This is a genomic window from Pedobacter metabolipauper, from assembly GCF_004362715.1.
Lineage (GTDB): Bacteria > Bacteroidota > Bacteroidia > Sphingobacteriales > Sphingobacteriaceae > Pedobacter > Pedobacter metabolipauper.
Window position 1 is genome coordinate 347809 of the sequence record NZ_SNYC01000005.1, and the last position, 57671, is coordinate 405479.

The window sequence follows — 57671 nt, forward strand, 5'->3', positions numbered from 1 at the left end:
GTGTTGAAACCATCAACGGAAGATTACCGGCAGACGTAAGGGACCGTGTTCCTTTTGACTATCTAACCCCATTGTTTCCAACAGAACGCTTAAACCTGTTCACTGAAACCAATAACTACTCTACCCGCATCATTGATCTATTTACCCCAATAGGTAAAGGTCAGCGTGGTTTGATCGTAGCACAACCTAAAACCGGTAAGACCAATTTACTGAAAGAAGTGGCCAATGCCATTGCTAAAAACCACCCTGAAGTATACCTGATCATTCTATTGATTGATGAGCGTCCGGAAGAGGTTACTGATATGGCAAGAAGCGTAAGGGCCGAGGTTATTGCGTCTACCTTTGATGAGCCTGCAGAACGTCACGTTAAAATTGCGAACATCGTGCTTGAAAAAGCGAAACGTTTGGTTGAATGCGGACATGATGTGGTGATCTTGCTTGATTCAATCACCAGGTTGGCCAGAGCGTACAATACTACTGCTCCGGCGTCCGGAAAGATCTTATCAGGTGGTGTGGATGCCAATGCATTACACAAACCAAAACGTTTCTTCGGTGCGGCACGTAACATTGAAAAAGGTGGTTCATTAACCATCCTTGCTACTGCACTGACAGATACAGGTTCTAAAATGGACGAGGTGATCTTTGAAGAATTTAAAGGTACCGGTAACATGGAACTTCAGCTGGATCGTAAGCTATCTAACAAACGGATCTTCCCTGCCATTGATATCACGGCATCAAGTACCCGCAGAGACGACTTACTACATGACAGAGACACTTTACAGCGCGTATGGATACTACGTAACCACCTGGCAGATATGAACGCTCAGGAGGCTATGGAATTTGTACAGGCACAAATAAAAGGCACAAAATCTAACGAAGAGTTCCTGATCTCTATGAATAGCTAATTCATGATTAAGAAACACATCCCGAATGCAATTACCTGTGCCAATCTTTTTTCAGGTTGCATCGGGATCGTTTATGCCTTCAACGGATCACTGGAAACAGCAGCATACTTTGTGCTGCTTTCCGGAATCTTTGATTTCTTTGATGGAATGGCGGCGCGCCTGCTCCATGTAAAATCTGATATTGGTAAGGAACTGGATTCCCTGGCAGACATGGTCAGTTTTGGCTTTTTACCCGGCATCGTGATGTTTAAGCTGCTTCAAAGCAGCGACTATGCATCCCCATACCTACCCTATGCCGGCTTTATCATTACTGTATTTTCTGCACTCCGCCTTGCTAAGTTTAATATTGATACCCGGCAAACGGAAGATTTTATTGGACTTAACACCCCGATGAATACGCTGTTTATTGTATCCCTGCCCTTTATTCAGAAAGATTATCCGGAAATTATTAATTCTACCTTGCTGCTGATCACCTTAACAGCCTTGCTAAGCGGATTATTGGTGAGTGAGATCCGGATCTTTTCGCTCAAATTCAGCTCCGTAGCCTGGAAACAAAATCAGTTAAAGTATATCTTTCTGATCCTGTCAGCCCTGTTGGTTCCATTTCTAAAATTTGCAGCAGTACCTTTTATACTCGTATTGTATATCGGTCTCTCTATCCTGCATTTCAGAAAAAACAAGGTAACGGTTTAAGGAACTTTTGCAGCAGTACCAGTGATATCCGTATTGCCAATCAATTTACGCATCCTGCATATCAATCTCAAAATCCTGCATTTCAGGAAGAATGCAATTTAATAAATCGGGAAGCTTTTGCTTAAAGCTGCTTTTGAAGTTCTGATTTGGCCTGGTCAAGTTGTTTGTACAAGACCTCAGAAAAAGCAAAGATCATCTCACAGGCTGCCGGTAACGACTCCAGGTCTGTACGTTCCCTTGCATTGTTTTCAATCAGCTGCATCAGCTCTTTTGCATCCTCTCTGCCTACATAGGTAAAAGTAGGTTTTATCTTATGCGCACAAGCGCCAACTTTAGCCCAATCCTTTTCTGCAAGTGCCAATTTCAGCTCCTCCATATAAATTGGGGTCTGCGACTTAAACAGGTCAATCATCTCTATGATAAACTCTGCACTATCACCAGACATATCCCTTAAATAGGAAAGGTCTAACGGCTCGCTGTTCTTTTGTACGTTAATCATCATAACAAACTTAGATAAAAATGTCCTGATATGCAATTCAGTATTCAAACTGAATAAAAAAAACAGATCAGATCTTTGATACGGCTAAATGATCACTTAAGCCGGCAAGCAATGTGGCGATGGACTTGTTAAATACCGGGTGCAAAAGATCAGGGGCAATCTCAGCCAAAGGCTTCAGCACAAATTTCCTTTCGTGCATATGCGGGTGTGGTACCTGCAGTACATCAGCAATATCAATGATCTGGCTGCCATAAAAAATAAGATCAATATCGATCAGCCTTGAACCCCATTTCTCCAGTCTTACGCGGCCCAGGTTATGCTCAATTTCCAATGCCTTTTTTAAAACAGCCAATGGCGGCAGAATGGTCTTAACCTCAAGCGCCACATTTAAAAATCCGGGTTGATTGGTATTGCCCCAGGCTTCTGTTTCATAAACGGATGAACGGGCAGTAACCTCACCAATCCCGATCTCAATTTGCCGGACTGCATCGTTTATTATTTTAATCCGGTCGCCCAGGTTACCGCCGAGTAACAAATACACATTTTCACTATCCAATGCCATATTAACCTTTAAACTGTTGGTGCTTTCATTATATTTACAAATTAAATATTAAACATTCAAATGAGAGAATTTTTTAAGTATGTTTTTGCTACTGTAGTCGGAATTGTCCTTTCTGTATTTTTTATCGGCCTGGCTTCTGTTCTCTTAATCATAGGTATCGTATCATCTGTTGAAACCAGCAAAATTGTTCCCGTGAGCGACAATTCTGTACTTTACCTCAACCTTGACCAGGCCATTCTGGAACGTACACCAGATGAGCCCTTTGCCAACTTTCCGATCATTGGTACAGATGGTGCTACAGGCATCGGCTTCAACGATCTGGCCAAAGCCTTAAAAAGCGCAAAAACAGATGATAATATAAAATGCATCTACTTAAGTGTAAGCTCACCCAATGCTGGTTTTGCAACCATGCGCGAAGTGAGAGATGCGCTGATCGATTTTAAAACCAGTGGCAAAAAAATCATTGCCTATAGTGAAGTGTATACGCAGAGCGCTTATTACCTGGCTTCTGTAGCAGATAAAGTATACCTGAACCCGGAAGGTGCCCTGGAATTTAAAGGATTAAGTTCTGAGCTGATGTTCTTTAAAGGTGCATTGGATAAATTAGGCATTGAAGCCCAGATTATCCGGGTAGGAAACTATAAAAGTGCTGTTGAGCCTTACATCAACACGCAAATGAGCGATAAAAACCGCGAGCAGGTTACCGCCTATGTCAGCGGTCTGTACAATACATTTCTGGACGGGATCTCTAAGAGCCGGAAGATCAGCGTAAGCACTTTGCACGGAATTGCAGACGATTATAAGATCCAGCAGCCTAAAGATGCCCTGACCTACAAAATGATCGACGGATTAAAATATAAAGATGAGATTCTGGACGAGCTTAAAGAACTAAGCGACATTGATAAAAAAGACAACATCGTGACGCTGACAATCAATGACTATGCTAAGAATGTAACCGCTGAGAACATTAAGAAAGACAATGGCAGCAGAAATAAAGTAGCGGTTATCTATGCCAATGGCGAGATTAACAGCGGTGAAGGATCTGATGAAGCAATCGGATCAGAACGGATTTCAAGAACGATCCGTAAAGCACGCCTGGATACCAATATTAAAGCCATCGTACTGCGGGTAAATTCTCCCGGGGGCAGCTCTCTCGCATCCGACGTGATCTGGAGAGAGATTATGCTCACCAAAAAAGTTAAACCTGTAATCGCTTCTTTTGGAGATGTGGCCGCTTCCGGCGGATATTATATCGCCTGTGCAGCAGATTCTATCTTTGTACAGCCCAACACCATTACCGGATCTATTGGGGTTTATGGTGTGATCCCGAACTTCCAGAAATTCTTTAATGATAAACTGGGAATTACCTTTGACGGCGTTAAAACTGGCAAATATGCTGATATTATGAGTGTAGACCGCCCGATGACACCGGGAGAAAGACTGATCATTCAAACCGAAATAAACCGCGTGTATGATGGTTTCATTACCCGCGTGGCGGATGGCCGCAAAAAATCCAAGGTTTATATTGACAGTATTGCCGGTGGCCGTGTTTGGGTAGGTACTGATGCCGTTAAAAATGGATTGGCTGATCGTACCGGAAGTTTCGATGATGCTATTGTTGCTGCCGCTAAAAAAGCGAACGTAAAGAAATACAGGGTGGTAGAATACCCTGAAATGATTGACCCGTTTAAGCTGCTGATGGACAATACGACCGATAAGATCAAAACCTATTATACCAAACAAGAACTTGGCGCACATTATCAAACGTATCAGCAATTGAAGTCTGCCATTTTAAAATCCGGTATTCAGACGCGCATGCCTTTTGAAATTAAAGTTCAATAGTTCATCTATTGCAGGGATCACCATTTTTCCATCGGCTTGTTAGCTGCAATAGTTTGAGTAAAAATCATGGCTTTTTATTAATTTAGCGCTTATGGAAAATAAGGCCATCGCGCGTACACTACGTTTGCTCTCCCAGTTGATGGAGCTGCACAATGAGAATCCTTTTAAGATCAAATCTATAGCCAATGCAGCTTTTAAAGTTGACAAGCTTCCGTTTGCCATCCGTGACAAATCGCTCGAAGAAATTGGACAGGTAGATGGACTGGGCAAAAGTATCTCTGCCAAGGTTTGGGAACTTTTACAGACAGGAACCATGGCCGAACTGGAAGATATTCTCAAAGAAACGCCGGAAGGAATTGTTGAGATGCTCGGCATTAAAGGGATCGGCCCGAAAAAGATCGTTGTGATCTGGAAGGATCTGGGTATTGAGAACATTGGTGAGCTTTATTACGCCTGTAATGAAAACCGGCTGATCGAAGCCAAGGGCTTTGGCTTAAAAACCCAGGAAGAGATTAAAAAGGTCATTGAGTTTAAGATGGCCGCCCATGGAAAGTTTCTGTATGCACAGGCAGAAGGAATGGTCAACAAATTACATGCAGACCTTTCTGTATGGCTAAATACCGTTAGTCCGCAATCCCTGCTTGGCATTGCCGGAGCATACCGCCGCTGCGTCGAAATTATTGAAGAAATAGAACTGATCATTGGCACAGATGATCCGGATCGGATCATGGAGCAGATCAGTACCTTTGAACCCCTTCAATTCGAAGAATTTACCGATAACACTTTTACCGCATTAAGCCCTTTTGGCTTAAAAATTAAACTTCAGCTGGCTAACCGGTCTGAATTTTACCTCAGCTGGTTTAAGCTGACCGGCAATGAAGAACATGTCAGCGAAGTACTGTCCTTAGCGGGAACAGGAACTTTTGAAAGTGAAGAAGAGATTTACCAGAAAGCCGGTCTTTCTTTTGTAGCACCTGAACTGCGCGAAGGACTGAATGAAGTGCAGCTGGCTAAAGAAAATAAGCTTCCAATATTAATTACTGACAGCGATCTTAAAGGCAGTCTGCACAACCACTCTACCTGGAGCGACGGTGTTCATACCCTGGAAGAAATGGCACTTTACTGTAAAGACCATCTTCAGCTGGAATACTTTGGCATTTGCGATCACTCTAAATCTGCGTTCTATGCAAATGGGTTAAACGAGCAGCGTGTATATGCGCAGCATCGTGAAATTGAAGCACTCAATGCAAAGCTTGCCCCTTTCAAGATCTTTAAGGGAATAGAAAGTGACATCTTATATGATGGTTCATTAGACTACAGCGACGAGATCTTAAAAACGTTCGATTTTGTAGTAGCCTCTGTACACAGTAATTTACGGATGGATGAAGAAAAGGCAACTGCCAGGCTGATCAAAGCCATAGAAAATCCTTTTACTACGATCCTTGGTCACCCAACCGGCAGATTGCTGCTGAGCAGAAAAGGTTATCCCATAGACTATGCAAAAGTGATCGACGCCTGTGCAGCGAACAAGGTGGTAATTGAGATCAATGCCAATCCATTGCGGTTAGACCTGGATTGGAGATGGCACCGTTATGCACTCGAAAAAGGCGTGCTTTTGTCCGTAAACCCGGATGCCCACCGAACTGAAGGTTTCCATGACACCCATTATGGTGTGCTTGTTGGCAGAAAGGGAGGCTTAACCGCTAAACAATGCTTAAATGCGTTTTCACTGGCAGAGATCACTACCGTGTTTGAAGATCGGTCTGCCAATCATTAACCGCATAAATTCATTATACCTATATTTGATATTTAATACCTGAACATGTTAGCCGATAAACTATATCATTCCCATCATAACGATCCTGCACCCAACGTTTTAGTGATAGGTGACCTGATGCTTGACCACTATGTTTTTGGCTCGGCAACCCGGCTTTCTCCGGAGGCTCCTGTTCCAATTGTGAATGTCAGTAAAGAATCCAAGATCATTGGTGGTGCAGCAAATGTGGCCAGTAACCTGATCGCACTGGGTGCAACCGTATACCTGGCCGGGATTATTGGCGACGATACCTTTGGCGAAGAAATTAAAACCCTGCTGGATGCCAAGAACATCAATACCTCGTTAATTATTAGAGACCAGAGCCGGGTAACCACCGTTAAAACACGGATCATTGCCGGTAATCACCAGATTGTTCGGATGGACCGGGAAGATATCCACGATATCTCAGGGGAACTGGAAGAGTCATTTTTTAACCTCCTGTCTGCCCCTGTTGAAAACGCAGATATTGTCATCCTATCTGATTACAACAAAGGGCTGCTTACCCATAACCTGTCATTAAAGATCATTGCACTTTGCAATAGCCTCCATAAAAAGATCATTGTAGATCCAAAAGGACTGGACTACACCAAATACCACGGTGCTTTTCTCATTAAGCCCAACCGTAAAGAGCTTGCTGAAGCTTCAAAAACGGAAAGGATCAACAGCGAAGAATCTTTGGTTAAGGCTGCCCATGTCATTTTAAATGCGACTGACGCAGACCACCTGATCGTAACCCTCTCAGAAGCCGGCATCGCTATGATCACTAAAACAGACTGCCGGGTAATCCCGGTAGTAGCTACTGAAGTGTACGATGTAACCGGTGCCGGTGATACCGTCATCGCTACTCTCGCCTATTGCCTGTCGCACGGCTTTAGCGTCGAAGAAGCAGCTATCGTTTCCAATTATGCTGCATCTATCGTAATCAAACACATTGGAAGCGCAACCACCACGGTACCCGAGATCATCACCGCATTAAAAAACAATTAAGGTATGGTATTAGAAGAACTTAACTATCATAAACAAATCATTGAAAAGGTAATTGCTGCACTTGTTCCTCAGATAGAACAAGGCTGTAAGATCCTGACAGATACGCTGATCTCCGGATCGAAGGTATTGCTGGCGGGAAATGGCGGCAGCGCAGCCGATGCCCAGCATATTGCCGCAGAGCTAACCGGAAGGTTCGTTAAAGAACGGAAAGCCTTACCTGCCATTGCGCTGACAGTAGATACTTCTGCACTAACCGCAATCAGCAATGATTACGGTTACGACCGCGTATTTGAACGTCAGATCGAAGCCCTGGCCCGTCCCGATGATCTTTTTATTGCGATTTCAACCAGCGGAAACAGTACCAATATTTTAAATGCACTTCGCTCTGCAAGAGCTGTTGGCTGTAAAACCCTTGGCTTATCTGGCAGGGACGGTGGTGCCATGAATGACCTTTGCGACCTGAACATTGTTATTCCGGATACCAATACTGCAAGCATCCAGGAAATGCACATCCTTATTGGACATATCTTCTGTAAATCAGTAGACCAACTTTATTAATCATGGCCAAAGACACGCACCAATCCTTAACCCAAAAGCTCATCCCGAAAGACGAGATCGCTGCAAAAAGCGCTGAATGGAGACTGGAGGGTAAGAAAATTGTATTTACAAATGGCTGCTTTGACCTGATCCATCCCGGCCATATTGCCTACCTGACTGAGGCTGCAAGCCTTGGTGATGTATTGGTGATCGGTGTAAACACCGATCAGTCCGTTAAAAAACTAAAGGGAGAACACCGCCCGATAAATAATGAATTTAGCCGCACACAATTGCTTAGCGCCATGTTCTTTGTTGATGCAGTAGTACTGTTCAATGAAGATACCCCGCTCGAACTGATCAATTCCGTAGAGCCAGACGTATTGGTCAAAGGCGGTGATTACCGGATAGAGACCATTGTAGGAGCATCAGAAACGCTGCAAAGAGGTGCTGAAGTAAAAGTACTTGACTTCTTACCCGGCTATTCTTCGACAGCGATCATTGAAAAAATAAAGAACTACTAAACGAAATTAGTTGAAAACACCGTCAAAAATTCTTGTGATCCGGTTCAGTTCTATGGGCGATATTATTTATACCACTCCCGTAGTACGGTGCCTTAAACAACAATTTCCAGGCAGTGAAATCCATTTTCTAACCAAAAAGGAGTTTAAATACATTTATCAGAACAACCCGTATTTAACCAAACTCCACTTGCTGCAGCCCAGCCTTTCAGACACCATTCGTGCCATTAAGGAAGAGCAGTTTGACCTCATTATTGATCTGCACAATAACCTGCGCACCATGCTGATCAAAGCAGCAACACGCCTGCCATCTTCCACGTATAAGAAAGACCGGATCAACAAATGGCTGGCCCTAAAGTTTAAGTGGAACAGGTTCATCTCTTCCAAACACCTGGTAGACCGCTACCTGGAAACTGTAAAATTTCTCGGCGTAAAGAATGATGGCAAACCAATCGATTATTATATCGCTAACGAATACCAGCTGGAAGAGTTTCTGCCTCCATCCCACCAGGGAAGTTATGTAGCCTTCATTATTGGGGCTACCCATTTTACGAAGCGGCTGCCCAATGAGCAGATCATTGAAATTTGCAGGGGAATAACTGCCCCTATCGTTTTGTTAGGCGGTGCAGATGTAAAGGAAAATGCAGCCATCATTGAAGCAGCAATTGGCAAACAGGTGTACAATACCTGTGGACAGATCAATCTTGACCAATCCGTTTACCTGGTTTCTAAAGCGCATAAGGTCATTGGGTTTGATACCGGGCTTACCCATATCTCAGAAGCATTTAACAAGCCATTGGCCTCCATTTGGGGCGGTACCACACCGGAGCTTCTCGGTGTACATCCTTACCAAATTTCAGAATCACTGATTGCAGGTGTAGAACTTCCATGCCGGCCATGTTCCAAATTCGGGCTTGAAGCTTGTCCACTGGGACATTTTAAATGCATGAAAAACATTTCTGCAGATCAGATTGTTAATTTTATTAACCTTAATTAGCCTTTATATGAAACAGCTCCTATTAGTAAGACACGGCAAATCAGATTGGGGCAATTCACATTTATCAGATTTTGACAGGCCATTAAATGCCAGGGGGCATCGGGATGCGCCTGAAATGGCACGAAGGATCTTTCAAAAAGACCTGGTTCCACAAATAATTGTGAGCAGTCCGGCATTGCGTGCCCTTACTACAGCCATTCATTTCTTAGAAGCCTGGCAAAAAGATGCAGACCTGATCGTGCAGGCACCAGATATTTATGAGGCCGAAAAGATGGACCTGTTAGGGGTGGTTAATGGTTTGAATGACCGGTATGACCGTATCGCCTTATTTGGTCACAACCCGGGCCTTACAGATTTTGCAAATTACCTTGGCAATGCAAATATCTATAATATACCCACTTGTGGTGTTGTTTTAATAGAATTCCAGGCAGATAGCTGGTCGGAAATTAGCCAATCTACCGGAACAGTCGTTGATATCGACTATCCGAAGAACAGCGATGGCGATTAAAATTGCAGGTGTTTTACCGTAAGTCCGTTATTGATCAGTTGTTTTAAAGAATCTATCCCAATCCTTAAATGTGTTTCTACATACGTATTGGTTACGTTGCTGTCACTCTCCGCTGTCTTTACACCTTCAGGAATCATCGGCTGATCGGAAACCAGTAGTAGCGCACCTGTTGGAATCTTATTGGAAAAGCCAGTAGTAAAGATGGTTGCCGTTTCCATATCTACGGCCATGGCACGTAAAGTTTTCAGGTATTTCTTAAATTCTTTATCATGTTCCCAAACCCTGCGGTTGGTGGTGTAACAGGTTCCTGTCCAATAATCACGGGAATGGTCTCTGATCGTCGTTGATATTGCTTTCTGCAACGCGAAAGAAGGCAATGCAGGTACTTCTGCCGGAAGATAATCGTTGGAAGTACCTTCACCCCTGATTGCGGCTATTGGCAGGATCAGATCACCCAATTGATTCTTCTTTTTTAATCCGCCGCATTTCCCTAAGAACAGCACCGCTTTGGGGTTAATTGCCGACAACAGATCCATCATGGTTGCAGCAAGCGGACTTCCCATTCCAAAATTGATGATCGTGATGCCATTTGCCGTAACACTCTGCATCGGTTTGTCTAGCCCCATGATTGGTGCATTGTCATTCCATTCCGAAAACATCTGCAGGTATCTGCTAAAGTTTGTTAACAGGATATAGTTACCAAACTGATCCAGCGGTCTGCCGGTATATCTTGGAAGCCAGTTTTTAACAATTTCTGCTTTTGATTTCAAACCTGGTTTTACAGGAGATTCTACTTCTTTGATCTTTTTAGCCTTGGCTTTGATCGTTTCATCTTTTTTTACGTCTTTTTCTTCATTCATATATTATAATTTTAATTAAACATTCATTTTAATGCAGCACTCCCGTTTCTGAATACCAATAACCAGATTGTTATTTTACATTCGCATCTTTGCAGACAATTATCACGATAGCCAGCAAAACCAATTGTTATTTACATTCTATATCAATTATCATGGTAGCCTGCGAAAGCAATATCTAAAAAAAAATCCCCGGCAGAACCGGGGATTTTTTTAAGCAGCCTTCAACTTTTTAAAGTCGGCCTTTTCAAATTTCTCCACCGCATAATCGAGCGTGATATTTAGCTCCTTGACACTGGTATCGGAAGGGATATCAAACATGGCATCCAGCATGATGGCTTCACAAATAGAGCGTAAGCCCCTTGCGCCAAGCTTATATTCCATTGCTTTATCTACAATAAAATCTAAAACATCATCTTCAAATACAAGTTCGACACCTTCAAATTCAAATAACTTTACATACTGGCGGAACAAAGAGTTCTTCGGTTCAGTAAGGATATTACGCAATGCTTCCTTATCCAATGGGTTAAGATGCGTCAATACCGGTACACGTCCAATCAGCTCAGGAATTAAACCAAAAGATTTAAGATCCTGTGGGGTAATGTACTTATAAAGATTCTTAAGATCTAACTCTACATCATCCTTTTTAACCTTATACCCTACCGCCTGTGTGCGTAAACGGTTTGCGATTTTGCGTTCAATGCCATCAAAAGCACCACCACATATAAACAGGATGTTGTTGGTATTTACCGGGATCATTTTCTGATCCGGATGTTTACGGCCACCCTGAGGCGGAACGTTCACAATGGTACCTTCCAATATCTTTAGCAGCGCTTGTTGTACACCTTCACCAGAAACATCCCTGGTAATTGACGGGTTGTCACTTTTACGGGCTACCTTATCTACCTCATCAATGTACACAATTCCACGTTCAGCAGAAGCTACATCATAATCTGCAGCCTGTAGTAAACGGGTTAAAATGCTTTCTACATCTTCACCAACGTATCCGGCTTCTGTAAGCACAGTTGCATCGCAGATACAGAAAGGAACATGAAGGATCTTAGCAATGGTTTTTGCTAAAAGGGTTTTACCGGTACCGGTTTCACCAACCAGCATGATATTAGATTTCTCAATCTCTACCTCATCGCCTTTATCTACCTTCTGACTTAACCTTTTGTAGTGATTGTATACAGCCACTGAAAGAACTTTCTTTGCATCATCCTGACCAATAACGTACTGATCAATATGGGCTTTAATTTCTTTCGGTTTTAACAAGGTAATGGAAGAATCCAGGGCTTTTGCTTTTTTGCCGCCAAGTTCCTGTACAAGCAACTGATTTGCCTGCGTTACACATTTATCACAAATGTATGCATCCAGTCCCTCGATAAGCATTAATGTATCCTGCTTACCTGAACCGCAAAAGGAACAACGTGATTCTTTACTCTGTTTAGCCATTTTTTAGTCTTTCTTTGTACTTCCCAGTACCTCATCAATCATCCCAAACTCTTTTGCCTCATCTGCTTTCATCCAGTAATCACGGTCTGAAGCTTTCTCCACCCATTCGTACGATTGTCCGGAGTGGGAAGAGATGATATCGTACAATTCTTTTTTCAATTTAAGCATTTCTCTCAAATTGATCTCCATATCAGAAGCAACACCCTGAGAACCGCCAGAAGGCTGGTGGATCATCACACGTGAATGTGTTAATGCCGCACGTTTACCTTTAGCACCGGCAACCAATAATACGGCACCCATTGAGGCAGCCATACCTGTACAGATCGTAGCTACATCTGGAGTAATGTACTGCATGGTATCATAAATTCCTAAACCAGCATATACAGAACCACCAGGTGAATTGATATAGATCTGGATGTCCCTGTTGTTATCAGTTGACTGTAAGAACAGCAACTGTGCCTGGATAATGTTTGCATTTCCGTCATAAATGGCATCACCTAAAAAGATGATACGGTCCATCATTAAACGAGAGAAAACGTCCATTTGAGCTACATTGAGCTGACGTTCTTCAATGATGTAAGGAGTCATACTTTTTGGAGAGTTATTAGTTGCTCCAATATAACGATCAACATTCAAACCGTTAATACGGTGATGTTTAACAGCGTATTTTCTAAATTCTTCTTTATCTATTTTCATAAACTCCTATTGTTAATAATTGTAACTTCTTATCGTATAACTACCAATATTAATTAAACTAAGTTGGTAATTTATTGTGGTATTGTAAAATTTGAATATTTTTTATATAAACAAGGCGGCCTTATGCAAGCCGCCTTATCAGTATCTATAAATTTAGTTCGCTTTATTGGCGATTACTTTAATTCTATAAACTTGTTATAAGCTATATCTTTTTGGTCTAATGTAGCAACAGACTGAATGTATTCAAAAACTTTAATCGCTTTTACTTCATCGAAGATGCGATTGGCGTTATCTTTTTCTTTCAGGAAAGTTGCGGTATACTCTGCCAACTGATCTTCCGGCATCGGCGCAGGGCTATACATCCTGAACTGTGCATCTAAGCGTTGCTTTGCAGTTTGGAAAACATCTTCGTATTTAATCTCGATGTTATTGTCCTTAATCAGCTTGTTTTCGATTAAGGTCCATTTCAGGTTTTTTGCAAAATCATCATAACCTTCTGCCAATTCTTCGTCAGTTAGTTTTTCGTTAGTTGCTTTTAACCATTTACGTAAAAACGCATCCGGCAATTCGATCTTTACACTTTCGATCAGTTTGGTATAGATATCATTCTGCAATTTGCGGTCTGCATCCTGCTGGAACATACTTTCTACTTCTTCTGTGATCCTTGTTGTAAAGCCTGCTTCATCAGTTACTTCACCAGCACCAAATAATTTATCAAAGAACTCCTGGTTTAAATCAGATTCCTCTAAGCGGTTTACATTTTTAATTGTTACCTGGAACTTAGATTGTAATTCTTTGGCATCTTCTTCAGCAATGTCAAGCAATTTGGCGATGATCACCTCATTCTTGTCGAAAGTTTTCTGAAGATCCAGTTCTACTACATCATCCTTTTTTAAACCGATTAAAGATTTTAAGATCTTTTTATCAGCTACCTGATCTAAACGAATAGAACCTGTATGGTTAATGCCACCTTCAAAAACTGAACCATCCGGAGAAAGTTGTGCTAATTCGGCATAAAGTACATCATCATCTGCCGAAACTTCAGGGTTTGTCATTTTGCCATAGCTTCTGCGGATGTTTTTGATCCGTGCAGCAAGGGTTTCTTCGTCCGCTTTAACACTATATTTTACGAATTTATCTTTGGATGTCACATCTACATTGATGACAGGTGCCAGACCCAATTCGTAGTTGAATTCAAATTCGTCCGTATTGTCCCATTTAAAATCTTTAGTATCATCAATTACCGGTAAAGGCTGACCAAGGATCTCGACTTTATTGTCTGTTAAATGTTTATTTAGGGTTTCGCTTAATAAGCTATTGATTTCTTCTACCAGGATGCTTTTGCCAAACATTTTTTTAATGTGGGCTGCAGGAACCATCCCTTTACGGAAACCAGGAAGGTTAGATTTTTTTGCTTGTTCTTTTATAGATTTATCAACCTTTTCGGTGTAATCTTCAGGTGCAATCTTAATTTTTACAACTGCGTTTAAGTCGTTGATTTTTTCCTGTGTAATATTCATTTCTATGGAATCAATTTTATAAATGTCTTTATATAAAAATTCCCCCGTGTTGCGGGGGAATTTTTGTGCGGAAGAAGGGACTCGAACCCCCACGCCGTGAAGCGCCAGATCCTAAGTCTGGTGCGGCTACCAATTACGCCACTTCCGCAGTTAGGATGTATTTAGGACTGCAAAGATAGAGATAGTTTTTAAAAGTCAAAACGGTTTTAGAATTATTTTCAAGCTATTTAGTTAATCAACTGGTTATCAGTAAAAATTATTTTATAGTTTATTTGAAATTATGCTTTGCAATCCCGCTATCGCTTAATTAACGTATGTCAATCCCATATTATAAAACAAAAATGACCATCGGTCTGCAATTTCCTGAATGGCTTTATCCGTTGGTTTTCCTGCGCCATGACCGGCGTTGGTCTGGATACTGATCAGCATCGGAGCTTCGCCCGGCTGGTGTTTTTGCAGTGCAGCAGCAAATTTAAAAGAGTGTGCAGGCACTACACGATCGTCATGATCGGCAGTTGTTATCAAAGTGGCCGGATAGGATACGCCGTCTTTTAACGTATGCACAGGTGAGTATTTGTACAGATAGTCAAACATCTCTTTAGAATCTTCAGAAGTGCCATAGTCATAACCCCAGCCTGCTCCTGCTGTAAATTTATGATATCGCAGCATATCCAGTACACCAACCGCAGGGAATACCACCTTAACCAACTCCGGCCGTTGTGTCATGACTGCACCAACAAGCAAGCCCCCATTAGAACCGCCCATGATGGCCAGGTAATCACTTGACGTATATTTTTCGGAGATCAGGTACTCTGCAGCAGCAATAAAATCATCAAACACATTTTGCTTTTGAAGCTTCGTTCCTGCCAGATGCCACTTCTCACCATACTCACCGCCACCCCGGATGTTGGGTACGGCATAGATCCCGCCCTGCTCCAGCAAAACGATAATGGATGTGCTGAACGCCGGTGTTAAACTTACGTTGAAACCTCCGTAGCCATATAGTACCGTTGGGTTCTTACCATTTAACACCACGTCTTTTTTAAAGGTGATGATCATCGGAACTTTTGTTCCATCTTTCGACATGTAGAACACTTGTTTGGATTCGTATATAGCAGGATCGAAATCAATTCCCGACTTTTTATAAAGTTCAGACTTTCCGCTAGTGCTGTCATATTTAAAAATAGTTGCCGGGTACAGGTAAGAACTAAATGTATAATAAAGTTCTTTCTCTTCTTCTTTACTGGAAAAGCCATTGGCTGTTCCAATTCCGGGCAGTTCTACTTCATGCTCCAGCTTACCAGCTCTGTTGTACTGCAAAACCATAGATACGGCATCCTTGATATAATTGGCAAATAGCTTGCCTCCGCCAGTTGTAGGATCAAGTACGTTTTCAGTCTCCGGGATCAGGTCTTTCCAGTTTTCAGGCCCTGGATCAGCAGCATCAACAGTAACGATACGGCCGTTAGGCGCATTTAAGTTTGTATAAATGAACAGCGTGCTGCCCACATTGTCTATGATTTCATTATTTTGATCAAAATGATCAACCAGGGTATGTATTGATGAATTGGCGGTTGAAAGATCCTGGATATAAAGTTCATTACCACAAGTAGAATTCGCTGCAGTAATCACCAGGTAACGCTCATCTTCCGTTAAACTGGCTCCGATATATCTTCTCGGCATTTTATCGCCACCGAATATGAGCTGGTCTTCGGACTGGCGTTCTTCCAGTTTATGGAAAAACAGTTTGTGGTATTCTGTAACGCCAGACAGTTCACTACCTTCTTTTGGCTTATCATAACTGCTGTAATAAAACCCTTCATTTCCTTTCCAGGCTATACCAGAGAACTTTACATCGATAATGGCATCGCCTATCAAAGATTTATCTTCAGCACGGATTACTACTACTTTAGTCCAGTCAGAGCCACCTTCCGACAATTGGTAGGCAACCATACTGCCATCTTTGGAAAATTTAATGCCTGCCAGTGAAGTTGTAGCATCTTTTGAAAAGGTATTCGGATCTAGAAACACTTCGGCATCTCCCCCTTCTTTCTGACGGTAAAGCACACTTTGATTCTGCAATCCGCTATTTTTATAAAAATAGGTATAGACCCCTTTTTTAAACGGCTGTGAATACTTCTCATAATTCATCAGCTTAGTAAGCCGTTCGCGGATCAGATCTCTGTATGGTATTTGTTCCAGGTATTTTTGGGTAACTGCATTCTGTTCAACAACCCAGGCTTTGGTATCTTCAGCGCGGTCATCTTCGAGCCAGCGATAAGGATCGTTTACAATTGTTCCAAAGTAATTATCGCTTATATTCTCTTCTTTCGTATTGGGGTATGTCATTAGTTATTGGGATTTCAATACAAGTATATTGCTTTTTAAACAAAGCTTTCTTTATGAAATGTAAAGAGTATGAGTTTACCCCTATCATGTAAGACATCATTATAGTCTGTTAATACATACCTGATAGTTTCCTTATTGTTAAAGGTATAACTCCGCTCTATTACCGGTATTAGCGGTCTATCAGCGGTCTGTTAATGGTCTTAGACCACTATACCAGCTCCGATCCTTCGGAAATAGATCATTAAATATTCTCGTTATAATTAAACACAGACCAAAGGATAACCTGATGCTATCTTGCGGAAAAAAAATGTTATGCAGCTTAGGCTTATTAAAAAGAGATAAATTTAAGCAGTCAATTAAACAAAAAAAGCAATCCTTAGTGGATTGCTTTTGAACTATATGATGGAGTTAATTATTTTCCCTGGTCTTTAAGATCATCAAAATCGAGTTTTCCTTTCTTGTGATCAAATCCACAGAAATGATGTTCATGTTTCGGCTTAAATATCATATACAAGCCGAGACCGATCAATACCAACGCGCCTGTATAGGCTGTCATATCAAATGAGACAATGTCTTTCAAGGTGAAAATTCCACCAATCATTGTAAGCAAAACCCATCCGCCCGGTTTAAAGTTCCTTTTGTAGCCGATTAATAAACCAATAGCCAGCATGACTGTGTGCCAGCTTAATACCCAGAAAGGAATCAATAATCCGAAATTCCTTAAAATGAACAACATTCCGATTACTAACAGTACTATACCTATGGTAAATTGACGTTCTGATTTGTTTTTGTTTAGCGTATTCATGATCTTTTTTCTTCAAAACTACGGTCAAAATAAACGGCGGACAATGAAGATATGGCGTTCATAGGCCAACCATCGGTCAATGCTATAAAATTGTCGGTGAATTCTTAATGCCATTACACAAAGTCATTTTATTACAAAAGGCTGCATCAATTAAGATGCAACCTTTGTATTCATTACTCATCATATTAAGTTAAAACATTGTCTAACTAATTATGAGACACCTGACGTACTGAGATGTCATTGGTTGTAGAACCTGTGATATACACCGTATAAATTTTTCCAGCGGCAAATTGAGTCAGATCAAAGTTGCCCAGACTGTTACTTTGTCCCGCAGCATAAACTTGTAGTGACAACACTCCCGGATCAATGCTAACATAGTTACTTGCATTGTCCAAAGCCAGGTTAGAAACCAGGTTAGTAGTTGCACCTGAACGAATGTCAATGTTTGCAGGAGCTGCATTGCTTAGGTGAATAAACCTGACTTTTGCTTTTCCACTTGCAGCAGCACTTAAATCATCAGGATAAACTTTAACCCGAGCACTTTGTCCGTCGCCAGCTAAGAACACGGTATAATAACCACCTCTGTCCAGGCTAAAATTTCCAGCAGCATAAGCACTGCTTGATCCTTCATTTCTAAACTGAAGTTCCAGTCTGTTTCCAGAATTTGTTACAATATAGTCTGGGGAAGAACTGCCAAACGACAAACCGCCCTGAACAACTACATTTCCAGCCAGATAAAAACTTTGCGCAGATGAAGTTGAAGAAGCATTTACAATTTTAACATTAGCTGAACCTGTCTCATCAACATCGTCTTTTTTACAAGAAAATAGTACTGTGGTTAACGCTAAAACCGCTGCACCTGTCAGCATTTTTTTAAATAAAGAATTATTTTTCATAATGGGTATGTATTAATAGGTAATTGTTATTAACAGAAATCCTGTTGTGATAACTGACAGGCAAAAACCAAACCCGAAATACATTTACCTTTCATGTACACAAACAAGTACGCTGCATAATTTATTGTAGATCAGCAAATTATATAAGAATAAAAAATGTATTTTTAAGAGCTAATAAGAATAACCGCCTTTGTACTAAAAATGATACAACTCAACAATCGTGGTTTTATTTCAACTCATTTTGCAGTTGAAACAGGTATTGCACAGCCTTTACCAACCTGCTCCCATACCAGGAGAACATTTCTCCATCAACCAGCATGATCTTAGCATCAGGCAATACTTCCTGAATTTCTAGCATGTGTTTCTCATTAAAAGGGTAAGGCTCTGATGACAGAAAGATCAGCTCTGGCTTCAATATTTCCAGTTGTTCCAATTCAATTTCAGGATACCGGCTTTCTTTAACCACATTCTGCAGTCCGTTTAAACTTAAAATATGATTGATAAAGGTGTCTTTACCGGCCAGCATATATGGATTTCTCCATATTAAATAGGCTACTTTCTGATTAATGTGGTTTTGAACGGCAAGCGTTTGCAGATCGGCAAAACCTGCACTGATCAAATGATTTAGATAACTGGCCTCCGGCCCCCGGTCTACCAATTCTCCGATCTGCTGAATCGTTTGCTTCGCATCCTCCAATTCATAAATATCGCTCATCCACACCGGAAATTCAGTCATCAATAACTCGATCTGGCCTTTCTCATTTTCCTCCCGGTTGCCAATAATCAAGTCTGGCTTTAAGCTTCTAATCAATTCGATATTCAGCTTTTTTGTACCGCCAACTTTGGTTCGTGATGCAAACTTTTCAATGGGGTGAATGCAAAATTTGGTTAAACCGATGATCTCCTGATCCAGCCCAAGGTCAAACAATAGTTCCGTTTGTGAAGGAACGAGCGAAATGATCCGTTGAGGTGGATAGTTAATCGTTATGGTTCTATTGAGCTGATCGGTAAACGTACGCTGCATATCATCTGATGATGTGCAAAGTTATCAAGTTTTAATTTACTTCGAAGGCTATTCGTATTTTAAGGCCCTTACAGGATTTGCCTTAACCGCACTTACGCTTTGAATACTCACAGTGATTATTGTAAGTACGATGGTTGCTATGTTTACCAGTAAGAACGGCATAAATGGAATATCAATCCGATATACAAAATCTTTAAACCAATGGTTCATATAGATATAAGCGAATACATCTGCGAAGATATTGGCCGCAACGACTAACCTGACAAGATCAACATTCAGCAATTTTAGAATTGATATGGTTGATGCACCCAATATTTTACGGATCGCAATTTCTTTAAGCCTTAATTTAGAGCTATAGGCAGCAAGTGTAAATAATCCCATAACAGATACGAGCAATGTAATCGTACTAAAAGCAAACATCACGCTGGCCATACGTTCATAAACAGCATTCAATTTTGCAAACTTTTCATTGGCAAAGCTATACCTGGGCTCACCATCCGGCTCAATTTCCTTCCAGACATTCTTGATGTTTGTTATAGTTTCAGCGATGTTACTTCCCCTAAGACGCAATAGGACCACCGATCTCCAATGCCATTTAAAATCTCCGGCAAGGTAAGCAGCAGGTTTAATTGCGCGGTCAAAACCCTCATTCTGAATATTTTTAACCACACCAACTACATTAACATGCTGTATTCTATCACCATCTTTAAGGTCAATAACCACATTTATCTCCTTTAAATTCATTGCTATAAATGCGGCCTCATTGAGAACTATGCTAGTTAGTGTATCTGTAGCCATTAGCTTTTCTGAAAAACCGCGCCCCATAACTATTTTAGCTTTTAACAAGTTCAGATAATTTATATCGTTATACTTTGTTATTAATTCGGATGTTTTTCCGTTATAAGTAAAATCATGCTTCCAATTACTTTCACCTACAAGTCCGTCAGTAGATCTGGAAATGTCCTCAACGCCGTCTATTCCCATTAAACGTTGTCTGATCGACGAAAACTCTGCCGGATTTAAACTTCTGTTTTTAAAATTCCGGATTCCCAGCGCCATAACCTGATTTGCTTCCATACCCAAATCTTTATTTTTCATATAATTGAGTTGGGCATTCATGATCAAAAAGCTAATCACCAGGGATCCGGCGATCGTAAACTGCAGAACCATTAAACTTTTACGCAGATTGACTGAACCGAAGCTCGTTGCGAAATTCCCTTTTAAAACTTTAGCAGGAGCAAAACGGGAAAGAAACAATGCCGGATAAAGACCCGACAAAAGAACGATCACAATTAGAAGACTTAAACCCTGGCCAATAAGAAATGACAACTCCGTGCCATTGAATAAGATCAACTGAGTATCCAGAATGGAATTAATAGGCGGCAACATCAACTCTACAGTAATTAGGGCAATAAAAAATGCCAGTAAACACTGCATGCCTGTTTCAATAAGAAACTGAAGCGTTAAGTTGGTACGAAATGCACCAAGTACTTTCTTGATCCCTACTTCTTTTGCCCTACTTCCCGCCTGGACGATTGCCAGGTTTGTGAAATTTACACACGAAATAATCAACAGAAAAGATGCCAGTGCGGTTAAGATATAAATACTCTTTTGCTTAGGGTTCTGAGAAAAAAATGATTTCATGTTCAAATCCTCTACGGGTTCGATAACAATGCGCTGACTGGTAATTCCCTCTTTTTTCTTCAGAATGGCCATAGCCTCATTACTATTGACCCTATAGTTTGGATCATTAATGAGCATTGCCCTTTTTGCCTGATCTTGCAGGTACAATTGATTGATGCGGACAATCGCTGATCTAACATCTGTTTTTTCATTAAACTGCAGCATAACATTGTAATTCCTATACCACAACTCGCTTCCATAAATATTAAAATCAATGGCAGATATAAAATCTATATTAAAATAAGAACGGTATTTTTTTTCGTCCCAAACTGCTTTTACCACCAATTGTTCATCTGAAAAATTAGCACCTCCCTTTTTTAGTATCACTTGATTGATAGGGTCAGCATTACCAAACATTTCCCTGGCCTTACCCAAACTTATAGCTATCCCCCTCTTATCCTTAAAAACATCTGCGATGTCACCGTAAATCGCTTGCAAAGGATATGTTTTTAAAAACAGGCTGTCAATTGATGCTGCAGTAAAATTTTGTTCATATGACTGATGATTATAGAAGTAATTAACCTTAAAACCATCTGACCATAACCACATCGTTGCTGTATGCACTTCAGGAAATTGCTCACGGATCATCTTTACAAAAAAACCATCAGTCTTAGCCTCACTATTGGCTGCTCCATTTTTTACCTGATGTAAACCAACCTGATAAGTATTCTTTAGAGAAGGATCCCACTTATCGTATCCCGTCTCAAAATTGATGTACAATAGAATGATCATAAAACCAGATAATCCTGCTGCCAAACCTAATATGTTTAAGCCGCTGTATAGCTTATGCTTCCAAAGATTCCGTAAAGCAATTTTTAAATTGAGTTTAAACATATGACGGGCAATTAAATCAGTGACTATTCATATTTTAACGCTTCTACCGGCGACTTCTTAATCGCTTTTAGCGCTTGCAAGGACACGGTCAATATGGTTAGCAGCAAACATATACCCAATGCCAGCACAAATGGCAGGTATGATAATGAAATGCGGTAATAAAAGGTATCCAGCCAGTTTCGGATCAGCAGATAGGCAACCGGCCAGATGATCACATTTGCCACCAGTACTGTTTTTATGAAGCCGTTATTCATCAGCGTCAGCAGGTTATTTACTGAAGCACCCAATATTTTACGTACCGCAATTTCTTTAGTGCGCTGCTGCAAGTCATAATACACCATACCAAACAATCCTACACAGGATAGGAAAATGGCAATACCTGCAAAATACATAAACACAGAACCCATGCGCATTTCATTGGCGTACAATTGCTCCAGGTGTTGATCCAGAAATTTAAGGTCCGGTTGGATATCCGGGAAATGCTTTTTCCAAACCTCATTTACAATCGCTCTTGTGGCACTCATGTCAGTTGTATGGAGTTTAATGAACATATAACCGAAATCTGGATTGGTTGTTAAAGTCAAACTCATCGGTGTTACTTTATTGTGCAGGGACATACCATTAAAATCTTTTACAACGCCAATAACCTTACCTTGCAGTCCGCCGTAACTGAGCATGGTATCAATCGGATTTTTTAAGTTCAACTCTGCAACAGCTGCTTCATTTAAAATAATGGGACTCTGCTTCATAACACTCTTATATTCTTCATAAGGAACTTTATCCGCTGCTTCTGTATAATTAAATACATCGGTGCCATACTTTGCAGAAAAGGCCCTTCCTTTTACTACCTGCACATTTAACGTATTTATAAAATTAAGATCCACAGAGATGAAGTCAAACTGATGCTGCTTTGCAGTATCCACATCATCCGTCCAGGACGAAGAGCCTCCATAATTAACACCCGGATTGAAATGAGAAAGACTTACATCTTTAATCGCCCTGTGCGTTAATAATTCTGACCTGAATGCATTAAATTTTTGACCATATTCATTTACAGATTCCGTAATCAACACCTGGTCTTTATCAAAACCAAGGCTCTTATTACTGATATATTTAAGCTGACTGTAAACAATGAGCGTACAGATGATCAGCAACGCAGAACTTGAAAACTGAAAGGCCATTAATATTTTTCGGAAACCAAATTTTCCCGGCGTAGAATTACCATATCCCTTTAGGGTTTGTACAGGCATGAGCCTTGAAATGATCAGGGCCGGATAAAATCCGGCAATAAAACCGGAAACCATAATGATGCCCAGGCTAATCAACACCGTTTTAGCGCTTAATATATCTTTAATGCTGATCGGAATACCAATCTGCAATCCAAGTAAAGGGATCATGTCATTGGTAATGATCATGACCATTAGAAAGGCGGCAATAAAGTATAGATAGCTTTCACTTAAAAACTGGAGCGTCAGCTGTTTGCGTGATGCACCCATTACCTTTTTGATCCCGATCTCCTTCCCTCTTTTTAAAGATGCCGCTACGGTAAGGTTTACAAAGTTTACAATAGCGATGATCAGGATAAAAAGCGCTACTGCAGAAAAAATATAGATGTAACGGATATCTCCATTCGGCTCCAGCTCACTGTCGGTATGAGAATGCAGGTGGATATCTGTTAATGGCATCAGCTTTAACGTAACTCCCTTAGGAAACTCGTATTTCTTATACAGAGGGGCTAATTTTTTACCAACTGATTCTGCTGATGTGTTTTCCTTAAGCAGAACGTATTGCGATACAGAGGTGTATCCTTTCCAGTTTAGTTTTCTACTAAAACTGCTTCGAATGATCACATCACCATGAAGATGGGCCGCCTTCGGCAGATCTTTGATGATACCGACAATACGGAAAGGTGAATCTTCCCACTTTAACTGAAGTGTTTGTCCAATAGCAGATCCTTTGGGAAAAGCCTTTGCAGCAAAGCTTTCCGATACAACTGCCGTAAATGGTTCTTTTAATGCAACAGACGCATTACCTTTTATAAAAGTCGCAGTAAAAAGATCAAAAAAAGAAGTCTCGGTTCTAAGGATCTGTTCTTTATAAGTTTCTTCATTGACCTTCACCTGATCTTTATAGCCGCTTAACTGAATTCCATTTTCCAGCTCAGGAATTTCACTGATCATCATGTCGGTTAACCCGGAAGGCAGCTTTATATTTTCTTTTAAGTCGGCACCATTTACGGAATGTATCCGGTAAACACGCGCTGCATTTTTATTGTGCTTGTCGTACGAAAGTTCAAACATCAGGTAGACAACAAGTAATACGGCACTGGTTAAACCGGCAATCAGACCAATCATCTTGATGGCTGTAGTTACTTTATTTCTCCAGATATTTCTAAACGCAATTAATAAGTTAATTTTAAACATGTCGCTTTTATAGATCTATTCGTATTTTAGTGAGTCAACAGGGTTACTTATTGCAGCCTTTCTCGCCTGCAGCGTAATGGTGAATACGGCCACAACAACAGACAGAACAGTAGCCGCAAGGAAAGGCAGAAATGGCATATCTATCCGGTAGGCAAAACCTTCCAGCCACTTGCGGGTTAAAATATATGCAATGGGCCAGCTGGTTATATTTGCGAACAAAACCAGAATGAGGAAAGAGCGGTTCAGCATATTGATAATCTGAAAGTCTGATGCGCCCAGTATTTTACGGATCGCTATTTCTTTGGTCTTCCTTTTTGCCAGGAATGTAGCCAATGCAAACAGACCAAGAAGAGAAAGTATTACAGATATGATGCTGAACAATACCACCATTTGCATCAGCCTGCGGCTTGATTCCAATTCTTTTTGAAAAGCATCTTCTACCGTAACATACTGCATTGGGAAATCTGGATACAGCCTTTTCCATTCAGCTTCTATCTTTTTTACGATGTCCTGGTAATTTGAGGTGTTAAACCGGATTAGCAGGTTATTTGTATTTGAGGTTCCCCCCAGATCATTGGCTTTATAAACTGTTGGAATAACCGTCTTATCAAATCCCTCATTGTGGTAATCTTTAATGATCCCAACGATCTGGAAGGTATACTTTTCCTTTTCACTGATGATATCATATTGCTTGCCAACCAAATTTTTACCCATCAAATTAGCGGCAGCCTGATTGAGCACAACGGTATTCACCGTATCCTGCCCATATTCAGAGGAAAAGATCCTTCCACTTACCACCTGAACCCCCAAAGCAGAGAGAGCGTCCATACTAACCGTGACGGTATTTACATTGTAAACCTGGTTGTTGTAAGTAATTTCTTCTGGCACGTTAAACGTATTTCCCATCACCTGGGTGGTGGTAGCTACATACTGCACCCCAGGTATCTTTTTAATGCGGTTGGCAAAGTCATCCTCATAATTTGTCTGAATATTGATCAGTTTGCTCCGGTCAAAGCCAAGATCTTTATTGGCTACGTAACTGGTTTGAAGGTGCATCACCCCTATAGAAATCATAAAGGTAACTGCAATGATAAACTGGACTACAACCAATCCATTCCGTAATGCCAGTCCTTTAAAACCGCGTTCGTAATTGCCTTTTAACACAGATACCGGGTTATAGTTAGAAAGAACCACCGCCGGATAGAGACCTGCCAGCAAAGTCACAACAACAAACACCCCGATTAACTGAAGCGCAATACCAATCAACTGGTTGCTGTGCCAAAAGCTTAAGGTTACATCAAAATGTGCATTAAAGGAAGGCAAGCATAACTCTACGAGAACGATACTGATAAATAAGGCCAATAGACTCTGAATGGCCGACTCAAAAAGAAACTGGTTAACCAGCTGTTTCCGGTATGATCCCAATACCTTCTTTACCCCTACTTCCTTGGCCCGCTGTACCGATTGGGCTGTGGCCAGGTTCACAAAGTTGATGACCGACACCAGTAATAAGAAGATGGAAAGCGCAATAACTGGCTTAATCTTTTGCAGCCAACCATTTACAAAGGGCGGATTGGCGTGGGTTTCCTGCAATGGAACCAGCTTTAATCCCGGAACTTTTCCATTTTTATAATAATCATCATAAGTGATTTTCCGCTGGGTAAAAGATGATTTTTTATAATCTACATAAATGCGCTGCAAGGTTTTATTCATCGCTGTGGTATCCAGAATATTTCCTGCCAGCCCATAAACAGAGCAGTAATTAGAGTTACTGATACTTTCTGGATCTTTATCCCTGTCGCCGGTATGCATGATCGCATTAATGTCTACACTTTCTGGTGTTGATGGTTCTTGTACCACGCCTGTTATTTTAAAGGATCTTCCTTTATCATTTCGCCACATGACCACCTTAACTTCTTTACCAACTACTTTATCTGTTCCAAAAAGCCGGACTGCCATTTTTTTCTTCAGAACCATGGTATTTGGCTCATTTAAAGCAGTTAGCTGATCTCCTTGTACAAACTGATATGGAAATACTTTGAAGAATGCAGAATCGGCATCCCTAAAATCTGTCACCATAATTGGGTCTGCGTTTGCTATTTTTACAGAAAAACCATTTCCCCAGATGCGGTCCACTTTTGTAACGTGCTTAAACTGGGGGATTTTTTCCCTGGTCAGCGCTCCTATTCTGGACTCCACAGCTTCTTGCCAGTATTGCTTATTGTCTGGCGTAAAAAAGTCATGTTTCTCCCTGATCTGGTAGATCTTACTCAATTCAGGGTCCCATTTATCGTAATCGCTTTCGTGGTTAATGAAAAGCAACAGCAAGATAAAAGCGGTCAGGCCAATAGCCAGACCGCCAATGTTAATGGCTGCATACACCTTGTTCTTGAACAGGTTTCTAAATGCAATTTTGAGATTGAGTTTAAACATGAGCTTAACGTGGTTTGGTGGTTTAGTTTCGTTTTTATTAAAGCCTTACATCCTCCTTGATTACTCCATCCAGCAAGTGGAGGATCCGGCTTCCATATGCGGCATTTACTTCAGAATGGGTAACCTGGATAATGGTTATCCCATCTTCTTTATTCAATTTTTTAAACAGTTCCATAATTTGCAGGGCCTGTGCAGACTGCAGGTTGCCTGTTGGCTCATCTGCAAGTATAATAGAAGGCTGTGCTGCCAATGCGCGTGCTATTCCAACAAGTTGCTGCTGTCCGCCGGATAACTGGCTTGGAAAAAGGTCTTTCTTCCCTACCATATTAAAACGGTCTAACATATCCGCTACCCGGCTTTTACGCTCTGAGCCTCCTACTTTTTTATACAATAGCGGGGCTTCTATGTTCTCTGCCACGGTCATTTCATCAATCAGGTGATAGGCCTGGAATACAAAGCCAATGTGGTTCCGGTATAGTTCAATCCGTTTCCGCTCACTCAGGGAGATCACATCTTCGTCCATAAACTTATATTCACCATAAGTTGGTTCTTCCAGCATACCAATGATGTTAAGTAAAGTTGATTTACCTGCACCTGATGGCCCCATGATAGAGACAAATTCTCCCTGGTTGATCACGGTACTTACGTGACGTAAAATGTAGCTTTTAACTCCTTTGCTGGCGTAATATTTTTCTATGTCTTTTAAGGCTATCATCAAATTATTTTTATCTTTTCTATTATTCGTATTTTAACGCATCGATCGTGTTTGCACTTGCTGCCCGGTACGACCGCAGGCTTACTGTAATCAGGGTAATGGCCATGGAGATGAACATGGCTATTATGAACGGCCAGATACTAAGATCTATCCGGTACACAAAGCCTGAGAGCCATTTGGATACAAAGATGTAAGCCAATGGCCAGGCAACCAGGTTTGCAATGAATACCATGAGCAAGAATGATCCATTGAGCATTTTAACCAGGTCGTAAGTGGATGCACCCAAAACCTTCCTGATCGCTACTTCCCTGCTGCGCTGCGTAGCCACATAAGAAATCAGTCCGAATAGCCCGATAAAGGAAATAAAAATGATCACACCTGCAAATACTTTAAACAGTGTTCCGGTAATCCGTTCCCCATCGTAAAAGCTATTGATGCTATCGTCAACAAATTGACCATCGTATATATAATCCGAAAAAGTAGTGCTCCATAAGGCTTCTACCTTTTTCATGGCCGGCATCATTTCCTTTTCATCTACCCGGATGGCCATATTGTAGTAATCTGATTTTTCCGGATAAATAACGAGCGGTGATATGCTCTGCTTTAATGACAGATCATTAAAGTCTTTCATTACGCCTACTATAGGGGCTTTACGGTCATTTGCACTCAGCAGCTTACCAATTGCATCCTGTGGGTTTTTAATGTTCAGCTTTTTAAGAAACATCTCATTTACCACATAACCATTTAGTGTATCACTCTTCAAAAACACCTTTCCTGCAATCAGCTTCAGATCGAACAGTTTAAAATAATTCTCATCGGCAGCAGATTTCCGGATCTGGAAATCTTTGTTGTCTTTGCCATCGAAAGAAAAGCTCACTTCTGACACATCTCCGGATAATGGTGCAATCTGACAATAACTTAATCCCTGCACGCCTGGAATTTGCAGTACCCGCTCTTTAAACGTATTGTATTTAAGCCTGCTCAGGCTATCTCCTGGTGCATAGACAATGGCTACCGCACCTGAATTAAATCCCAATGGTTTTTTGCGCACATATTCCATTTGATTTAGAATAACCAGCGTTCCTATGATCAAAATGATGGTGATGGCAAATTGTACAACCACCAGGATCTTCCGCAGACTTAAACTTCCTGAATTTACAGATACTTTATTTTTTATGGCCAACGCCGGACTAAAGCCAGACATCACCAATGCAGGATAAAATCCGGCAAGCGTGCTTACAATAAATACCAAAACAGTCAGAAAAACAAAGATAACCGGATGTTCAAACAGGCTGAATGAAATTTTATTATCAAAAAGCTGCTGCATGTGCGGCAAAGCAAACTCCGTAAGCACACAAGCAATTAGCAGGGCCATCAGGCTGATCGTTAAGGTTTCACTTAAGAACTGAACAATCAATTGTTTGCGTTTACTGCCCATTACTTTACGAACGCCAACTTCCTTAGACCTGCTTACCGCTTGTGCCGTAGCCAGGTTTATGAAATTGATGCATGCCGTAATGATCAGAAAACATCCGATTATCGCCAATCCGTACAGCTGACTTTTAGGTGTTGTCGTATTTGAATAGTTTCCATAACGCTCATTAAAATGGATATCCCTCAGGTGCTGAAAACCATGCAGCTGTCTGCCTGCTTCGTCGTTGTCCTTATAGTATTTTTTGTTGAACTGATCCATTGGGCCATCAAGATCTTTTATGGCTACGCCTTCTTTCAGCATCATATAACATTCAGACCTGGATGATACGTGCCCCCAGCTTTTACTATCGCGGTCACTGAACGTAGCATAACTGGCAACAATTTGAAACGGAAGGCTGCTATTCTCCGGCATATCCTTAAATACACCGGTTATTTTTAGATCCTTTTTATTGAAAGTAATATTCTTGCCAACAGCCTTTTCTGCAGAGCCAAAAAACCGGGTGGCTATACTTTGAGACAGGGCTGCCTGGTTTGGATCGGTCAGCGTTTGTTTGGGGTTACCAAAAAGCCATTTAACATCAAAGATCTCAAAAAAATCAGGCTGGGTATAGTAGATCCGTTCATCACTTTTAATGACATCCTTACCAGATTCATCTTTCACATTTACAATACCACCGCTCCGCTGCACCGCCGCTACTTTCTCTATTCCGGCAAAATCATTTCTTGCCGCTGCTGCCAGTGGTATTGGTACCCCCTGAGAGAAATCTTCTCCATTTGGATACTCCCATTTAGAAACGATCCGGTAAATCCGGTCTTCATTCCTGTAACCTTCATCAAAGCTAAGCTGAAACCTGATAAAAATAAAGATCAGGATACAACTTGCCATTCCAATAGAGAGACCCAGAATATTGATCAGGGTGTAGCCCTTATTTTTCCATAGGTTGCGCAGGGCAATTTTTAAGTTGAGCTTAAACATCTTGGTTTGGTTTAGGATTAGATAAACTATTCATATTTTAATGCATTAACCGGATTCGCTTTTACCGCTTTAGCAGCCTGGATACTTACAGTGAGTACCGTTAACAAAATGGTGACCGCAGCACTGATCAGAAAAGGTAATACCGGTATATCTATTCGGTATGCAAATGTTTCCAGCCATTTTTTGGTTAATACATAAGCCAGCGGCCATGAAATACAATTGGCAATAATTACCATCGCAAAGAAAGAGCTGTTTAACAATTTAAGGATCTGCACATCACTGGCCCCTAATACCTTGCGGACTGCAATCTCCTTCATCCGGTTATTGGTCATGTATTTCGCAAATGCAAACAAACCGAGTGTGGCGATGAATATGGTTAATAGCGCAGCGGCAAAGAATACAGACTGCAATTGTTCCTGTTTTTGAAATAATTTACCGTACAGGTCATTTAAAAAGTAATACCGGAAGTTATCGCCATCCATCTTATTGATATCCGGCCATTGTGCTTTTAAGGTGGCTATTGCTTCGCTCATTTGATCCTGATCAATTTTAAGCATCAGCTGGGTCTTCGCATTGCCGCATGGATTTTTGATGGAATACAAAGTAGGCTGTACCGGGGTTTCAAAGCCCTGTGCTTTAAAATCTTTAACCACACCTACTATTTTATAATCCATGCTGCAGCCCCTGATCGTTTTACCAATTGGATCTGTCAGGCCATATTTAGCTGCCGCAGATTCATTGATAATCGCAGAATTGGCTGTATCGGTTTTAAAGGCCTTATTAAAGAACCTGCCATCCGCTAGTTTGATGTCCAGGGTCTCAAAATAATCAAAGTCGACATCCAGAAAGTCTATGCTGGCTTCTACCCCATTTACGGTGTAACCATTGGAGCCATTTTCAGATCCATCTGGTATACCGGTGGCCACAGTTACAGATTTTATACCCGGTATTCTCATAATCTTCTGCCTTACCGGCTCAAAAACCCGGGGATCACTAAACATCATGATGTTTTTAATGTAAACCACCTGGTTGGCATTAAAGCCAACATCCTGGGTACGCATATATTTAAGCTGGGTACTGATGATCAGTAAGCTGGTAATAAAGATCACTGCTACGCTAAACTGAACGATCAGCAGGCTGTTACGAAGCCAATAGGTATTTCTGCTGGTCTGAAAATTACCTTTCAAAACCAAAGAAGGCTTAAATCCGGAAAGTACCATAGCCGGATAGATGCCTGCTATAAAGGTGATGGCCAGCAGGATCAGCGGCAATTGATATAAAAGTGCATTGTTTGCACTCCAAATGCTCAAAGAAACGTTAAACAGGGCATTAAATTTAGGCATTAGCAGTTCTGCAATCAGCAGGCCCAGTATCGTAGCAACCACACACTGCATTAAAATTTCGGTTAAGAACTGAAAGGTTAACTGGTAACGGTAAACACCCAGTACTTTCTTTACACCAACTTCTTTCGCTCTTTTGGTAGCCTGAGCTATACTCAGATTGGTGAAATTGATGCAGGCAATTAATAAGATAAGCATGGCCAGAACTGATAAAGCGATCAGAACTTTATAAGCTGCATTATTTCCTGCCATTGGTTTTAAATGCTGGTTTTTCAAAGGATCTAAAAAGATGGTGGTTTGTTTATACCGGTCTGTACTTACATCCTGGCCATCTTTGATCAATTCGTTCTTATAAAGTGTATTGATCTTTTGTTCCAGGGCAGCTATGTCTGTTCCGGATTTTACCTGTATGTAGGTGTTGTAATTATTATATCCGTAATTTTCATTCTTTCCAAGTTCTTTCCGAACCGACAGTGCATCAAATGTAACATTGGAGTGCTTATTAACCGATATTGTTCCCTTAACTTCAGCTGTTTGTCCGGCCGCTTTGCTTCCAAGCGTTACCAGTTCTGGCTTGTCATCCTTCTTTTTAGGAAATAAGGTCATCATACTTTCTTTTGCCAAAAAGAACAGGATTCCTTCTTCATTCGCTGGCTTGGCCAGTTCCTCATTTGGCAGCAGTTGAAGCATTTTTGCCGCTTCGTAATCAACCATCAGGTAATTGCTGGCAAACGCTGTATTTGCATCACTGCTGATGGCGAATTCAAAGCCACCCTTTTTTAAGGTTCCTACTGCCATTACTTCCGGGAAATTTTGCTTAATGGCCTTTCCCAGGGGTGGTGGTGTATAATTGGTTTTAAACTCTGGCATAGTCCTGCCCACGATATAAATGTTATCGTAATTTGGGTTCCCTTTATCAAAAGTAGTCTCGTAGGTTACATACATCATGACCAGTATGAAAGCCGCTAATGCAATGGCAAGTCCACCTACATTGATCGAAGTAATACCTCCGTTTTTCCAAAGGTTACGCAGGGCGATTTTTAAGTTTAATTTAAACATCGTTCGGTTGGTTAAGGTTAATCATTGGGCATCAATTAATTGATCAGATCAGTTCTTCTGTTTTTCCTTTGTTTATCTTTTCTGAAATCACATGACCATCCTTTAAATTGATGATCCGGTTAGAAAAGCTTGCATCGTGTGAGGAGTGTGTTACCATGACAATGGTTGTACCGGTCTCATTAAGTTCGCAAAGCAATTCCATTACCTCATTACCGTGAGCGCTATCCAGGTTCCCCGTTGGCTCATCTGCAAGTACCAGCTTTGGTTTGGTAACTAAAGCCCTGGCAACTGCTACACGTTGCTGCTGACCACCTGAAAGCTGTTGCGGAAAGTGACCGCTCCGGTTTACAATGTTCATCCGTTCAATGATCTCATTTACCAGTTTTTTGCGTTCTGCTGAAGGGATCTTATTATAGATTAAAGGCAGCTCAATGTTTTCAAAAACAGTAAGCTCATCAATCAGGTTAAAGTTTTGAAACACGAAACCCATGTTTCGCTTTCTGAAGTTGGAGCGCTCCCTGTCGTTAAGTTTTAATAATTCCGTTTCTAAAAACTTATAACTGCCGCTTTCGGGTTTATCCAATAATCCCATTACATTTAGTAAGGTAGATTTACCACAGCCCGAAGGTCCCATTATGGAAACAAATTCTCCTTCTTTAACATGAAGATTGATCCCGTTCAGAGCGGTTGTTTCTATCTCCTCGGTTTTGTAAACTTTTTCCAGATTCTCAATTTTTATCATGGTTATATTTTTTGTTGGTTGTCTTTATTGCTGTTATTTTTTAAATGATAAGAAGGACTACTGCTCGCTACAAACAGAGAAGTCCTTTCTTACCTAACTATTAACTAACTACTAATCACTCATTTTTAATTGTTCATTCTAATTACGGCATTGATCCATTCACACTTTTAGTTACAATTTTCGTTCTATTACCAATTTTCTCCATCACTTTTTATTACCCGGTTGCGATATCAATCTATAATTAGCCCGTATAAACTCAACTGCTAATTACCCACTTCAATAATATCGTATTGACTAAACTGGTCATATGATGAGGTAATCACTTCTTCATCTTTCTGAAGTCCTTCTAAAACTTCATAATACAAATAATTCTTGCGTCCGATCTTTACATTTCTACGGGTTGCTTTTCCATCTTTCAATACAAATACCCATGATCCTCCTGTACTTTGAAAGAACTGACCCTGTGCCAAAAGCAACGATTTACTGTTATCAGACAAGGTTAGTTTTACCTGGAGCGACAAGCCCCTTCTTAACTCTTCCGGCGATTTATCTTCAAATGTCAGCTCTACCTGAAATTGTCCGGAAGTAACTTCCGGAATCACCTTTTTAACGACCAGCTTGTATACCTTTCCATTAAATTCGCAATTGGCCGTCTGGCCCTCTTTTACGCGGTTGATATAATATTCATCTACTCCTGCCTGCAGTTTGTACCCTTGCATTACATCTATTTTTCCAAGCATTTCATTTCCGCCATAAGATTTACCGATGATCGGATCATAAGAGGAAAGGCGACCTGCTACCGGTGCTTTAATGGTCATATTCTCAATATTCTGACGGATGGTTGCCAGACTTTCATTCATTCTTCCAATGGAAAAATCTATTTGCTGAAGCTGCATTACCCTGCTTTGATTTTCCTGCTTAACGGCCTCTCTCAAAATCTTTTTGCGGCCCTGGAAATATTCATAGTCCTGGGTAGAAATGTTATATTCCTGAAGGGTAATCACCTTTTTAGCGTACAATACACTATCAACCTTAAACTTACGGGTGGCCGTTCTTAAACTGTTTTCTATTTCCATCATATCCTGTCCCATTACCCGCTGGTTTTGTTCCAGATCCAACCTAAGCTTGCGCAACTGGTTAATCTGTTCGATAATACTGGTTTCACTTGAAGTATAACCTGACAGGGCATTCGGATTGGTGATCCGCAGCAATGGTGTTCCCTTAACTACACTCGCTCCGTTTTCTGTAAAGATCTCAGCTACTGTTCCCCCTTCTGGTGAACTGATAATCACAGAGGTTAGCGGAACTACACTGGCATTTAATAAAACAACATCTTCAAAATCACCATACGCTACTTTACTTATGGTCAGCTTATCTGCTTCGGCCTTATATACTTTATTTAATGAGAGGCTGTAACCATAGGCAACAAGACCTGCAAAAAGCACCGCACCTGCAAGTATGAGTATCGTCTTCTTATTAAACTGCTTCTTCTTTATTATTTTGTCCATTCTAAATCTTTGTGCTTACTGAATTGCATAAGCTAAGCGTATGCCAATCAAAAAATACATTTTATATAGCTAATTATCAATTGATTACATAATTTAACACCACAACACTGTTCACAATCGGACAGTCACTGTACATCCCCGAACACTTTTACTATTTTTGATGTGTTAACTTCTTTTATGATAGATTCAAATGTATTGGTAATTGACGATGACGATGACATTCTGCTCAGCGCCAGGTTATTTTTAAAGCAGCATTTTAAGCAGGTAATCACCTGCAAATCACCACGGGAGATCAATGTGCTATTGAGCCGGAATGAGATTGATATCATCTTACTGGATATGAATTACCAGAAAGGCGCGAGTGATGGACGGGAAGGTATTTACTGGCTGGAACATATCTTATCTATTGATAAAGATCATGTGGTGGTATTGATGACTGCCTATGGAAACGTTGAGCTTGCTGTTCAGGCGATTAAAAAGGGGGCTACAGATTTTATCCTTAAACCCTGGGAGAATGAGAAGCTGTTCGCTACGTTATCTGCAGCCTCCCGTTTAAGACAATCGAATAAAAAGGTCAAGAAATTAGAGAAGATCCATTCGTCACTTCAAAAGGATCTCAACAGGCAGTTTGAGAATATTCTTGGAAACTCTCAACCCATTATGCAATTGCAGAATACGCTGGTTAAGGTTGCCCCTACTGATGCCAATGTATTGATCCTTGGCGAGAATGGAACTGGAAAACAGGTTTTTGCCTATGAGCTGCACAAGCTCTCAAACCGAAAAAACCAGATCTTCATGCATGTCGACCTTGGTTCTTTAAACGAAAACCTTTTTGAAAGTGAGCTTTTCGGCTATGCTAAAGGTGCTTTTACCGATGCCAAAGACGATAAACCGGGAAGGTTTGAGATGGCCGAAGGCGGTACGATCTTTCTGGATGAGATTGGCAACCTCTCTCTGCCCCTGCAGGCTAAACTACTCAGTGTGATCCAGAACCGTACGGTGAACAGACTGGGAGAAAGTAAAGAGCGTAAAATTAATGTGCGCCTGATTACCGCCACCAATATGCCGCTGAATGAAATGGTGAACAAAGGTACTTTTAGACAGGATCTGCTGTTCAGGATCAATACGGTAGAACTGGTACTTCCTCCTTTGGCCCAGCGTGGGACCGATATCCTGGTTTTGGCCAATCATTTTTTGAGTACCTTTAGTACCAGATACCATAAAAGCATTCTTAACTTCGATGAAAAAGCGGAGAACGTTCTGCTAAATTATTATTGGCCGGGTAATGTACGCGAACTTCAGCATGTGGTTGAACGTGCAGTTATTATGGCTGATGGGATAGAGATTGGTGTAAATGACCTGCAATTGAGTCCGCAGAAATTTGGCAGTAATTCCGCTCCCATTCAAACGGATATGGGTTTGGAAGAGATGGAAAAGTTAATGGTTCAAAAGGCTATCGATAAGAACAAGGGAAATATATCCAGGGCAGCGGCCGATCTGGGTCTAACCCGTGCTGCATTGTACAGACGTATCGAAAAATTTAACCTGTAATGTTTTATAACCGATTTACCTTTCGTTTATTATTCCGGCTGCTGGTTATCAATGCCACGGCCATTCTGCTGATCTACCTGATCAGGAATACCCAATTGTGGTTTACCATTACCGGGGTAAGCATTTTACTGATCGCTTTTCTTTTTAGCCTTTATTTTTACATCAACCAGATCAGGGACGATATCAAGCGGTTTATTTTGGCCGTTAAAACAAGGGATGGCACATTAAACTTTAAAAACAAAGCCACCAAGGGAAGCTTCCCGGAACTTTACGAGTCCTTTAATGAGATCATACAGATCCACAAAGACATTCAGCTGGAGAAAGACTCCATGTTCCAATTAATTAAGACCATCCTGGAACAAGTTCCTGCAGGCGTAATCGTGATCAAGAATAATGAGGAGGATGCCCGGCAAGCCGAGATCGTTTTTTTTAACCAGGCTGCTGTAAACCTGCTCAATGTACCTGCCTACAAGTACTGGCACCGATTGAGTCAGCATATCCCGCAGTTTGCCCAGGAAATTAAAAGAATTGGAAAAGGCGGTAAGCGGTTTATAGAGCTTAAGATCCAGGACAAGCTGATCCAACTGTCTACAGAAGTTATTCCGTTAAATTTATACCAAACGGATTATACCATTATTTCTTTCCAGAATATTAAGGATGAAATTGAACAGAAGGAATCTGAAGCCTGGAACCGGCTCATTGGTGTGATCTCTCATGAGATCTTAAATTCCATTACACCCATTAGTTCTTTATCGGATACGGTGAACAGCATGATCCACGACAAACAAGTTTTAAATTATGAAGAACTGGAGGATCTTAAACCGGCTATTCAGACCATTAAAAGAAGATCTGAAGGTTTACTGGACTTTGTTAAAGATTACAGGCTGATTGCTGAACTGCCAACCCCCGATTTGGAATACCATACCATTGGAGAGATTTTAAAACACATTAAGATCCTGATGCATCCTTTTGCCAGCGGAAAGAACATCCTGCTTAAGGTTGATCAAACTTCATCAAAGATCAGTATCCAGATTGACTTAAAATTGATTGAGCAGGCATTGATCAACCTCGTTACGAATAGTATCCATGCGCTGGATGATGTGGAACTTCCTGCTATAGAGATCTCTTACCGCCTGGGCCAAAACCGGTTGTATTTAGAAGTAAGTGATAATGGGAAGGGTATTGAGCCTGATCTGATAGAAAAGATCTTTGTTCCCTTTTATACAACCCGGAAAAATGGTTCGGGTATTGGCTTAACCATTACCCGAAACATTATGAAGATCCATCAGGGAAGCATTGAAGTAAACTCCATCCCTTTTGAACGGACCACTTTTTCTTTGGTATTTAAGTACGATTAGGCTGCAATTAATTTAAGCTTTGTTGATTACAGCGATTAGATAGATTGCCATTGTTCTCTGTTCGTTCATATGATCCTCTCGCCAATTGACTCTAATTTCAGACCTAAATTAGATGACTGTACCATCTGGAATAACTGCACCCTTCTTTACAACGACAATACCATCTTTAACCGTATACCACTCGTGGTCTCTATCCGAAAGATGTGAGCCGCCAATAATTTTGACATCGTTACCGATCCTGCAGTTCTTATCGATGATTGCATTTTCAATCTCACACCTGTCGCCAATACCGATCAATGGTTTATGATCTGCAACCTCTTCAGCAATTTCTATCAGCGTTTGGTATTTATCACTGCCCATGATATAACAGCTTTTAATGCTTGTTCCGGTTCCTATACGTGCCCTTATCCCAATTACGGAGTGCTTAATGCTCTCTGCCTGCAGAATACAACCTTCTGCAATGATGGTTTTATCCAGCGTTGTTCCCAATATCTTAGATGGAGGAAGCATTCTTGCCCTTGTAAAGATGCTGTGATTGCTATCGAACAGGTTGAACTTTGGAATATCATCAGTTAAGCCAAGATTCGCTTCAAAGAATGAAGATATATTTCCAATGTCTGTCCAGTACCCTTCATACTGATAACTCAGTACATCATAGGTATTCAGCATCCTTGGAATAATCTCTTTACCAAAATCCTTCTCGTGTTCATTTTCTGAAAAGATCTTGATTAGAAGTTCCCGGTTAAAGATGTAGATCCCCATAGAAGCCAGGTAATCCCTTCCTTCTGCCTGCATCTCCGGACCTGTATCGGAAGACCAGTCTACCAATAACTCAGTTTTAGGTTTCTCTATAAATGAGGTGATGATGTTTTCTTCATTTGCCTTTAAAATTCCAAAGCTTGGGGCATCTTTTGCGTTTACCGGAATGGTTGCCAGTGTAATCTGAACACCACTTTCTATATGCGCATTTACCATTTCATTAAAATCCATTTGATACAGCTGATCTCCCGACAGGATCAATACGTATTCAAACTCATGATTTAATAAGTGGTGCATAGTTTGGCGTACCGCATCGGCTGTTCCCTGGAACCAGGTTGGATTTTCAGGTGTTTGCTCTGCAGCAAGGATATCTACAAAAGCCGAACTAAAGGGGCTAAAATAGTAGGTATTTTTAATGTGCTTATTTAATGAGGCAGAGTTAAACTGCGTCAGGACAAACATTCTATGGATGCCTGAATTGATGCAGTTGGAGATTGGAATATCTACCAGCCTGTATTTACCTGCAATGGGTACTGCCGGCTTTGATCGTGTTTGTGTTAATGGTGCTAATCTAGATCCCTGACCTCCGCCAAGAATTACACCCAGTACTTTTTCAGTCATATCTATGTTTATTATATTTGGTACAAATCAATGTATTGCTGTGCGGCCCTATCCCAGGAATGATCCAGTTGCATCATAAATTTACGTATCTCTTTACTTCTCTTCTTATCCTTAAACAATTCCATTCCTCTCCAAATTGCATGGCCAACATCCCAAACGCTGCTTTGGTCGTGACAAATTCCAAATCCTCCATCACCTATATCTACTACCGTATCTTTTAAACCGCCTATTCTTCTAACGATTGGGATGGTTCCATATCGCAACGCATACATTTGGTTTAAACCACAAGGTTCAACCCTGCTTGGCATCAGTAAAAAGTCAGCACCGGCATAAATTTGATGTGACAACTGTTCGTTATATCCAATATATGTATTGTAATTCCCTGGAAAGCTTGGTTTTAATTGTTCGAGTCTCGTTTCAACCTCTGGGTCTCCGGATCCTAGAACAAGAATATTCAGCTCTCCCCTGTTATTATTCAGGGCATGATAAAATATTTCTGGTAAGAGGTCGGCTCCTTTTTCTCCTACAAGCCTTCCAATAAAAGTAAACAAGGGTTTATCAGCATTTAGATTAAAAACACTGCACAGGGCTTCTTTGTTTGCTCTTTTTCCATTTTCCAGCGTTCGTATTGCAAAATTTTTAGGAAGCATTGGGTCGGTTGCCGGGTTCCATACTTCATTGTCAATGCCATTGAGAATCCCGACCGATTTACCGCGCTCCTGCGCCAGCAAACTTTCCAGTCCGTTGGCATTATAACTGATCTCGTCCAGGTAACTTGGGGAAACTGTTGTGATCTTCCAGGCACATTTTATAGCCGAAGCAAGTGGATTGATTGAATCTTTCCAACCTAACTGTCCTGCGTTCCAGGCATCAAATGCCGGAAGATAATGCAGCTTATCCCAGCCAAACTGTCCCTGGTATTGTGCATTATGAATGGTCAAAACGGTAGGGATCTGGCTTAGGTGCCGGTATTGAACGCAGTTGGCAGTCATGAAAGGAACAAGCCCAGTATGGTGATCATGACAATGGATTACATCCGGACGGTGTTCCCATTGTGAGATCCAATCCAAAACAGCAATCTGATAGGCTAGAAAACGTTCAGTATCATCGTCATACCCATAAACTTTTTCCCTGTCCATTAGCCCTGCAATATGAACCAGGTACAGGTCAAAGCCCAGCTTATTTGTTTTTTCCCTGAAGATGCGGACCGGGAAATTCTGAAAGCCGAGTTTACCCCAGCCATCGTAACAAACTTCAAACTCATTCTCCTGTAAGAATTTGGTCTGATAAGCTGGCATTACTACTTTGGCTACATGACCTAATTTGTTTTGATATTTTGGCAGTGCGCCGACTACGTCACCTAAACCACCAACCTTAGCAATGGGATAACATTCTGCACTGAGGTGTATAATTTCCATAAATCCTATTAAAGCATCTCAAATTAGGTATTACAATAACCATTGCAAATAGTTTGATGAAATAATAATAAAATTTTACATAAAATCGTCTTCTTAAAAATCAATTCCTGCGCTGGGACTGGAATAATCCCGATGAAGAATCGGAATGAATCCTAGGTCCCATTGCAGAAGAATTGATTTTTTGCGGGAAGACTATTTTTGGAAAAATCAGGAGGAAATCCCAGACCCCATCGCAGAAGAATTGATTTTTTTCGAGAAGACTATTTTTGGAAAATCAGGAGGAAATCCCAGACCCCATCGCAGAAGAATTGATTTTTTTCGAGAAGACTATTTTTGGAAAAAAAGAAGCAAAACCCAACGCCGGGAATAACCCCGATGAAGAACCCGGACGAATCCCAGGCCCCATTGCAGAAGAATTGATTTTTTGCGAGAAGGCTATTTTGGAAAATCAGGAGGCGATCCCTACGGCTGGAATAACCCCCGATGAAGAACCCGGACGAATCCCAGGCCCCATTGCAGAAGAATTAATTTTTCTGATGTGTAAATCCTAACTAAGTATCCTGAATATCAATGGTGTAAAAATCCCGTTACCGATTATTGTTCCAAAAGTAATTCCCTAAATTGACAGCACACACAATTATAACTTATATGAAAAACATCCTCAACCTTAGCTTAATTGCTATTTGTATTTTTGGCCTGAGTTCCTGCTCGAAATATTACATCAATACCGTTAGCGGTGTTAATATTCCTAAAGATGAAAAAACCGGAAAGTTTATCCTTGAAAATGACACGGTACAGATCACATACAACTTCTTTGGAGAAAACGCGCCTGTTCAAATCACAGTTCAAAATAAATTAACTGTTCCCATTTATGTTGACTGGTCAAAATCATCTTTAATATTTGAGAACAATACGTATAGCTATGTTCCGGAAAAAGTAGCCTTTACCGGCGACCTGTCTGCTACTTCCTGGAATGGAAGAGAGTTAAGTTTTTCTGATGGTACTGTCAATGGAAAAATAGATGCCAAAAAAGAGATCAGCTTTATCCCCCCTCAGTCGAAAATTGAAACTACTACCCTATTTGTTGAAAGTCCTTTTTCCAAAAACCTTCCGGACAGTATGCTCAATGATGTTGAATCTTTAAACAATACCTATACGAGCCGGGAGATTGTAGCAAAAGCAGGTAACTTTACACCCGATAATTCTCCTGTTAAATTCAGAAGCTATCTAACCTTATTTTCGAAAACCGACAATATTGAAAAACCTTTCAGCTACGATAAACAATTCTATATCTCTAAATCAGTTAAAACAACAGTTAGACCCGGTTACTTATCTGCTTACAAAGACAAAAGCCCCAATGTATTCTATACCCGTACCCAAACCGGATATGGTAAAGCAATGACTGGTATTGCTGTAGTTGGTATTGTTGCTGGTACTGTTACCGCGACAAATGCTTTGGAAAATAATTCCAAAAAATAACAAGAAATTGCCTGGTAATTCGCCGACCAAACAGGAATTGCCAGGGTAATCATCTAAACCAATCAGGTAACCTACTAAAGCAATCTCCAAAAAACTAATCAGGAATCATCCCGGTTTTACAAGCCAACTTTAAAGGTTCGTTTAATTTTACGCCTAACAGTCTGAAATATTACCCGTATAAAAAAATCAATTCTACTGCGATGTGGCATAGGATTCATTCCGATTCTTCATCGGGATTATTCCAGCCACAGCACAGGAATTGATTTTTTTAAAGGGAACGATATTAATAAGTTAATCTTTTACTCCTAACAGTCTGGAATATTACCCGCATAAAAAAATCAATTCTACTGCGATGGGGCATAGGATTCATTCCGACTCTTCATCGGGATTATTCCAGCCACAGCACAGGAATTGATTTTTTTAAAGGGAACGATATTAATAAGCTAATCTTTTACTCCTAACGGTCTGAAATATTACCCGTATAAAAAAATCAATTCTACTGCGATGGGGCCTAGGATTCATTCCGACTCTTCGTCGGGATTATTCCAGCCACAGCGTAGGAATTGATTTTTTTAAAGGGATACTAAATTAATCCGCTATATTTCTGAACATCAGTGCAGCAACAGTTAAATTAGTTCTGCTGTCGATCAGTATTGCTGCTCCATTGGCTTTATTATCGGTATAGAAATCAAATGCCAGCTCTTCTGCCGTTTTCAAAATTACCCGGCCAATGTCATTCAGTTTAAAATCATACGCATCCTGTTTTTCAAGCGTATTGATATCTACTTTGTAGATGATCTCCCTGATCTTACATTTCGTTATTTTACTATTGTGCTGCAGCAGATAAGTAATACTTTCATCAAAAGGACGGGTATCCATCCAGCAAATGTCTGCTTCTATTAATTGTGAATTTTGAGGCAAATGATCGGAGTTTACCAACACATCTCCACGGCTAATGTCAATATTATCTTTAAGATGGAGTGTTACCGACTGACCAGCATATACTTCTAACGGTTTCTGGTCAAAGATCTCTATTCTTTCAATGGTAGAACTGCTTCCGGATGGCAATGCGGTTACGCGGTCATTTACGCTAAAGGAACCACTAAGTACCCTGCCGGCATATCCACGGTAATCATGCAGTTCATCCGTTTGAGGTCTCACTACCCACTGTACCGGCATCCTGGCCAGGTTATAATCAGATTTGTTGTCAACATCAACAGTTTCCAGAAAATTAAGGAGGCTTGTTCCCTGGTACCATTCCATATGTTCGGAATTGTTAACCACGTTATCGCCTTTTAGTGCGCTAACGGGAATAAAGGTTACCTCTTTTAAGTTTAGTTCTGCAGCAAGAACTTTGTATTTATCAGTAATGGCATTGAAAACTGTCTCGCTATATCCAACCATATCCATTTTATTAAGGCATACCACTACGTGTTCTATGCCCAATAAGGAAACGAGGTAAGAGTGGCGGATGGTCTGTTCAATTATGCCATTTCTGGCATCGACAAGAATAATAGCCAGCTTTGCTGTTGAGGCTCCGGTAACCATGTTTCTGGTGTACTGGATATGGCCTGGGGTATCGGCAATGATGAATTTCCGCTTTTCAGTTTGAAAATATTTGTAAGCCACGTCAATGGTAATTCCCTGCTCACGTTCTGCGCGGAGGCCGTCTGTTAATATGGCCAGGTCAATGGTTCCGTCGTCGTTCTTACGGTTTGATTGCTGCAGGGCTTCAAGCTGATCCGCCAGAATAGAGCCGGTATCATATAATAACCGGCCAATAAGCGTACTTTTACCATCATCAACACTACCTGCTGTAAAAAATTTAAGTATATTCATTTAAAAGTATCCTCCTTTTTTGCGGTCTTCCATTGCAGCTTCAGACACTTTATCGTCCATGCGGGCTCCGCGTTCACTAATTTTTGATGCACTGATCTCATTGATAATATCATCGATCTGATCGGCGTCAGACTCTACTGCGGCGGTACAACTCATATCGCCGACGGTACGAAAACGTACTTTTTTGTGCGATACGATATCGTCATCATCCATATTCAGAAATGGGGAAGCAGCCATAAGCTGTCCGTTGCGGGTAATGACATCGCGATTGTGCGCAAAATAGATAGATGGCAGCTCAATATTTTCTCTGCGAATATAGTTCCATACATCCAGTTCGGTCCAGTTGCTGATTGGGAACACACGAACGTTTTCACCCTTGTGGATCTTTCCGTTATAGATGTTCCACAATTCCGGACGCTGCCGTTTGGGATCCCACTGTCCGAATTCATCTCTTACGGAGAAGATCCGTTCTTTGGCCCTTGCCTTTTCTTCATCTCTGCGTGCGCCGCCGATGCAGGCATCAAAACCATGTAAAGCAATGGTATCTAATAAGGTAACGGTCTGCAGTGCATTGCGGCTGGCATTTTTTCCTTTCTGCTCCACTACCTTACCCTGATCGATAGATTCCTGTACGTGTCCAACGATCAGCTTCTCACCGATGCGTGCCACCATTTTATCACGGTAATCGATGGTTTCCTGAAAGTTATGGCCGGTATCGATATGTACCAGGGGAAAGGGGAACTTACCTGGACGGAATGCTTTTTCAGCCAACCGAACCAGGGTGATAGAATCCTTACCGCCGGAGAACAGCAGGGCCGGTTTTTCAAACTGCCCGGCAACTTCGCGTAAGATATGGATGGCCTCGGCTTCTAATTCGTCTAAATAATCTAAGTTATACTTACTCATGTTCTGCTTCAATTATGTTGTGGCGTGTAAGCCGCATTCTTTTTTCGATTGGTCTTCCCACCACCAGCGTCCGGCTCTAAAGTCTTCGCCTTCACGAACGGCCCTGGTGCATGGCGCACAACCTATGCTTGGAAATCCCTTATCGTGTAAAGTATTGTAAACAATATTATTTTCTTTGATGTATGCTTTTACATCTTCAAGCGACCAGAAGAATATGGGATGAAATTTAATGAGCTGGTTTTGCTCATCCCATTCCAGGTTACTCATGTCATTCCTGTTTAAGGATTGCTCGGAGCGGATCCCTGTAATCCAGCATTTATTTCCATTTAATGCCCGCTTTAGGGGTTCAAGCTTACGGATCCCGCAGCATTCTTTCCTGTTCTCTACAGATTCATAAAAGCTATTCGGGCCTTTTTTATTTACCATTTCCTGCAGGGCCTCTGCTTTTGGGTGATAGGCAAGGATGGGCTTTTTATAGATCTCCAGTGTCCGGTTCCATACATAATAGGTTTCAGGAAATAAGCGTCCGGTTTCCAGGGTGAATACTTCAATGGGAATATTATTGGCGAAGATCATATGTGTAATTACCTGATCTTCCCAGCCAAAGCTGGTGGAGAAAACAATCTTACCCGGATATGCTTCTGCAAAAAACCGCAGGGCATCAACCGGATCCAGATCCTTTATTTTCTCGGCAAGTGTGATCAAATGCGTTTTCATTATTTTAAATTCTTAGTCAGGATCTCCGTTACCTCATTTAACTTTTTTACTTTCGAACTAAAATCACCCTGCAATGAGTTTCTCAGAGCATTCATCTGCTGCAGGGTATCATCAAGTTCATTTGGAATACCCTCATTAAGTACTTCTTTTAATCTTTTTGCAATAGTGGGCGATTTACCATTGGTAGATATGGCAATTTTAAGGTCTCCCTTTTGAACAATAGAGCCCAGGTAAAAATCACAAAGCTCTGGTTTGTCAGCTACATTAATGAGTAATCCCCTAAGTTTCGCGGCAACTTTGATCTCTGCATTCAGTTCATTGTTGTTTGTTGCTGCCACTACGAGATTGGCTTCGTTTAAGTCGTGGGGCTCAAAATTCTTTTGTAAAAGGGTTACCTGCGGAAAGGCGGTGATGAAATCTCTGACTTCCCCGATCACCTCTGCAGCGATCACAGTTATTCTTGCCGCCGGACTATTGCTTAATAGTGCGGTTAGTTTCTCCAAGCCAACAGGACCAGCCCCGATCACAACGGTGTGCAGCTGATTTAGCTTTAAAAAAACCGGGAATAACTGGTTGCCTTCCATCTTTGTTCTATTTAATTAATTATTCTTAATACAGATCTATAAATTCTTCTTCAATATTTTTCTATCATTCTGCTACTATTAAAGAACTATACCGATAAATGATCTGCTTTATAATTCTTCCTTTAATGCCTCGTAAAAATCGCGGATTGGCTGAAATGAGGGATGCAGGGATACCACTTCACCAAAGATCAGCAATGCGGGTGCCTGAACACCTTTTTCTTTAACCACTTCAACGATGGTATCTACCGTACCTATGGCCAGTTTTTCATGCTCCGTTGAACCGCTTTGGATGGCAGCAACCGGCAAACGGCCTTTGCCTTCATTTTGGAACAGCTTTACAATTTCTTTTAATTTACCCAGTCCCATAAGCACCACAACGGTAGCTTTTGAGCGGGTTGCCTCATACAGATCATTGGAGATCTTGCCGGAAGCTGTTGTTCCGGTTACTACCCAAAAACTTTCGCTTAGGCCCCGGTGTGTAACCGGGATCTGCTGAAGACCAGGAACCGAGATGGAACTTGATAAGCCAGGAACCACTTGAACAGGGATACTGTACCCTGCTGCAAAATCCAGCTCTTCATATCCCCTGCCAAAAACAAACGGGTCTCCCCCTTTCAGGCGAACCACATGGCCGTAATTGATGGCATAATCAATCATTAGTTTATTGATTGCATCTTGTCCGTAGGAATGTTCTCCAGACCGCTTACCCACATAAACTTTGATGGCAGCCGGGTTGGCATAGTCCAACACCCCTTCATTTACCAGGGCATCATACAATACAACATCAGCAGTTTTAAGCGCATTTGCCCCCTTCATGGTAATCAGTTCAGGATCTCCTGGTCCAGCGCCTACCAAGGTAATCCTTGGCTCTTTATGGTGTATATTTTTAGGGATGATCATTAAAATTTCTCCTCTCTTATTGCTTTAATTTGATTGATAAACGCTTCCACTGCACCTAAATAGGCCGTAGCAAATTCTTTGGTTGGTTCATTTTTATTGATCTGAAGCACCAATTCATGGAATGAACTGCTTAACAGGATTTCTCCGGTTTCTACATAATGGGTATCAAATTCGCGGATCACACCAATTTGTGTACTGCTGTTTACGCCTTTATCCAGTAAGAGTGCTTTAGCACTGCTTACAAATACTGCGTAGGTGTGATAGATGGCATCAGACCAGGCTTCGGCTTCATAGGATGCCCTGGCCCAATCCAGCTTTTCAAAGGCTTCTAACAACAAGGTGGCCACAAGATCAATCACTACACCCGCACATTCACCAACACCGATGGCTGTAGCAAAGGTTTCTTCATGTCCCCAGTCTACATATTCTTCATCCTTAAGATTTGTCAGATCGGCCAGTGGCTTTAAAAGTTGGTAAAAATAGTCTTTGGTACGTCTGTCGTAATATTGGTGAAAGCTTTCTGCTTTTTCTGCGTAGGCTGCAAAATCATTCAGGATGTACCTCAATACTTCAGTTGCCCGTTTTGATGGTGCTTTAATTACCCGTTCAGCAACGCGTCCCTCACCATTTCCAACGGTACCACCACCAAGCATCACCTGAACTGCCGGCACTACCTTTCCGTTTGCTTTAACAGAACTGCCATGAAATCCGATATGCGCCAGTCCGTGCTGTCCGCAGGAGTTCATACATCCGCTTATCTTGATCTTGATCTCTTTATCATAGATCAGTTCCGGAAACTCTTCATAGATCACGTCTTCCAGTGCCACTGAAAGTGACATGCTGTTAGAGATCCCCAGGTTACAGGTATCTGTTCCAGGGCAGGTAGTTACATCGCCAACGCTGTCAAAACCAGGTGTAGCAAAGCCAAGATCTTTCAAACCCGCATATAATGCGGGTAATGCCCCTTCTCTCACAAACTTTAACAATAGTCCCTGGTTCTGGGTAATCCTGATCTCATCTGCAGCATAAAGCTGGATGGCAGCTACAAGTTTGCGTGCTTTATCGGTTTTGATATCACCAACAGGAACTTTAATGTAAACGCCATAAAAGCCTTTTTGCTTTTGCTCCAGTACATTGGTTGCACGCCAGTGTTTATACGCTAAGGTATCGTTCACATCCAATACCGGATAATCCAGTTCTGCCGGCAACTGGGGCTGTGGAACGGCATCACGATCTATTACAAAGGTTTTTGATTTATTTGCAGTCCGCTCTTCGTCCACCAACCTCAATACTTCATCCAGTCCTAACTTTTGCACCAGGTATTTTAGACGGGCCTTATTGCGGTTTGTTCGTTCGCCATAGCGGTCAAACACCCGCAGTACAGATTCTGCATAGGGGATGATCTGATCTTCCGGAAGAAAATCATGAACAAGACTGGCTAAAAATGGCTGCGCACCTAAGCCACCGCCAAGCATCACTTTAAAGCCACGCTCCCCTTTCTCATTGATCTTTGGAATAAAACCAAGATCATGGATATAGCTGTAAGCCGTATCACGCTCGTCAGATGAAAAAGAGAACTTGATCTTTCTGCCCATTTCCTGACAGATCGGGTTTCTTAGAAAGTAGGTAAAAAAGGCATGTGCATACGGAGAAACGTCAAATAACTCATTTGGGTTGATTCCGGCATCCGGAGATGAGGTTACATTACGAACGGTATTTCCACAAGCTTCACGAATGGTTACATCATCGCGTTCCAGCTCCTGCCATAATTGCGGGGTCCTGTCTAAACTCACATAATGGATTTGGATATCCTGACGGGTGGTTAGGTGTAAATTGCCGCTTCCATATTCATCAGAAACATCTGCGATCCGCAAAAGCTGCTTAAACGTTACCTTTCCAAAAGGCAGCTTAATGCGAACCATCTGAACTCCCGGCTGCCGCTGTCCGTAAACACCACGTGCCAATCTCAGGCTCCTGAATTTCTCATCGTGAATTTTGCCTTCACGAAACTCCCTGATCTTTTTTTCAAGATCAATGATGTCTTTTTCGACAATAGGATTCTCCAACTCTGTTCTAAAGCTTTGCATTTTAGTTAGGTCTAATGTAAAAAAGCTTCCCGGCCTGGCGACTGAAAAGCTTTAAGTTTTGTTCTAAACAGTCATAGTTCTACGGGTACATGCAGCACATATACAGACACATTGAAGTAAGGTTGACTGTTTTCATGAAGCAAATATATAAAGTATATAGGATTAGTAGTATAAATAATTCATAAAAAACAAATAAACAGCTAATTATCAATGTATTAATTTAAAATGGACAACCTTTCTTTATAAACTGACTTAATGAGTTTAATAGTCAATTATCTTAAATATGTAAAATTGATTAGCAGAGCCTTTTCTTCGTTTTTCAAAAGGTACTTTTATCCATTATTTCGTTTTAGATGAAAAGAAAAATAAGTATTTTACCTTTAGCGGTCTTTGCCGCTTTGCTCTTTGCGTTAAACTTCTATGCACTTTCCGGGGTTAAAGTTATTCTTGACTACTCCCTAACCGGGGTTATTTTCTGGAGTTTTTTAAGTGTGATCCTGCTCGCTTTGGTTTATTCTATCTTTAAGATGCGCGACAATGGAATGGATCTTTTATTTAAGATCAGCACCCATGCTTTTTTGGTTTTCCTTGCGTCGGAACTTGTTTTTATCGTGTTCCTTCTTGCCGGGGATATTTTCAGTCTGGTTAGCGGCCACCGGAGTTTTTACTGGATTGAATTCTCTGCAGCGCTTTTCCTGCTTACAGTTATCGTTTTCATTTATGGTATGGTTCGCGGTAAATATGCATACCGGGTAATCAAGCATGTATTGTATTTTGACGACCTGCCTTCAAATTTTGATGGTTTTACAATTACTCAAATTTCAGATGTTCATGCTGGTAGTTTCAACAACCCAAAGGCCGTCCAGAAAGGTATAGACCTGATCAAACAGCAAAAATCTGATCTTTTTGTATTTACAGGCGACCTTGTCAATAATAAAGCGGAAGAAATTAAACCATGGATCGATGTTTTTAAACAAGTTAAGGCTCCTTATGGTCAGTTCTCAATTTTAGGAAACCATGATTATGGTGATTATGTAAAATGGCCGACCGAAACTGAAAAATCACAGAACCTGGATCAGCTGAAAGCATACCATGCTGAACTTGGATACCGGTTACTGCTGGATGAACATGTGGAGATTCACAAAGACGGACAAAAGATCATTCTTGCGGGTGTTGAAAACTGGGGTGTTGGTTTTGGTGAACGCGGCGATCTGAAAAAATCCCTTGCCAACACCAACGCGGATGATTTTAAAGTACTGCTTTCTCACGACCCTACCCACTGGCAGGCCGAAGTGACCAAATTTGCTTCAAAGATCCACCTAACGCTATCGGGACACACACATGGCATGCAATTTGGTCTGGAAGCCTTTGGGATCAAGTGGAGTCCGGTTAAATACAGGTATGCACATTGGGCGGGCATTACCAGCGAAAATGGCAGGTTCCTGAACATAAACAGGGGTTTTGGTTTCCTCGGTTTTTCCGGACGTGTAGGCATTTGGCCAGAAATCACCGTAATAGAATTGAAAAGAACTGCTGGTATAAGTTAATTTATATACTTTTGTGCCGCATTATAACAGATAACTGCAAACGTTAATGGAAGAAAATAAACTGAGAGAAAATAGCCTGAAGGATACGATTGACAGTACAGATCTTAAAAGGGTATTTAAAGATAGAAAGCGGACGAACATTTTAAATGGTGCCGAACAGGTAACCATCTCTTACCTGGTTAAAAGAGTGCCTGCATTTATAAGTTCTAATACACTTACTTTCATTGGTACTGTCGGCTCCGTTATTGTTTTGGCTGGATTTATCCTCGCTACCTATTTTGAACGAAGCTTTCTTTTACTTTCCGTTGCCGGATTGGCCATAAACTGGCTTGGGGATTCACTGGATGGCAGGATTGCTTATTACCGCAATATTCCAAGAAAATGGTTTGGTTTCTCTCTGGACATTATTATGGATTGGGTAAGTACCGTTCTGATTGGCCTGGGCTACCTCGTTTATGCCAGGAATGAATATGAACTGATCGCTTTTGTATTTGTTGCACTTTACGGCTGGGCAATGATCATTTCACAGCTTCGCTATAAGATCACGGATATTTATAGTATCGACTCTGGTTTGGTTGGCCCGACAGAAGTGCGTGTGATCCTTGCACTGATCATCATCATTGAAGTGATCTTCGGACATCTTATCGAATATTTTGCCGCAGCAATGTGTATTACTTTATTTATTATCAATTTTGTAGATACCAGGAAACTTTTAAAACTTGGGGACATCCGTGATGATACAGAACGAGAAGCTAAAAGAAGATCGGCTTAAACTGCCAAAGAAAACTTCGGTCTTTATGTTTATAAAGGCCCAGTTATCTGCTTTTGTTGGCGGCATTGTCGATTATTCGGCAATGATTGCCTGTACAGAGCTTCTTGGCATTCACTATACCATTTCTATTGCCATTGGTGGTGTTATTGGTGCCATTCTTAATTTCTCTGTAAACAGATACTGGACATTTAATACGAATAAGGCAAGCAATTCCCCTGTTGGTAACCAGCTCGTTAAGTTTATATTTGTGGTTGCCGGCAGCATTTTCCTTAAATCATCAGGCACTTATCTTTTTACCACCTTTTTGCACACCGATTACAAGATCAGCCGTTTAATCATCGACATCATCGTTTCACTCGGATTTAATTATGTACTGCAAACCTATTGGGTTTTCAGAAAACGTCCGGTTAAGTCCGTACCGCTTTAACAATCAAATCGGTTCAGAAAACATCAGTTATTCTGTATCGCTTCAACAAATGCATGCATCAATTAAGAGTGATTTGTACATATGAATTTACTGTTACTTCAAGATATCAGTAATTTACACCAAACATTCGGTTAAGCCGGCACCTCTTTAGCCCCTTATTTACATCAAACAAACTACTTTTTGCCGTAGGTAATTTCTTTCCAGGAATCTGTACGGAACGGCGATGCAGGCAGGTCTGCGCCATTAACCAGGTTACATACCGGATTGTCTGCCCATGCATATCTTACCGCAACCGGGCCTGTTACTTCCGTGCTGCTTACGATCACCTGGTTTCCTTTGATTGTTGCTTTAGCAGTATAAAATTTCTGATCCGCACCTGCAATGGTAAAGCCTTTAAGTTCTGTTCCGTCTTTTGCTTTTAAGCCGCCTTCTGCAAATTTAAAGGTCAGTTTAATTGCGCTGCCTTCTGTTTGCTGTGTTTGGAACTGCGGACCTGAATACGCGGTTTTAATGCCATAATCTTTTGCCAATGCGATCAGTGCCAACCTACGGCCAACTTCCTGTTTATTTTTTGGATGGATATCTACCGCATCGCCAATATCTATTGCTACTGCCATCCCTGTATTTGGGAGAGACAAGGTTTTAAGCTGTGCATCTCTCAACTCTGCCCAGGCTGAAGGTCCTGGGCGTTCAATCACTTTCATAAAATTAGCCAGCTGTACAAAATAGAATGGGAAATCTGGCTGCTTCCAGCTGCTTCTCCAGTCCCTGATCATATTCGGGAACAGTTCCTTGTATTGACTGGCCCGGTCTGCATTGCTTTCTCCCTGGTACCAGATGGCACCTCGTATGGCAAATTGAATGTATGGATTGATCATGGCATTGTACAATACAGTAGCCCTGTTGGGGCCTTCATTAGAAACCGGTGCTGCTGCAATATCCTTTAGATCTAATCCTTTATTATAGGTCCATTCTCCATCCAGCGAAATCCTTCCACCCGCTGCATTGGTAAGTGACAATATATTTTGATCTCCATAAATCCCCCCATCGCCAATACCATCAAATATGCGCACTGCCAGTACATTGGCACCTGCTTTTACTTTAGCAGCAGGAATGGTATAGATCCGGGTTGCGTTGTAACCCTTGGTTTCTCCTATCTTTTCTCCATTAAAATAGGTGACATCATCATCATCGATAGTCCCTAAGTTCAGTTTAATTTCTTTGCCTGCCCAGGAAGCTGGTATGTTGATGCTTTTACGAAACCACATTACCCCGTCAAACCCCGGGATTCCGGATTTTTCCCAAAGCACTGGTAAAGTCATTGTTTTCCAGGATGGGGATTCTGGAAGTGTGCTTGTCCACTGGGCTACCCCATTTACATAACCGGCATCATTTTTCAGTACCAGTTTCTGCCATTCTTCCATTTGCTGCTCTAAGCTTAGGCCTGTAGCACCTTGTCCGGCCTTTTCAATCTTATCGACTGCCGCTGCAAAATCAGGCATCTTTTTCAATGTTCCTGCGCTGGTCCATGCTTCAGCAATTGTTCCGCCCCATGAGGTATGGATCAATCCAATTGGAATGCCTGTTTTCTTATAAATTTCACGCGCAAAGAAGTAGGCTACAGAAGAAAATCCTCCGATGTACTGCGGGGTACATGGTACCCATCCTCCATTAGATACCTTAGCATTTGCTAATGGCACATTGCTCGTTACATGGTCGCCCTGCAGCAACCTGATCTTTGGATAGTTGGCTTCTTGTATTTCCTTCTCATAGTTATCGATCTTTCCCCAGCCTGCCAATGGCATTTCCATGTTGGATTGGCCAGAGCAAACCCAAACATCTCCAATCAATACGTTGGACAGTTTGGTCTCTTCTCCATCAGAAATAGTCACAGTATATGGACCGCCATAAGACGGGGTTGGCACCAGAATTTTCCAGTTACCATCCTGATCTGCGCGTGCGGAATACGCTTTGGAAGACCAGGTAGTTGTAATGTTAACTGACAGACCCGGCTTTGTTTTTCCCCATATTGCGGCATTGGTCTTTTGTTGAAAAACCATGTAATCACTAAAAACGGAAGGCAATGTTACCTTTGCTTGTGTGCTGGTTGTGCATGCAAGTAAAACGAGGATCAGACTGATTTTCTGAGAGAAATAACTTTTGGCATTCATACAATTTGGTTTATGAGCGTTAAACTTACTGTTTTTCGTAGACCTTTTCACCATTAAGATAGGTTTTAAGAATCTTTGTCTTTAAAATTTCCTGTGGCTTTACCATCATCAGGTCCTGATCGGCAATGACAAAATCGGCAAACTTACCGGCTTCGATACTTCCCTTTTCTTTTTCTTCAAAGTTCCCTTTGGCTGCCCAAATGGTCATTCCACGGAGAGTTTCTTCTTTACTTAATGCATTTTCTACCTGGAAACCAGATTCGGGATAACCTTTTGCATCCTTACGTACTACAGACGCGTAAAAAGTTAAGAGCGGATCTATACTTTCAACAGGGAAATCGGTTCCCAGTACCAGCCATCCATTTTGCTGTAAAAGCTTTTTATATGCATAGGCACCTTTTAACCGCTCTGCACCTAACCGGTCACCAGCCCAATACATATCTGAGGTAGCATGGGTAGACTGAACCGAGGGGATTACTGAGAAATCTTTAAACAAGCTGAAGTCCTTTTCAGAAATCACCTGTACATGCTCAATCCGCCAGCGCTTGTCATTTTTTCCTTTGAGTACCTTTGCATAAACATTCAGGATCTCCCGGTTGGCCGAATCGCCTATGGCATGAGTACACATTTGAAATCCTTTAGCATAGATCTTTTCTGCAACTTCTGCAAAATGCTTTTTATCGCTTAATAAGAAGCCATGATTATGCGGATTATCTGCATAAGGCATTAATAAACAAGCCCCTCTAGAACCCAGCGCACCATCTGCATATACTTTAAACGACCTTACATTTAAGCCTTCGGTTTTAATGGCCCCTTTTTTAAACAGGTAATCGTAATTATCAGGTTTATCTGAAAGCATGACATACATGCGCATTTTCAATTGCTTCGCCTTTTGGAGGCTGTCTATGAAGCCAACTGCCGGATAATCCAGTCCGCAATCTGTAACCGAGGTAAGGCCAACAGCAAAACAATTTTTCTGTGCATCCATCAAAGCCTTTGCTGCCAGTGCTGCTGTAATGCCCGGCATCTTCTCAGACACCAGGCGTACGGCATTATCGATCAATAAACCGGTTAACCTTCCTTTTTCAGTGACCACATCTCCGCCTACCAACTGTTGTCCGGGTTTTAAACCAGCTAATTTTATTGCCGCCTCGTTAACCACTGCAGCGTGCCCGTCTACACGGGTAAGAAAAACAGGACGATCCGGAAACAACCTGCTTAGTGCTGCGTTGTCAGGAAACCCTTTGGCATCCCAATCGTTCTGGTCCCATCCCCTTCCAATTAACCAGCCTTCCTTATTTTGCCCGGAAAATGCGTTCACCTTTTCCAGCACTTCCTGCCAGCTTTTTGTTCCGGTTAGATCCACCTGCTGCAGACCTGAGCCATAGCCAAAGAAGTGGGCGTGGCCATCAATAAAGCCGGGATAAATGGCTTTCCCCCCGGCATCAAGATTTTCTGCAGCATTATATTCATTTTTAATGGCATCTGTTGTGCCTGTTTCCAGGATTTTACCATCTTTTACAGCAAAGGCTTCTGCGATGGAGAATTCCTCATCTACAGTGTATACCCTGGCATTGTAAACAATGAGGTCTGCCTCTTTTTTTGATGCACACGATGCCAATAGTAAAAGGGCTATTACCGGAAAAAACAATTTCATAGCCTATACCGCATCTGATAATGAGGTAAACGTAAAGTCACGTATCTTCATTGGCGGGATCATTCCGCTTCCTGTTCTTACTGGTTTACCCAATGCCTCTACATTATTAAGCATAATTACCGGACTTTCATTGAACCTGAAATTCTTTACCGGGAACTTGATCTCTCCATTTTCGATATAGAACGTACCATCACGGGTTAGTCCGGTGAGCAATAATGTTTGCGGATCTACAGAGCGGATATACCAGAAACGGGTAACTAAAATCCCTTTTTCTGTGCTTTTGATCAGTTCTTCCAGAGACTGTGTTCCTCCTTCAAGAACCATGCTTCTGCCAAATGGCATTGGCTGTACACCTTTTTGTTCTGCCCAGTACCTCGAATAAGCCAGATTTTTAACTACGCCATTTTTAACCCATTCGGTACGTTTAACCGGTAAGCCATCTCCGTTCCACGTTGCTGAAGGGATTTCGGGATTCATTGGGTCTGAATAGATCGTTACATTTTCAGAGAACAGCTGTTCTCCCAAACGGGTGCCCCCGCCTTTTTTACTCATAAAGCTCCGGCCTTCATCCGCACTGCGGGCATCAAAGCCCCGGAACATGTTGCCCAGCATATCACTGGCCGCAAGCGGCTCCAGGATCACCGTATATTTTCCCGGCTCTATGGCTTTTGCACCGGCAGACCCATTCGCTTTTGCTGCTGCAATCTTGCTCAGTGCCAGGGTATCCATCTTATCCAGGTTATTGAAACTTTGTTCGATATACCCGGAACCTGTTCCCTCACGGTTTCTTACCGTTACGGAAAAGGATACATCGGTACTTTTATTGTATCCGAAGAAATTCTTTGAGTTCATTACGGCATTAAACCGGGTTGAATTTTCAAGAAAGCCTGCTGCTTCCAGATTGGCTGCCTTAGAGACCTGCAAACTTTTGCCTACCATTTCTGCGCGGGTGTCTGGCGTCATGGCTGCGGTATTTGCATTGAATGTTGGTGATTCCGGAAATGTCTGCGGACCCAACAGCGGCATAAACTCAGGGTTCTCTGGTGCCAGCATGGCCAGATCCTCTGATCTTTTTACAACTTTCTGCAAAGAGGCATCATCAAATTCATTGATACTGGCAGTGCCTGTCTTTTTTCCATAGGTTGAGCTTACGGCCAGGTTCATTACGCTGATCTGGCCTGCTGTTGACACTGCATTGCGTGCATAGCGAATGTTACCGCCATCTGATCCGCTTAAGCTGATCTCGCAGGAGTCTGCTTTTGAAAAGCTAAGTACTTTCTTTAGTATTGCCTGGGCTTCTTCTTTACTTAAAATGGCCATAATTAAATCTTTCTAGCTGTATTAATAACATTAACTCCATTAAACCGGGTGGTTGAACTACCATGCGAAACTGCACTGCTTTGAGATGGCTGTCCTTTTCCATCATTAAAAGAACCCCCTAATCGGTAATCACTTTCATCACAAACGGCAGCACATGAATTCCAGAATTCCTGTGTGTTGGACTGGTAGGCCACATCATTGAGCATGCCTACAATTTTACCATCTTTAACTTCATAAAATGTCTGGCCTCCAAACTGAAAATTATAACGCTGCTGATCAATGGAGAAACTTCCATTTCCAATGATGTAAATGCCTTTTTCAACATTTTTGATCATATCATCTACGCTCAGCTTTTCTTTTCCTGACTGTAACGATATATTTGGCATCCGCTGGAACTGTACATCATCCCATCCCTGAGAATAGCAGCAGCCCTGAGACTCATCCAGTCCGATGATGTGCGCCTGATCACGAATGGCCTGGTAATTAACCAATACACCGTCTTTAATGATATCCCATTTTTTACATTTCACGCCTTCATCATCATATCCTACTGCGCCCAGTGAACCCACCTGGGTTTTATCAGCGATCACATTTACTTTATCACTTCCAAATTTGAAGCTTTTACTTTTCCATTTATCCAGTGTAAGGAAGCTTGTTCCTGCATAGTTTGCTTCGTAACCCAATACACGGTCCAGCTCAGTTGGGTGACCAACCGACTCATGGATGGTTAACCAAAGGTGTGACGGGTCTAATATAAGGTCATATTTACCCGGTTCAACAGACTTCGCTTTTACTTTTTCGCTGGCATTGAGTGCGGCAGACTTTGCATCTTCCAGCATATCATATCTGCCTTTATAACGGGTAACTACACCAGCAACCTTATCTTCTGGTCTGGCATTCATATATTCATAGCCTAAGCCCATTGGCGAGCTGAGCGATGAACGG

Annotated in this window: 46 protein-coding genes and 1 tRNA gene (2 of these 47 only partly in view); 16 read left to right on the plus strand and 31 right to left on the minus strand. The window is 41.4% G+C overall.

The annotated features are described in order from the left end of the window. Positions 1-905: the end of a transcription termination factor Rho gene (rho, locus tag ATK78_RS13880; RefSeq protein ID WP_133576721.1), read on the plus strand. It extends 991 nt beyond the left edge of the window; the window shows 905 of its 1896 coding nt (coding positions 992-1896); its start codon lies off the left edge, out of view; the stop codon is at positions 903-905. A 3-nt stretch (positions 906-908) separates the two neighbouring features. Further along, positions 909-1598: a CDP-diacylglycerol--serine O-phosphatidyltransferase gene (gene pssA / locus ATK78_RS13885; protein WP_133576722.1), complete on the plus strand. Its 690-nt coding sequence runs from the start codon at positions 909-911 to the stop codon at positions 1596-1598. 121 nt (positions 1599-1719) lie between these two features. Here the strand turns inward: pssA and ATK78_RS13890 are convergent, their stop codons facing one another. Together ATK78_RS13890 and folK are read right to left on the minus strand one after the other, a co-directional pair. Further along, positions 1720-2100: an Hpt domain-containing protein gene (locus ATK78_RS13890; RefSeq protein ID WP_243732529.1), complete on the minus strand. Its 381-nt coding sequence runs from the start codon at positions 2098-2100 to the stop codon at positions 1720-1722. A 64-nt stretch (positions 2101-2164) separates the two neighbouring features. Continuing rightward, on the minus strand, positions 2165-2659 hold the full coding sequence (gene folK, locus ATK78_RS13895) for a 2-amino-4-hydroxy-6-hydroxymethyldihydropteridine diphosphokinase (RefSeq protein ID WP_133576723.1): 495 nt from the start codon (positions 2657-2659) through the stop codon (positions 2165-2167). A gap of 60 nt (positions 2660-2719) precedes the next feature. On the opposite strand from folK, the gene sppA reads away from it, so the two are divergent. The 7 genes from sppA to ATK78_RS13930 all read left to right on the plus strand — a co-directional run bounded on the left by sppA (position 2720) and on the right by ATK78_RS13930 (position 9864). After that, a complete protein-coding gene (sppA, locus tag ATK78_RS13900; RefSeq protein WP_133576724.1) occupies positions 2720-4501 on the plus strand; it encodes a signal peptide peptidase SppA in 1782 nt (593 codons plus the stop codon). Between the two features lie 91 nt (positions 4502-4592). Then, positions 4593-6278, plus strand: coding sequence for a DNA polymerase/3'-5' exonuclease PolX (locus tag ATK78_RS13905; RefSeq protein ID WP_133576725.1), 1686 nt, complete (start codon positions 4593-4595; stop codon positions 6276-6278). Positions 6279-6323: 45 nt separating this feature from the next. Next, on the plus strand, positions 6324-7304 hold the full coding sequence (rfaE1, locus tag ATK78_RS13910; protein ID WP_133576726.1) for a D-glycero-beta-D-manno-heptose-7-phosphate kinase: 981 nt from the start codon (positions 6324-6326) through the stop codon (positions 7302-7304). Between the two features lie 3 nt (positions 7305-7307). Continuing rightward, complete coding sequence (locus ATK78_RS13915; RefSeq protein ID WP_133576727.1) at positions 7308-7862, plus strand: D-sedoheptulose 7-phosphate isomerase; 555 nt, start codon at positions 7308-7310, stop codon at positions 7860-7862. A gap of 2 nt (positions 7863-7864) precedes the next feature. Beyond that, positions 7865-8362 carry a D-glycero-beta-D-manno-heptose 1-phosphate adenylyltransferase gene (rfaE2, locus tag ATK78_RS13920; RefSeq protein WP_133576728.1) on the plus strand — a complete coding sequence of 166 codons (498 nt, stop codon included), beginning with the start codon at positions 7865-7867 and terminating at the stop codon, positions 8360-8362. Positions 8363-8372: 10 nt separating this feature from the next. Then, entirely contained in the window at positions 8373-9356 is a 984-nt protein-coding gene (locus tag ATK78_RS13925; RefSeq protein ID WP_243732530.1) for a glycosyltransferase family 9 protein, read from the plus strand. Between the two features lie 7 nt (positions 9357-9363). Beyond that, a complete protein-coding gene (locus ATK78_RS13930; protein WP_133576729.1) occupies positions 9364-9864 on the plus strand; it encodes a SixA phosphatase family protein in 501 nt (166 codons plus the stop codon). Here the strand turns inward: ATK78_RS13930 and ATK78_RS13935 are convergent. The 17 genes from ATK78_RS13935 to ATK78_RS14015 form a co-directional block, all read right to left on the minus strand. Next, positions 9861-10724 carry an AMP nucleosidase gene (locus ATK78_RS13935; RefSeq protein ID WP_133576730.1) on the minus strand — a complete coding sequence of 288 codons (864 nt, stop codon included), beginning with the start codon at positions 10722-10724 and terminating at the stop codon, positions 9861-9863. The genes ATK78_RS13930 and ATK78_RS13935 overlap by 4 nt on opposite strands. Positions 10725-10934: 210 nt before the next feature. Next, on the minus strand, positions 10935-12176 hold the full coding sequence (clpX, locus tag ATK78_RS13940; protein ID WP_133576731.1) for an ATP-dependent Clp protease ATP-binding subunit ClpX: 1242 nt from the start codon (positions 12174-12176) through the stop codon (positions 10935-10937). 3 nt (positions 12177-12179) lie between these two features. Further along, positions 12180-12872 (minus strand): ATP-dependent Clp endopeptidase proteolytic subunit ClpP, encoded by a 693-nt coding sequence (clpP, locus tag ATK78_RS13945; protein WP_133576732.1) that lies wholly within the window; start codon positions 12870-12872, stop codon positions 12180-12182. A gap of 173 nt (positions 12873-13045) precedes the next feature. Next, on the minus strand, positions 13046-14392 hold the full coding sequence (gene tig, locus ATK78_RS13950) for a trigger factor (protein WP_133576733.1): 1347 nt from the start codon (positions 14390-14392) through the stop codon (positions 13046-13048). Positions 14393-14458: 66 nt separating this feature from the next. Continuing rightward, a tRNA-Leu gene (locus ATK78_RS13955) sits at positions 14459-14540 on the minus strand. Between the two features lie 155 nt (positions 14541-14695). Continuing rightward, positions 14696-16741 carry a prolyl oligopeptidase family serine peptidase gene (locus ATK78_RS13960; protein WP_133576734.1) on the minus strand — a complete coding sequence of 682 codons (2046 nt, stop codon included), beginning with the start codon at positions 16739-16741 and terminating at the stop codon, positions 14696-14698. Between the two features lie 412 nt (positions 16742-17153). Beyond that, positions 17154-17546 (minus strand): LiaF transmembrane domain-containing protein, encoded by a 393-nt coding sequence (locus tag ATK78_RS13965; protein ID WP_208112371.1) that lies wholly within the window; start codon positions 17544-17546, stop codon positions 17154-17156. Positions 17547-17752: 206 nt separating this feature from the next. Next, entirely contained in the window at positions 17753-18442 is a 690-nt protein-coding gene (locus ATK78_RS13970; RefSeq protein ID WP_133576735.1) for a DUF4397 domain-containing protein, read from the minus strand. 226 nt (positions 18443-18668) lie between these two features. After that, positions 18669-19466: an ABC transporter substrate-binding protein gene (locus ATK78_RS13975; protein ID WP_133576736.1), complete on the minus strand. Its 798-nt coding sequence runs from the start codon at positions 19464-19466 to the stop codon at positions 18669-18671. 48 nt (positions 19467-19514) lie between these two features. Further along, the gene (locus ATK78_RS13980) at positions 19515-21905 is read right to left on the minus strand and encodes an FtsX-like permease family protein (RefSeq protein ID WP_208112372.1); all 2391 of its coding nucleotides are present in this window, start codon (positions 21903-21905) and stop codon (positions 19515-19517) included. A 101-nt stretch (positions 21906-22006) separates the two neighbouring features. After that, positions 22007-24406 carry an ABC transporter permease gene (locus tag ATK78_RS13985; protein WP_133576738.1) on the minus strand — a complete coding sequence of 800 codons (2400 nt, stop codon included), beginning with the start codon at positions 24404-24406 and terminating at the stop codon, positions 22007-22009. Positions 24407-24421: 15 nt separating this feature from the next. Further along, positions 24422-26839, minus strand: coding sequence for an ABC transporter permease (locus ATK78_RS13990; RefSeq protein WP_133576739.1), 2418 nt, complete (start codon positions 26837-26839; stop codon positions 24422-24424). 37 nt (positions 26840-26876) lie between these two features. Next, positions 26877-27554, minus strand: coding sequence for an ABC transporter ATP-binding protein (locus ATK78_RS13995; protein ID WP_133576740.1), 678 nt, complete (start codon positions 27552-27554; stop codon positions 26877-26879). Between the two features lie 22 nt (positions 27555-27576). Continuing rightward, positions 27577-29964 carry an ABC transporter permease gene (locus tag ATK78_RS14000; RefSeq protein ID WP_133576741.1) on the minus strand — a complete coding sequence of 796 codons (2388 nt, stop codon included), beginning with the start codon at positions 29962-29964 and terminating at the stop codon, positions 27577-27579. A 26-nt stretch (positions 29965-29990) separates the two neighbouring features. After that, positions 29991-32363 carry an ABC transporter permease gene (locus ATK78_RS14005; RefSeq protein WP_133576742.1) on the minus strand — a complete coding sequence of 791 codons (2373 nt, stop codon included), beginning with the start codon at positions 32361-32363 and terminating at the stop codon, positions 29991-29993. Between the two features lie 43 nt (positions 32364-32406). Continuing rightward, positions 32407-33105, minus strand: a complete 699-nt coding sequence (locus ATK78_RS14010; RefSeq protein WP_133576743.1) for an ABC transporter ATP-binding protein — start codon at positions 33103-33105, stop codon at positions 32407-32409. A gap of 263 nt (positions 33106-33368) precedes the next feature. Beyond that, on the minus strand, positions 33369-34613 hold the full coding sequence (locus ATK78_RS14015) for an efflux RND transporter periplasmic adaptor subunit (RefSeq protein WP_133576744.1): 1245 nt from the start codon (positions 34611-34613) through the stop codon (positions 33369-33371). 177 nt (positions 34614-34790) lie between these two features. Between ATK78_RS14015 and ATK78_RS14020 the strand changes: the two genes are divergently transcribed. Then, positions 34791-36164 (plus strand): sigma-54-dependent transcriptional regulator, encoded by a 1374-nt coding sequence (locus tag ATK78_RS14020; protein ID WP_133576745.1) that lies wholly within the window; start codon positions 34791-34793, stop codon positions 36162-36164. Continuing rightward, complete coding sequence (locus tag ATK78_RS14025; RefSeq protein WP_133576746.1) at positions 36164-37522, plus strand: sensor histidine kinase; 1359 nt, start codon at positions 36164-36166, stop codon at positions 37520-37522. The genes ATK78_RS14020 and ATK78_RS14025 overlap by 1 nt, the downstream gene beginning before the upstream one ends. 108 nt (positions 37523-37630) lie before the next feature. Here the strand turns inward: ATK78_RS14025 and ATK78_RS14030 are convergent, their stop codons facing one another. Both ATK78_RS14030 and ATK78_RS14035 read right to left on the minus strand, forming a co-directional pair. Next, positions 37631-38902, minus strand: coding sequence for a glucose-1-phosphate adenylyltransferase (locus tag ATK78_RS14030; RefSeq protein WP_133576747.1), 1272 nt, complete (start codon positions 38900-38902; stop codon positions 37631-37633). Positions 38903-38913: 11 nt separating this feature from the next. Continuing rightward, entirely contained in the window at positions 38914-40320 is a 1407-nt protein-coding gene (locus tag ATK78_RS14035) for a glycogen synthase (protein ID WP_133576748.1), read from the minus strand. Between the two features lie 266 nt (positions 40321-40586). On the opposite strand from ATK78_RS14035, the gene ATK78_RS14040 reads away from it, so the two are divergent. Together ATK78_RS14040 and ATK78_RS14045 are read left to right on the plus strand one after the other, a co-directional pair. After that, complete coding sequence (locus ATK78_RS14040; protein WP_133576749.1) at positions 40587-40871, plus strand: hypothetical protein; 285 nt, start codon at positions 40587-40589, stop codon at positions 40869-40871. A 97-nt stretch (positions 40872-40968) separates the two neighbouring features. Continuing rightward, positions 40969-41799, plus strand: coding sequence for a hypothetical protein (locus tag ATK78_RS14045; protein ID WP_133576750.1), 831 nt, complete (start codon positions 40969-40971; stop codon positions 41797-41799). Positions 41800-42387: 588 nt separating this feature from the next. On the opposite strand, the gene ATK78_RS14050 is transcribed toward ATK78_RS14045, so the two are convergent. From ATK78_RS14050 to ATK78_RS14075, 6 genes are all read right to left on the minus strand, one after another. Next, positions 42388-43638 (minus strand): sulfate adenylyltransferase subunit 1, encoded by a 1251-nt coding sequence (locus tag ATK78_RS14050; RefSeq protein ID WP_133576751.1) that lies wholly within the window; start codon positions 43636-43638, stop codon positions 42388-42390. Further along, the gene (gene cysD, locus ATK78_RS14055; protein WP_133576752.1) at positions 43639-44544 is read right to left on the minus strand and encodes a sulfate adenylyltransferase subunit CysD; all 906 of its coding nucleotides are present in this window, start codon (positions 44542-44544) and stop codon (positions 43639-43641) included. A 12-nt stretch (positions 44545-44556) separates the two neighbouring features. Continuing rightward, the gene (locus tag ATK78_RS14060) at positions 44557-45261 is read right to left on the minus strand and encodes a phosphoadenylyl-sulfate reductase (RefSeq protein ID WP_133576753.1); all 705 of its coding nucleotides are present in this window, start codon (positions 45259-45261) and stop codon (positions 44557-44559) included. Further along, positions 45261-45845 carry a precorrin-2 dehydrogenase/sirohydrochlorin ferrochelatase family protein gene (locus ATK78_RS14065; RefSeq protein WP_133576754.1) on the minus strand — a complete coding sequence of 195 codons (585 nt, stop codon included), beginning with the start codon at positions 45843-45845 and terminating at the stop codon, positions 45261-45263. The genes ATK78_RS14060 and ATK78_RS14065 overlap by 1 nt, the downstream gene beginning before the upstream one ends. 108 nt (positions 45846-45953) lie before the next feature. After that, positions 45954-46745: a uroporphyrinogen-III C-methyltransferase gene (gene cobA, locus ATK78_RS14070; RefSeq protein WP_133576755.1), complete on the minus strand. Its 792-nt coding sequence runs from the start codon at positions 46743-46745 to the stop codon at positions 45954-45956. Beyond that, entirely contained in the window at positions 46745-48832 is a 2088-nt protein-coding gene (locus ATK78_RS14075; protein ID WP_133576756.1) for a HEPN domain-containing protein, read from the minus strand. Before ATK78_RS14075 ends, cobA begins: the two co-directional genes overlap by 1 nt. Before the next feature lie 353 nt (positions 48833-49185). On the opposite strand from ATK78_RS14075, the gene ATK78_RS14080 reads away from it, so the two are divergent. The 3 genes from ATK78_RS14080 to ATK78_RS14090 are packed head-to-tail and all read left to right on the plus strand — an operon-like array spanning position 49186 to position 51578. Next, complete coding sequence (locus tag ATK78_RS14080; RefSeq protein ID WP_133576757.1) at positions 49186-50379, plus strand: metallophosphoesterase; 1194 nt, start codon at positions 49186-49188, stop codon at positions 50377-50379. 46 nt (positions 50380-50425) lie between these two features. After that, positions 50426-51151, plus strand: coding sequence for a CDP-alcohol phosphatidyltransferase family protein (locus ATK78_RS14085; protein ID WP_133576758.1), 726 nt, complete (start codon positions 50426-50428; stop codon positions 51149-51151). Further along, a complete protein-coding gene (locus tag ATK78_RS14090; protein ID WP_243732531.1) occupies positions 51114-51578 on the plus strand; it encodes a GtrA family protein in 465 nt (154 codons plus the stop codon). The genes ATK78_RS14085 and ATK78_RS14090 overlap by 38 nt, the downstream gene beginning before the upstream one ends. A 173-nt stretch (positions 51579-51751) precedes the next feature. Here ATK78_RS14090 and ATK78_RS14095 read toward each other — a convergent pair whose 3' ends face one another. The 4 genes in view from ATK78_RS14095 to ATK78_RS14110 are tightly spaced (at most 25 nt apart) and all read right to left on the minus strand, a layout consistent with a single transcriptional unit that may run on beyond the window. Next, the gene (locus ATK78_RS14095; protein ID WP_133576759.1) at positions 51752-53749 is read right to left on the minus strand and encodes a sialate O-acetylesterase; all 1998 of its coding nucleotides are present in this window, start codon (positions 53747-53749) and stop codon (positions 51752-51754) included. A 25-nt stretch (positions 53750-53774) separates the two neighbouring features. Then, entirely contained in the window at positions 53775-55406 is a 1632-nt protein-coding gene (locus ATK78_RS14100) for an amidohydrolase (protein ID WP_133576760.1), read from the minus strand. Between the two features lie 3 nt (positions 55407-55409). Continuing rightward, complete coding sequence (locus tag ATK78_RS14105) at positions 55410-56726, minus strand: TldD/PmbA family protein (RefSeq protein WP_133576761.1); 1317 nt, start codon at positions 56724-56726, stop codon at positions 55410-55412. A gap of 2 nt (positions 56727-56728) precedes the next feature. After that, on the minus strand, positions 56729-57671 hold the 3' portion of the coding sequence (locus ATK78_RS14110; RefSeq protein WP_133576762.1) for a TldD/PmbA family protein. Its footprint extends 692 nt past the window's final position; only the last 943 of its 1635 coding nucleotides appear in the window; its start codon lies off the right edge, out of view; it ends in the stop codon at positions 56729-56731.

What these genes read in the sequence shown, in the direction of transcription:
- ATK78_RS14090 (WP_243732531.1), top strand. Translation starts at nt 51,114, where the DNA reads ATGATACAGAACGAGAAGCTAAAAGAAGATCGGCTTAAACTGCCAAAG.
- clpP (WP_133576732.1), bottom strand. Translation starts at nt 12,872, where the DNA reads ATGAAAATAGATAAAGAAGAATTTAGAAAATACGCTGTTAAACATCAC.
- ATK78_RS14015 (WP_133576744.1), bottom strand. Translation starts at nt 34,613, where the DNA reads ATGGACAAAATAATAAAGAAGAAGCAGTTTAATAAGAAGACGATACTC.
- rfaE1 (WP_133576726.1), top strand. Translation starts at nt 6,324, where the DNA reads ATGTTAGCCGATAAACTATATCATTCCCATCATAACGATCCTGCACCC.
- folK (WP_133576723.1), bottom strand. Translation starts at nt 2,659, where the DNA reads ATGGCATTGGATAGTGAAAATGTGTATTTGTTACTCGGCGGTAACCTG.
- ATK78_RS13915 (WP_133576727.1), top strand. Translation starts at nt 7,308, where the DNA reads ATGGTATTAGAAGAACTTAACTATCATAAACAAATCATTGAAAAGGTA.
- ATK78_RS14065 (WP_133576754.1), bottom strand. Translation starts at nt 45,845, where the DNA reads ATGGAAGGCAACCAGTTATTCCCGGTTTTTTTAAAGCTAAATCAGCTG.
- ATK78_RS14105 (WP_133576761.1), bottom strand. Translation starts at nt 56,726, where the DNA reads ATGGCCATTTTAAGTAAAGAAGAAGCCCAGGCAATACTAAAGAAAGTA.
- ATK78_RS13965 (WP_208112371.1), bottom strand. Translation starts at nt 17,546, where the DNA reads ATGAATACGCTAAACAAAAACAAATCAGAACGTCAATTTACCATAGGT.
- ATK78_RS13975 (WP_133576736.1), bottom strand. Translation starts at nt 19,466, where the DNA reads ATGCAGCGTACGTTTACCGATCAGCTCAATAGAACCATAACGATTAAC.
- ATK78_RS14035 (WP_133576748.1), bottom strand. Translation starts at nt 40,320, where the DNA reads ATGGAAATTATACACCTCAGTGCAGAATGTTATCCCATTGCTAAGGTT.
- ATK78_RS14020 (WP_133576745.1), top strand. Translation starts at nt 34,791, where the DNA reads ATGATAGATTCAAATGTATTGGTAATTGACGATGACGATGACATTCTG.
- ATK78_RS14085 (WP_133576758.1), top strand. Translation starts at nt 50,426, where the DNA reads ATGGAAGAAAATAAACTGAGAGAAAATAGCCTGAAGGATACGATTGAC.
- ATK78_RS13995 (WP_133576740.1), bottom strand. Translation starts at nt 27,554, where the DNA reads ATGATAGCCTTAAAAGACATAGAAAAATATTACGCCAGCAAAGGAGTT.
- ATK78_RS14025 (WP_133576746.1), top strand. Translation starts at nt 36,164, where the DNA reads ATGTTTTATAACCGATTTACCTTTCGTTTATTATTCCGGCTGCTGGTT.
- cysD (WP_133576752.1), bottom strand. Translation starts at nt 44,544, where the DNA reads ATGAGTAAGTATAACTTAGATTATTTAGACGAATTAGAAGCCGAGGCC.
- ATK78_RS14005 (WP_133576742.1), bottom strand. Translation starts at nt 32,363, where the DNA reads ATGTTTAAATTAAACTTAAAAATCGCCCTGCGTAACCTTTGGAAAAAC.
- ATK78_RS13990 (WP_133576739.1), bottom strand. Translation starts at nt 26,839, where the DNA reads ATGTTTAAACTCAATCTCAAAATTGCATTTAGAAACCTGTTCAAGAAC.
- clpX (WP_133576731.1), bottom strand. Translation starts at nt 12,176, where the DNA reads ATGGCTAAACAGAGTAAAGAATCACGTTGTTCCTTTTGCGGTTCAGGT.
- tig (WP_133576733.1), bottom strand. Translation starts at nt 14,392, where the DNA reads ATGAATATTACACAGGAAAAAATCAACGACTTAAACGCAGTTGTAAAA.
- ATK78_RS14010 (WP_133576743.1), bottom strand. Translation starts at nt 33,105, where the DNA reads ATGATAAAAATTGAGAATCTGGAAAAAGTTTACAAAACCGAGGAGATA.
- pssA (WP_133576722.1), top strand. Translation starts at nt 909, where the DNA reads ATGATTAAGAAACACATCCCGAATGCAATTACCTGTGCCAATCTTTTT.
- ATK78_RS14030 (WP_133576747.1), bottom strand. Translation starts at nt 38,902, where the DNA reads ATGACTGAAAAAGTACTGGGTGTAATTCTTGGCGGAGGTCAGGGATCT.
- ATK78_RS14045 (WP_133576750.1), top strand. Translation starts at nt 40,969, where the DNA reads ATGAAAAACATCCTCAACCTTAGCTTAATTGCTATTTGTATTTTTGGC.
- ATK78_RS14095 (WP_133576759.1), bottom strand. Translation starts at nt 53,749, where the DNA reads ATGAATGCCAAAAGTTATTTCTCTCAGAAAATCAGTCTGATCCTCGTT.
- ATK78_RS14080 (WP_133576757.1), top strand. Translation starts at nt 49,186, where the DNA reads ATGAAAAGAAAAATAAGTATTTTACCTTTAGCGGTCTTTGCCGCTTTG.
- ATK78_RS13970 (WP_133576735.1), bottom strand. Translation starts at nt 18,442, where the DNA reads ATGAAAAATAATTCTTTATTTAAAAAAATGCTGACAGGTGCAGCGGTT.
- ATK78_RS13930 (WP_133576729.1), top strand. Translation starts at nt 9,364, where the DNA reads ATGAAACAGCTCCTATTAGTAAGACACGGCAAATCAGATTGGGGCAAT.
- ATK78_RS13960 (WP_133576734.1), bottom strand. Translation starts at nt 16,741, where the DNA reads ATGACATACCCCAATACGAAAGAAGAGAATATAAGCGATAATTACTTT.
- ATK78_RS14060 (WP_133576753.1), bottom strand. Translation starts at nt 45,261, where the DNA reads ATGAAAACGCATTTGATCACACTTGCCGAGAAAATAAAGGATCTGGAT.
- ATK78_RS14100 (WP_133576760.1), bottom strand. Translation starts at nt 55,406, where the DNA reads ATGAAATTGTTTTTTCCGGTAATAGCCCTTTTACTATTGGCATCGTGT.
- ATK78_RS14075 (WP_133576756.1), bottom strand. Translation starts at nt 48,832, where the DNA reads ATGCAAAGCTTTAGAACAGAGTTGGAGAATCCTATTGTCGAAAAAGAC.
- rfaE2 (WP_133576728.1), top strand. Translation starts at nt 7,865, where the DNA reads ATGGCCAAAGACACGCACCAATCCTTAACCCAAAAGCTCATCCCGAAA.
- ATK78_RS13890 (WP_243732529.1), bottom strand. Translation starts at nt 2,100, where the DNA reads ATGATGATTAACGTACAAAAGAACAGCGAGCCGTTAGACCTTTCCTAT.
- sppA (WP_133576724.1), top strand. Translation starts at nt 2,720, where the DNA reads ATGAGAGAATTTTTTAAGTATGTTTTTGCTACTGTAGTCGGAATTGTC.
- cobA (WP_133576755.1), bottom strand. Translation starts at nt 46,745, where the DNA reads ATGATCATCCCTAAAAATATACACCATAAAGAGCCAAGGATTACCTTG.
- ATK78_RS14000 (WP_133576741.1), bottom strand. Translation starts at nt 29,964, where the DNA reads ATGTTTAAGCTCAACTTAAAAATTGCCCTGCGCAACCTATGGAAAAAT.
- ATK78_RS13905 (WP_133576725.1), top strand. Translation starts at nt 4,593, where the DNA reads ATGGAAAATAAGGCCATCGCGCGTACACTACGTTTGCTCTCCCAGTTG.
- ATK78_RS13985 (WP_133576738.1), bottom strand. Translation starts at nt 24,406, where the DNA reads ATGTTTAAAATTAACTTATTAATTGCGTTTAGAAATATCTGGAGAAAT.
- ATK78_RS14050 (WP_133576751.1), bottom strand. Translation starts at nt 43,638, where the DNA reads ATGAATATACTTAAATTTTTTACAGCAGGTAGTGTTGATGATGGTAAA.
- ATK78_RS13935 (WP_133576730.1), bottom strand. Translation starts at nt 10,724, where the DNA reads ATGAATGAAGAAAAAGACGTAAAAAAAGATGAAACGATCAAAGCCAAG.